The organism is Aeribacillus composti, from assembly GCF_031760945.1.
GTDB classification, from domain to species: Bacteria; Bacillota; Bacilli; order Bacillales; family Aeribacillaceae; genus Aeribacillus; species Aeribacillus composti.
The window spans coordinates 1998961-2056631 of sequence record NZ_CP134501.1 but is presented as its reverse complement, the minus strand read 5'-3'; the positions used below and the strand labels follow the sequence as shown (position 1 = coordinate 2056631).

58 protein-coding genes, 1 pseudogene and 1 CRISPR repeat array (2 of these 60 only partly in view) are annotated in these 57671 nt (G+C 38.6%); of the genes and pseudogenes, 52 read left to right on the top strand and 7 right to left on the bottom strand.

Annotation, left to right across the window (positions count from 1 at the left end):
- From RI196_RS09980 to RI196_RS09875, 22 genes and pseudogenes are all read left to right on the top strand, one after another.
- A protein-coding gene (locus tag RI196_RS09980) for an HK97-gp10 family putative phage morphogenesis protein (protein ID WP_311066170.1) crosses the window boundary here: on the top strand, positions 1-5 show its final stretch. It extends 445 nt beyond the left edge of the window; 5 of the gene's 450 nt are visible here — the last part of the coding sequence; its start codon lies beyond the left edge, outside the window; it ends in the stop codon at positions 3-5.
- Between the two features lie 6 nt (positions 6-11).
- Positions 12-395 carry a hypothetical protein gene (locus RI196_RS09975; RefSeq protein WP_311066169.1) on the top strand — a complete coding sequence of 128 codons (384 nt, stop codon included), beginning with the start codon at positions 12-14 and terminating at the stop codon, positions 393-395.
- Between the two features lie 2 nt (positions 396-397).
- Positions 398-805, top strand: coding sequence for a phage tail tube protein (locus tag RI196_RS09970; protein ID WP_311066168.1), 408 nt, complete (start codon positions 398-400; stop codon positions 803-805).
- A gap of 116 nt (positions 806-921) precedes the next feature.
- The gene (locus tag RI196_RS09965) at positions 922-1176 is read left to right on the top strand and encodes a hypothetical protein (protein ID WP_311066167.1); all 255 of its coding nucleotides are present in this window, start codon (positions 922-924) and stop codon (positions 1174-1176) included.
- 200 nt (positions 1177-1376) lie between these two features.
- Positions 1377-1541: a hypothetical protein gene (locus tag RI196_RS09960; protein WP_311066166.1), complete on the top strand. Its 165-nt coding sequence runs from the start codon at positions 1377-1379 to the stop codon at positions 1539-1541.
- Positions 1542-4781: a phage tail protein gene (locus RI196_RS09955; protein WP_311066165.1), complete on the top strand. Its 3240-nt coding sequence runs from the start codon at positions 1542-1544 to the stop codon at positions 4779-4781.
- An 11-nt stretch (positions 4782-4792) separates the two neighbouring features.
- The gene (locus tag RI196_RS09950; protein WP_311066164.1) at positions 4793-5140 is read left to right on the top strand and encodes a DUF6711 family protein; all 348 of its coding nucleotides are present in this window, start codon (positions 4793-4795) and stop codon (positions 5138-5140) included.
- A gap of 13 nt (positions 5141-5153) precedes the next feature.
- A complete protein-coding gene (locus RI196_RS09945; RefSeq protein WP_311066163.1) occupies positions 5154-9221 on the top strand; it encodes a hypothetical protein in 4068 nt (1355 codons plus the stop codon).
- Complete coding sequence (locus RI196_RS09940; protein WP_311066162.1) at positions 9218-9625, top strand: DUF1617 family protein; 408 nt, start codon at positions 9218-9220, stop codon at positions 9623-9625. The genes RI196_RS09945 and RI196_RS09940 overlap by 4 nt, the downstream gene beginning before the upstream one ends.
- A gap of 83 nt (positions 9626-9708) precedes the next feature.
- The gene (locus tag RI196_RS09935; RefSeq protein WP_311066161.1) at positions 9709-9996 is read left to right on the top strand and encodes a hypothetical protein; all 288 of its coding nucleotides are present in this window, start codon (positions 9709-9711) and stop codon (positions 9994-9996) included.
- 6 nt (positions 9997-10002) lie between these two features.
- Positions 10003-10257: a phage holin family protein gene (locus RI196_RS09930; RefSeq protein WP_311066160.1), complete on the top strand. Its 255-nt coding sequence runs from the start codon at positions 10003-10005 to the stop codon at positions 10255-10257.
- Positions 10254-10769 (top strand): annotated as a pseudogene (locus tag RI196_RS09925) (peptidoglycan recognition protein family protein); the annotation flags it as partial. The gene RI196_RS09930 and the pseudogene RI196_RS09925, both read left to right, overlap by 4 nt.
- Before the next feature lie 126 nt (positions 10770-10895).
- Complete coding sequence (locus tag RI196_RS09920; protein ID WP_311067344.1) at positions 10896-11036, top strand: peptidoglycan-binding domain-containing protein; 141 nt, start codon at positions 10896-10898, stop codon at positions 11034-11036.
- A 200-nt stretch (positions 11037-11236) separates the two neighbouring features.
- Positions 11237-11581, top strand: coding sequence for a helix-turn-helix domain-containing protein (locus tag RI196_RS09915; RefSeq protein WP_311066159.1), 345 nt, complete (start codon positions 11237-11239; stop codon positions 11579-11581).
- Positions 11581-12354 (top strand): ImmA/IrrE family metallo-endopeptidase, encoded by a 774-nt coding sequence (locus tag RI196_RS09910; protein ID WP_311066158.1) that lies wholly within the window; start codon positions 11581-11583, stop codon positions 12352-12354. Before RI196_RS09915 ends, RI196_RS09910 begins: the two co-directional genes overlap by 1 nt.
- Positions 12347-12892, top strand: coding sequence for a PIN domain-containing protein (locus RI196_RS09905; RefSeq protein ID WP_311066157.1), 546 nt, complete (start codon positions 12347-12349; stop codon positions 12890-12892). The genes RI196_RS09910 and RI196_RS09905 overlap by 8 nt, the downstream gene beginning before the upstream one ends.
- Positions 12893-13120: 228 nt before the next feature.
- Positions 13121-13441 carry an IS66 family insertion sequence element accessory protein TnpA gene (gene tnpA / locus RI196_RS09900; RefSeq protein ID WP_311066156.1) on the top strand — a complete coding sequence of 107 codons (321 nt, stop codon included), beginning with the start codon at positions 13121-13123 and terminating at the stop codon, positions 13439-13441.
- Positions 13435-13791, top strand: coding sequence for an IS66 family insertion sequence element accessory protein TnpB (gene tnpB / locus RI196_RS09895; RefSeq protein WP_003352857.1), 357 nt, complete (start codon positions 13435-13437; stop codon positions 13789-13791). Before tnpA ends, tnpB begins: the two co-directional genes overlap by 7 nt.
- Positions 13792-13852: 61 nt before the next feature.
- A complete protein-coding gene (tnpC, locus tag RI196_RS09890) occupies positions 13853-15430 on the top strand; it encodes an IS66 family transposase (protein WP_094245431.1) in 1578 nt (525 codons plus the stop codon).
- Positions 15431-15673: 243 nt separating this feature from the next.
- Positions 15674-16021, top strand: coding sequence for a hypothetical protein (locus tag RI196_RS09885; protein WP_311066155.1), 348 nt, complete (start codon positions 15674-15676; stop codon positions 16019-16021).
- A gap of 287 nt (positions 16022-16308) precedes the next feature.
- Positions 16309-16802: a CRISPR direct-repeat array (repeat unit 30 nt; unit sequence GTTTTTATCTTAACTATAAGGAATTGAAAC).
- Positions 16803-17112: 310 nt separating this feature from the next.
- The gene (locus RI196_RS09880; protein ID WP_158640193.1) at positions 17113-17274 is read left to right on the top strand and encodes a hypothetical protein; all 162 of its coding nucleotides are present in this window, start codon (positions 17113-17115) and stop codon (positions 17272-17274) included.
- 370 nt (positions 17275-17644) lie between these two features.
- Positions 17645-17920: a 2TM domain-containing protein gene (locus RI196_RS09875; protein ID WP_094245893.1), complete on the top strand. Its 276-nt coding sequence runs from the start codon at positions 17645-17647 to the stop codon at positions 17918-17920.
- Positions 17921-18843: 923 nt separating this feature from the next.
- On the opposite strand, the gene RI196_RS09870 is transcribed toward RI196_RS09875, so the two are convergent.
- Complete coding sequence (locus RI196_RS09870) at positions 18844-19041, bottom strand: hypothetical protein (RefSeq protein WP_082829623.1); 198 nt, start codon at positions 19039-19041, stop codon at positions 18844-18846.
- 1144 nt (positions 19042-20185) lie between these two features.
- On the opposite strand from RI196_RS09870, the gene RI196_RS09865 reads away from it, so the two are divergent.
- Complete coding sequence (locus RI196_RS09865; protein ID WP_063387775.1) at positions 20186-20389, top strand: Fur-regulated basic protein FbpA; 204 nt, start codon at positions 20186-20188, stop codon at positions 20387-20389.
- Positions 20390-21502: 1113 nt separating this feature from the next.
- Here RI196_RS09865 and RI196_RS09860 read toward each other — a convergent pair.
- Positions 21503-22480: an ABC transporter substrate-binding protein gene (locus tag RI196_RS09860; RefSeq protein ID WP_311066154.1), complete on the bottom strand. Its 978-nt coding sequence runs from the start codon at positions 22478-22480 to the stop codon at positions 21503-21505.
- A gap of 127 nt (positions 22481-22607) precedes the next feature.
- Here RI196_RS09860 and RI196_RS09855 point away from each other — a divergent pair, with 127 nt between their 5' ends.
- A complete protein-coding gene (locus RI196_RS09855; protein ID WP_311066153.1) occupies positions 22608-23651 on the top strand; it encodes a FecCD family ABC transporter permease in 1044 nt (347 codons plus the stop codon).
- Position 23652: 1 nt separating this feature from the next.
- On the top strand, positions 23653-24666 hold the full coding sequence (locus RI196_RS09850) for a FecCD family ABC transporter permease (RefSeq protein ID WP_063387779.1): 1014 nt from the start codon (positions 23653-23655) through the stop codon (positions 24664-24666).
- Between the two features lie 259 nt (positions 24667-24925).
- On the opposite strand, the gene RI196_RS09845 is transcribed toward RI196_RS09850, so the two are convergent.
- Complete coding sequence (locus tag RI196_RS09845; protein ID WP_311066152.1) at positions 24926-26209, bottom strand: SLC13 family permease; 1284 nt, start codon at positions 26207-26209, stop codon at positions 24926-24928.
- 748 nt (positions 26210-26957) lie between these two features.
- On the opposite strand from RI196_RS09845, the gene RI196_RS09840 reads away from it, so the two are divergent.
- The 4 genes from RI196_RS09840 to RI196_RS09825 all read left to right on the top strand — a co-directional run bounded on the left by RI196_RS09840 (position 26958) and on the right by RI196_RS09825 (position 31125).
- Positions 26958-27623 carry a GntR family transcriptional regulator gene (locus tag RI196_RS09840; RefSeq protein WP_063387781.1) on the top strand — a complete coding sequence of 222 codons (666 nt, stop codon included), beginning with the start codon at positions 26958-26960 and terminating at the stop codon, positions 27621-27623.
- A gap of 349 nt (positions 27624-27972) precedes the next feature.
- The gene (locus RI196_RS09835) at positions 27973-28770 is read left to right on the top strand and encodes an enoyl-CoA hydratase/isomerase family protein (RefSeq protein ID WP_130158631.1); all 798 of its coding nucleotides are present in this window, start codon (positions 27973-27975) and stop codon (positions 28768-28770) included.
- A gap of 1 nt (position 28771) precedes the next feature.
- Positions 28772-29971 carry a CaiB/BaiF CoA transferase family protein gene (locus RI196_RS09830; RefSeq protein ID WP_311066150.1) on the top strand — a complete coding sequence of 400 codons (1200 nt, stop codon included), beginning with the start codon at positions 28772-28774 and terminating at the stop codon, positions 29969-29971.
- A gap of 308 nt (positions 29972-30279) precedes the next feature.
- A complete protein-coding gene (locus RI196_RS09825; protein ID WP_311066149.1) occupies positions 30280-31125 on the top strand; it encodes a P-loop NTPase family protein in 846 nt (281 codons plus the stop codon).
- A gap of 591 nt (positions 31126-31716) precedes the next feature.
- Here RI196_RS09825 and RI196_RS09820 read toward each other — a convergent pair.
- Positions 31717-32157: a helix-turn-helix domain-containing protein gene (locus tag RI196_RS09820; protein WP_130158637.1), complete on the bottom strand. Its 441-nt coding sequence runs from the start codon at positions 32155-32157 to the stop codon at positions 31717-31719.
- 148 nt (positions 32158-32305) lie between these two features.
- Between RI196_RS09820 and RI196_RS09815 the strand changes: the two genes are divergently transcribed.
- The 10 genes from RI196_RS09815 (at position 32306) to RI196_RS09770 (ending at position 39498) form a co-directional block, all read left to right on the top strand.
- Positions 32306-32500: a helix-turn-helix domain-containing protein gene (locus tag RI196_RS09815; RefSeq protein WP_311066148.1), complete on the top strand. Its 195-nt coding sequence runs from the start codon at positions 32306-32308 to the stop codon at positions 32498-32500.
- 670 nt (positions 32501-33170) lie between these two features.
- A complete protein-coding gene (locus RI196_RS09810; RefSeq protein ID WP_130158557.1) occupies positions 33171-34217 on the top strand; it encodes an aliphatic amidase in 1047 nt (348 codons plus the stop codon).
- Between the two features lie 127 nt (positions 34218-34344).
- Complete coding sequence (gene nthB, locus RI196_RS09805; RefSeq protein ID WP_311066147.1) at positions 34345-35034, top strand: nitrile hydratase subunit beta; 690 nt, start codon at positions 34345-34347, stop codon at positions 35032-35034.
- Between the two features lie 25 nt (positions 35035-35059).
- On the top strand, positions 35060-35710 hold the full coding sequence (gene nthA, locus RI196_RS09800; protein ID WP_311066146.1) for a nitrile hydratase subunit alpha: 651 nt from the start codon (positions 35060-35062) through the stop codon (positions 35708-35710).
- 10 nt (positions 35711-35720) lie between these two features.
- Positions 35721-36089, top strand: a complete 369-nt coding sequence (locus RI196_RS09795; RefSeq protein ID WP_130158548.1) for a nitrile hydratase accessory protein — start codon at positions 35721-35723, stop codon at positions 36087-36089.
- A 270-nt stretch (positions 36090-36359) separates the two neighbouring features.
- Positions 36360-36719 (top strand): (2Fe-2S) ferredoxin domain-containing protein, encoded by a 360-nt coding sequence (locus RI196_RS09790; protein WP_311066145.1) that lies wholly within the window; start codon positions 36360-36362, stop codon positions 36717-36719.
- Positions 36720-36787: 68 nt separating this feature from the next.
- Positions 36788-37528, top strand: coding sequence for an energy-coupling factor ABC transporter permease (locus tag RI196_RS09785; protein WP_375338812.1), 741 nt, complete (start codon positions 36788-36790; stop codon positions 37526-37528).
- A 2-nt stretch (positions 37529-37530) separates the two neighbouring features.
- Positions 37531-37839, top strand: coding sequence for an energy-coupling factor ABC transporter substrate-binding protein (locus RI196_RS09780; protein ID WP_311066143.1), 309 nt, complete (start codon positions 37531-37533; stop codon positions 37837-37839).
- Entirely contained in the window at positions 37823-38611 is a 789-nt protein-coding gene (gene cbiQ / locus RI196_RS09775) for a cobalt ECF transporter T component CbiQ (protein ID WP_311066142.1), read from the top strand. Before RI196_RS09780 ends, cbiQ begins: the two co-directional genes overlap by 17 nt.
- Positions 38608-39498 (top strand): energy-coupling factor ABC transporter ATP-binding protein, encoded by an 891-nt coding sequence (locus RI196_RS09770; protein ID WP_375338747.1) that lies wholly within the window; start codon positions 38608-38610, stop codon positions 39496-39498. The genes cbiQ and RI196_RS09770 overlap by 4 nt, the downstream gene beginning before the upstream one ends.
- A 607-nt stretch (positions 39499-40105) precedes the next feature.
- On the opposite strand, the gene RI196_RS09765 is transcribed toward RI196_RS09770, so the two are convergent.
- Positions 40106-41413 carry a cell wall-binding repeat-containing protein gene (locus RI196_RS09765; protein WP_311066141.1) on the bottom strand — a complete coding sequence of 436 codons (1308 nt, stop codon included), beginning with the start codon at positions 41411-41413 and terminating at the stop codon, positions 40106-40108.
- A 300-nt stretch (positions 41414-41713) separates the two neighbouring features.
- Here RI196_RS09765 and RI196_RS09760 point away from each other — a divergent pair, with 300 nt between their 5' ends.
- The 5 genes from RI196_RS09760 to RI196_RS09740 all read left to right on the top strand — a co-directional run bounded on the left by RI196_RS09760 (position 41714) and on the right by RI196_RS09740 (position 47003).
- On the top strand, positions 41714-43084 hold the full coding sequence (locus tag RI196_RS09760; RefSeq protein ID WP_063387788.1) for a sensor histidine kinase: 1371 nt from the start codon (positions 41714-41716) through the stop codon (positions 43082-43084).
- A gap of 2 nt (positions 43085-43086) precedes the next feature.
- Positions 43087-43758 carry a response regulator transcription factor gene (locus tag RI196_RS09755; protein WP_063387789.1) on the top strand — a complete coding sequence of 224 codons (672 nt, stop codon included), beginning with the start codon at positions 43087-43089 and terminating at the stop codon, positions 43756-43758.
- A gap of 223 nt (positions 43759-43981) precedes the next feature.
- Positions 43982-45442 carry an aldehyde dehydrogenase family protein gene (locus RI196_RS09750; protein WP_094245888.1) on the top strand — a complete coding sequence of 487 codons (1461 nt, stop codon included), beginning with the start codon at positions 43982-43984 and terminating at the stop codon, positions 45440-45442.
- A 525-nt stretch (positions 45443-45967) separates the two neighbouring features.
- Entirely contained in the window at positions 45968-46210 is a 243-nt protein-coding gene (locus tag RI196_RS09745) for a hypothetical protein (RefSeq protein WP_311066140.1), read from the top strand.
- A 265-nt stretch (positions 46211-46475) separates the two neighbouring features.
- On the top strand, positions 46476-47003 hold the full coding sequence (locus RI196_RS09740; protein WP_066251605.1) for a nitroreductase family protein: 528 nt from the start codon (positions 46476-46478) through the stop codon (positions 47001-47003).
- Positions 47004-47082: 79 nt separating this feature from the next.
- On the opposite strand, the gene RI196_RS09735 is transcribed toward RI196_RS09740, so the two are convergent.
- Positions 47083-47955: a LysR family transcriptional regulator gene (locus tag RI196_RS09735; RefSeq protein ID WP_063387795.1), complete on the bottom strand. Its 873-nt coding sequence runs from the start codon at positions 47953-47955 to the stop codon at positions 47083-47085.
- Between the two features lie 144 nt (positions 47956-48099).
- On the opposite strand from RI196_RS09735, the gene RI196_RS09730 reads away from it, so the two are divergent.
- From RI196_RS09730 to RI196_RS09710, 5 genes are all read left to right on the top strand, one after another.
- Positions 48100-49245: an AbrB family protein gene (locus RI196_RS09730; protein ID WP_311066139.1), complete on the top strand. Its 1146-nt coding sequence runs from the start codon at positions 48100-48102 to the stop codon at positions 49243-49245.
- A gap of 92 nt (positions 49246-49337) precedes the next feature.
- Positions 49338-49616 carry a YciI family protein gene (locus RI196_RS09725; protein WP_063387797.1) on the top strand — a complete coding sequence of 93 codons (279 nt, stop codon included), beginning with the start codon at positions 49338-49340 and terminating at the stop codon, positions 49614-49616.
- A 295-nt stretch (positions 49617-49911) separates the two neighbouring features.
- Positions 49912-50868 (top strand): alpha/beta hydrolase, encoded by a 957-nt coding sequence (locus tag RI196_RS09720; RefSeq protein ID WP_311066138.1) that lies wholly within the window; start codon positions 49912-49914, stop codon positions 50866-50868.
- Positions 50865-51407, top strand: coding sequence for a helix-turn-helix domain-containing protein (locus RI196_RS09715; protein WP_311066137.1), 543 nt, complete (start codon positions 50865-50867; stop codon positions 51405-51407). Before RI196_RS09720 ends, RI196_RS09715 begins: the two co-directional genes overlap by 4 nt.
- 301 nt (positions 51408-51708) lie before the next feature.
- Positions 51709-52956: a restriction endonuclease subunit S gene (locus tag RI196_RS09710; protein WP_066251614.1), complete on the top strand. Its 1248-nt coding sequence runs from the start codon at positions 51709-51711 to the stop codon at positions 52954-52956.
- Between the two features lie 53 nt (positions 52957-53009).
- Here the strand turns inward: RI196_RS09710 and RI196_RS09705 are convergent, their stop codons facing one another.
- Positions 53010-53348 (bottom strand): helix-turn-helix domain-containing protein, encoded by a 339-nt coding sequence (locus tag RI196_RS09705; RefSeq protein ID WP_063387802.1) that lies wholly within the window; start codon positions 53346-53348, stop codon positions 53010-53012.
- A 174-nt stretch (positions 53349-53522) separates the two neighbouring features.
- On the opposite strand from RI196_RS09705, the gene RI196_RS09700 reads away from it, so the two are divergent.
- From RI196_RS09700 to RI196_RS09690, 3 genes are all read left to right on the top strand, one after another.
- Positions 53523-54245, top strand: coding sequence for an EAL domain-containing protein (locus RI196_RS09700; protein ID WP_082829624.1), 723 nt, complete (start codon positions 53523-53525; stop codon positions 54243-54245).
- Between the two features lie 388 nt (positions 54246-54633).
- Positions 54634-56382, top strand: a complete 1749-nt coding sequence (locus tag RI196_RS09695) for a methyl-accepting chemotaxis protein (protein WP_311066136.1) — start codon at positions 54634-54636, stop codon at positions 56380-56382.
- 690 nt (positions 56383-57072) lie between these two features.
- On the top strand, positions 57073-57671 hold the beginning of the coding sequence (locus RI196_RS09690; RefSeq protein WP_144598028.1) for an HAD-IIA family hydrolase. It continues 646 nt past the right edge of the window; the window shows 599 of its 1245 coding nt (coding positions 1-599); it begins with the start codon at positions 57073-57075; the stop codon falls past the right edge of the window.

The following is a 57671-nucleotide window of genomic DNA, read 5'->3' as shown; positions in this document are numbered from 1 at the left end:
GGTGATGTTGGGTGGAAAAAGCGTTGCGCTACGAGTTGAATCAAATACCAGAAATCACAAATAAAATTTATCCAACGAATGCCCCAGAAGGTAAGGAATCACCTTATCTTGTCTATATCCTATCTAGGTATGAACAAACAAAAACGCTAACTGAAATCAAAAACAACATAGAATCTAGCTATCTATTAAATGTGCTCGCTTCATCGTATGCACAAATGAAAGAACTAACAAAAAAAGTAAAAGAGAAAGTACTTACCTTCTACCAACGAAACATTGGTACGGAAGGTATTTTTATTGCTGATTTAACAGTAAATAACATTTCGGAAACTTACGAATCCGAGCTCGGTATGTACCGAGGAATCGTTGACATCACATTTTGGTATAAGGAGGAGTAAACATGGCTGAAAGAGCGATTGGAACGAAATTGAAAAAAGGCACGACTGTAATTGGGGAACTGACGTCTATCGGCGGTTTGGAGCTTTCTGCTGATACGCTGGATACTACGACTTTGGATAGCGATGGCGGATACCGCACATTCGTTACAGGCTTTAAGGATGCGGGCGAGGTTTCAATCAGCGGCTATTTCAATCCGCAGCATCACAAAGGCCTTTACGACGATTTCGAAGCAGGAACAGAACAACAATATACAATTGAATTCCCACCTAAAATAGGCGCGAAATGGGAATTCAAAGCGGTTGTGACAGGATATAGCACAGGCGCAGAACTTGAAGATCTGATCAGTTTTGAGGCGACGCTAAAAGTGAGTGGAAAACCAACATTAACTGTAAGTGGATCAGGATCATAAAGCTAGGCTTTTGGCCTGGCTTTTTTATTAAATTAAAAAGGAGAGTGAATAATATGTATGCGCCTATCCAACTTGATAAAGTTCGCAATTTCCGATATGGCATGAAGGCATTATGTTTGATTGAAAAGAAATTAAAAAAGCCTATTAGCAAAATCGATTTCGAAAATATGAAAATGGAAGACTTGGCAGTCATGTTATGGGCAGGTCTTGTTCATGAGGATGAAAGCCTAACTCCCGAAAAAGTGATGGATTTGGTTGATGAATATTCAAATCTACAAAAAGTCACAGAAGCTATGTCGCAAGCTTTCCAAGCTTCGATGGGAAATGATAGTGAAGCAAACGATGGAGAAAATGAAGAAACAAAAAACTAAAAACAGGTAGTGGTGACGAGTTCTCTATAAATAAATTACTCGAAACTGCTACCTTTATTGGTATTTCTCCACTTGAATTTTGGGAGCTAACACCATACGAACTTCAAATATATGTCAAAAACTACACTCGAAGAAAAGAAGAAGAAACAAAAGAAAAAATTACACAAGCATATATAACAGCTCAATGGACGGCACTGTTTATGTTTGGAAAACAGAAGCCTCCAAGCCTAGAAAAAATTCTGGGTCAATTAGATAAAAGAAACAAGCAAATGGACGCTAAAGACATGTTAGCAGAGGTAAAACGTCTTAATACTTTATTTGGCGGATCAATTATGAATCCCCTGGGTAAGAAAGGAGGGGAATAGGTGTCACAAAACCTCATTATACGTGGTGGAGCAGACTTTTCCGGTATCAAAAAAGAAATGGTCAAAACCCAGGAACAACTCAAAAATTTCCAAACTAGTGTTAGTAATACAGTACAAAAAGTTGGAGCTGTTCTTGGAGCTATTTCTTTTGGTGTGCTTGCTAGGGATAGTATAAACATGGCCAAAGACGTTGAGGCGAGTCTTGGCCAAATTCAAAGGCTAATGGGAAGTAGCGCCGATGAATTCCTGAATTGGGCTAATACCCAAGCGAAGGCCTTCAACATGTCGAAGGCCGAGGCATATAAATACGGTTCAATTTTCAGTAACTTGATCAGTACATTTGCACAGGATACAGCGCAAACTGCACAATATACGCAAAAACTATTGGAAGCTGCGGCGGTTGTGGCAAGTGGAACCGGTCGGACTATGGAAGACACACTTGACAGAATTAGGTCAGGGCTCCTAGGCAACACAGAAGCCATCGAAGACCTTGGAATCAACGTGAATATTGCCATGATCGAAAGCACTAGAGCATTTCAGCAATTTGCAAACGGGCGTTCCTGGGACCAACTCGATTTTCAAACGCAGCAGCTGATCCGGTATTTTGCAATTCTAGAGCAAGCAAGCACGAAATTCGGCGATACGGTGGCGAATAATACGGCCACCAGGCTTGCACAATTCAACGCGACACTTTCCAACATCAAGCTGAATATTGGAAACGCCCTCTTGCCGGTATTGAACGCAGTGTTGCCGGCTCTTTCAGCTTTTGCAGCAAAAGTCGAAGCGATTACAGCGAAGATTGCACTATTTTTTCAGGCCCTATTTGGTAAAGGTGCTGTCAAGCAAGCCAAAGTCCAGTCACAAGCTGTGAAACAACAATCATCTACAGTATCAAGCCTGGGCGGTGCTTTTGGCGGTGCTTCAAAAGCTGCAGAAAAAGTTGCCAAGGCTACTGGTAAAGCAGCAAAAGCAACAGAAAAATTAGCCAAAGCCCGGAAGAAAGCCTATACGCAGCTTGCCGGCTTTGATGAAATCAACAACATCAAAACATCGACGGCAGCCGATTCTGGTGGTTCCGGATCCGGTGGTTCAGGTAGTGCTGGCGGCGGTGGCGGCGGTGGCGGCGCAACGACAGTCAGCGCTCCGGTATTGGACACAAGCGGATTCGACAATTCGGTCGGTAAAATTCCAAAACGGATCCAAGAGATGGCCAACAAAGTGCGGGCCATCTTTTCTAATTTGAAGAACTTCATCAAAAAGAATAAGGACGAAATCGTTGCGACGCTTGCCGGTTTGGCTGCTGCATTTCTGACGTACAAGCTCATCACGAACTGGACCAAAATGACGATGGGTTTGAAAAAAGCGTTCGGTGCTTTGAAACTGGCGTTCCTAGGGATATCCCTTCCTGCCTTGGCCGTTGCTGCGGTGGTCGGGCTTCTTGTTGGTGCGCTTGTCTATCTGTGGCGGACCAATGAAAATTTCCGGAACAAAGTGATCAAAATATGGGAAGCAATCAAGTCCGCGGTCGGGAAAGCGATTGCTGCTGTCGTTGATTTTGTCAGAGAGATGATCTCGAAAATCCACAATTTCTGGAAAGAAAATGGCGCGATGATTCTACAGGCAGCACAAAATATTTTCGATGGCATCGTGGCGGTTATCAAGTTTATCATGCCTGTAATATTGGCAATTGTGAAATCTATCTGGGAGAACGTCAAAGGCCTTATCAGCGGTGCTTTGGACGTCATCCTTGGCCTTATTGAATTTTTCGCCGCGCTCTTTACTGGAAACTTCTCTGAAATGTGGGAAGGCGCAAAGCGTGTATTCAAGGGTGCAGTAAAAGCGATCTGGAACCTTATGAATTTGATGCTCTTTGGGAAGATTTTTGGCGGCATCAAAATTTTGGTTACAAAGGGTATTGGACGATTTAAAACCTTTGCTAATGGCGGGAAAAAGGTTTTTGAAACTTTTTCAAATGCAATCGGGAAAATTGTCAATGGTGCATACAACATTTTGAAATCAATAGCAACCGGCATTTATAACACATTCATCAAACCAATCGGGAACTGGCTTAATAACAATTTAAAACCGGTTTTTAACTCTGTTTTTAATAGCGTGAAAAACATTGTTAACAACGCTTGGAACACACTTAAAACAGTAGCGTCAAATATAAATAATAATTTCGTAAAGCCCATCGTCGATTGGTTGAAGAACAATCTTAAATCTGCGTTTGACACAGTTTTCAATGCGGTTAAATCGATCGTAAATAGTGCCTGGAACACAATGAAAACTATAGCTTCGTACATTTTTAACAATTTCGTAAAACCCATCGGTGAATGGTTGAAGAACAATCTCAAGCCAGCGTTTGAGACAGTTTTCAATGGTGTGAAAACAGTCGTCAACAGCGCATGGAATACAATGAAGACTGTGGCTTCATACATTTTCAATAATTTTGTGAAACCGGTTGGTAATTGGCTTAATAACAATTTGAAACCAGCTTTTAGCACGGTTTTCAGTGGTGTGAAGACGGTAGTTAGCAGTGCCTGGAACACGATAAAATCAGTCGGCTCAAATATATACAACGGGTTCATTAAACCCGTTGCAAATTGGCTAAATAAAAATTTGAAACCGGCGTTTTCAACTGTTTTTAATGGGGTTAAATCGGTTGTCAGTAGTGCTTGGAACACGATAAGAAATATAGCGGGATGGATCAGAGAAAGACTAGGCGGTGTAGTGTCGTATGTGTCCGGATCATTCAAATCTGGATGGAACAAAGCCTGGAATAGTGTGAAATCGATTTTTTCAAAAGTTTTCAACAGTCTGTGGGGCATAGCTAAAAAACCGATCAACTTGATCATAGATGGGATAAACATCCTAATCCGTGGACTAAATAAATTCAAAATTGATATACCGGATTGGTTGGCCAAGCTGACTGGGGTAAAAGGCGGAAAATTTGGCTTTAATATTCCTACTATTCCAAGACTTGCCCAAGGTGGATATGTGAGGGCGAATAACCCGATGCTTGCTATCATCGGTGACAACCGAACAGAAGGTGAGATTGTTGCCCCAGAATCAAAAATCTATGAACAAACATTCCGTGCGGTTACAGATGCCTTGCGGCAAAATGGCGGCGGTAATTTAGAACTGACCATCAACCTCGGATCCACACGCATTTTCCATGAAATTATTCGTGGAATCAATACCGCACAAAGACAAGCAGGAAAAACGCTTCTAAACGTATAGAGGTGGTATATATGCTCAAAATTAATGGGGTTAGCATTGCTACCCCAAAATCTTTCAAAGTGGATATCATGGATCTGGACGGTGAGTCCAACCGGAACGCAAGAGGTGAGCTAATTCGTGACCGAATCGCCGTAAAGCGAAAAATCGAGTGCGAATGGCCGCCTCTTTCTATGTCTCAAATATCATCGATTTTAAAAGCCGTGCAAAATGTATTTTTTCAAGTTGAGTATCCAGATCCTATGGAAGGCAAAACGATCACAAAAACGTTCTATGTTGGGGACCGTTCCGCACCGATGTATCGAAACAAAAACGGAAATATTTTATGGGAAGGTCTATCAATGAATTTTATAGAGAAGTAAGGGAGGGTTACGAATGTATAACGTATCAGAAAACTTTAAAAACGCAATCAAAAGCTCGTCAAGACTTCTAAAAACAAAAGTATTGATCAACAACAATGAATACGACGAAACGTATATTTCTGATATGTCATTTGAGGATACATCTAACCCTTCTGGACAGTTTGAGATCGGTGCGGTTGCGTCTGCAGTTTTGAATATTTCGCTTATTGGTGTTAATGAAGTATTTGAAACCGCAACAATTAAACCTTTTATTGGACTAGATCTAAATGGATCTGTTGAATATGTTCCTCTAGGTGTTTTCTATGTAGATGATGTTAATAGAAAGAAAGATGTCATCCAACTTACTTGCTATGACGGTATGATCAAGCTGGAAAAGGCGTATTTCTCCGATTTGACATATCCGGCCACTATTTCAGCAGTTATGAACGAAATCTGCAACAAAACAGGTATTCAATTCGTTGGAACACTACCAAACTATCAAATACAAACCAAACCAGAAGGCTACACTTATCGCGAGGTTGTAGCTTTTATTGCTCAAATGTGCGCTGGTTTTGCAAAGTTTGATCGGGATGGAAAGTTGCGGATCAAGTCATATGCGACCACGTCAGAAACCATTACGGCGGACCATTACATCGATTTTTCCAAGAAAAAGGACGACGTTTTCCGGATCGACAAAATCACTTGTCAAGTTGGGGAAAATACGATCTCGAAAGGCGCACTTTCGGCTGGTGGGAGCGAAGTCCAATTCGAGAATCCGTTCATGACGGATGCAATTTTAACAGACATATATAACAAACTTAAAGACTTCCAATACATGCCAATGTATCTAAAGTTTAACGGTAATCCTGCATTAGAATGCGGGGATATTGTTACATTAGTCACGATTGATAACGAAACTTATAAAATACCTATCATGGTAAACAAACTAAATTTCGCCGGTGGTTTGACTGGTGAAATAGAATCCGTTGGCGAAACGGAAAATAGCAATCAGTTCAGTTCTAGCGGTTCACTAACTAATAAGGTTGAAAGAGTGGTTTACGAGCAAGCGCTGATTAACGAGGCGCTGATTGACAAAGCAACGATTGAGGATTTGGAAGCGACAAATGCGCGCATTGATGATCTCATCACGAACGATCTTGCTGCGATCAATGCTGCAATTCAAAATTTGACCGCAAGTAAAGCAGATATCGAAGATCTCAATGCCATTAATGCCCAAATAGAAAATTTGCGGGCTGAAAAGGCCAATATAACCGATCTTGAAGTTATTAACGCCCGAATTGATGATCTTGTGGTAAATGATCTTGCCGCAATCAATGCCGCCATTCAAAATCTGCAAGCAGACAAGGCGAATATTACCGATCTGGAAGCAGTCAACGCGCGCATTGATAATCTAAAAGTTACCAGCGCAATGATTGAAAATGCGGCGATCACGACCGCAAAGATCGCCTTTGGTGCGATTACGTCTGCCTTAATTGCCGATGCAGCTATCACGTCGGCAAAAATTGAAGACGCTTCGATTACGAGCGCGAAGATTGCTCAGCTCAGTGTTGGCACGGCCCACATTATCGATGCGGCGATTACCACGGCCAAGATTGCAAATGCTGCGGTGGATACCGCCAAGATTAAGGACGCTTCGATCACCAACGCAAAAATCGCAAACCTTGCTGTGGGGACTGCTCAAATTCAGGACGCGGCCATTACTACCGCGAAGATTGCAAACGCCGCCATTACTTCGGCCAAAATTGGAAATGCCCAAATCCAAAATGCACATATAGCGACGGCTGCTATAGATTCGTCCAAAATTCAAACTGCTTCGATTACGACCGGTCTAATCGCAGACGGCGCCATCACCAGCGCAAAAATTCAACAAGCGGCCATCGGAACGGCACAGATTGCCGATGCTTCAATCACCGATGCGAAGATCGCCAATATTTCGGCAAACAAAATCAATGCGGGCACGATCAACACCGGCCTAGTCACGTTGTCGGGGCCGAACAGCAAATTGCGAATCACCGGGAACCGGCTGCAAGTCTTCGACAATCAAGCCACGCCGGTTGAGCGTGTGAGCTTGGGCGATGTCAACGGAGATGGCTCGGTGTTTGGCTTCCGTGTTCGTGGTGCTGACGGGCAAACCATTTTGCTTGATGAGAATGGGGTACGATCGGAAGGTATCACAGACGGGGCCATCACAAATCCGAAAATTGCAGACGGTGCTGTTGGAACAGGTGAATTGCAAGACGGATCCGTAACCAATGCGAAAGTAGCGAACGCTTCTATCGACACGGCAAAAATCAAAACCGCATCTATTACGACAGCTTTGATTCAGGACGGAGCGATCACATCGGCAAAAATTCAAGATGCTGCGATCAGTACGGCCAAAATCGCGGATGCTGCTATCACGTCTACAAAAATCGGAAATGCGCAAATCGGATCTGCGCATATAATTGACGGTTCAATTGGAACAGCTGAGATTGCGAATGCTGCAATCACTCAAGCTAAAATCGCGAATCTTGCTGTAGGTACTGCTCAGATTCAAGATGCAGCTATTACCACAGCAAAGATCGCGAACCTTGCAGTGGATACAGCTAAAATAAAAGACGGTGCAATTACGAATGCAAAAATATCCGACGCAACCATAACGGGAGCAAAAATCGCAAATGCCTCTATTACAAACGCACATATAGCAGATGCAACGATAACGAGTGCAAAAATTGCTAATTTAGATGCCAGCAAGATTACAAGTGGTACCATAAATTCTGATCGTATCGGTGCTGCATCTATTACGGTTGATAAATTAAGCGTATCGACACTATCAGCTATTTCTGCCAATCTGGGAAATGTAACTGCTGGAATTATTGACGGGGTAACTATCTATTCTAGGCGTACCGAAGTACTTCATGGATCAGACATTAGGAAATATAAAATTACCATAGATAGTGGCTCGATTCTCACAGAATTAGAAATTCCGCCTACAGGTGCTAATAGAGCATACACATCTTCTGCGGAATTGGTTGGTAACGAACTTAAATTTATTGCTCATCAACAGACCTTTACTGGAACTACATTATTAAATGTAAATACATCTATACATCAATCTGGGGCATTATTTTGGAAAAGTGTTTATGATTCTAGCCTTTCACAACTTGTAGATACTCATTTGAGACTAGAATCAGATTTTGGTACTTCACATGATGGTTATGTTGGACATTTATATGGTGGATTAAAGTTTTTGCGTGATTTAGCAGAAGTGCATGTTATCAACTATGCTGATAATGCTTTAGGATCTATGAAAGCTGACGCATTTTATTTCAGGTATATAAGAGGTAATTACAATCATGGTAATGTATTAGTTGATCATAATAATGGTAATGTTACATTGAGCGCTTTGGGTGGTGTATTATACGTAGGCTATTACGCCACAAACGAAGTGCGAATGCGTGCGGGGGGCTCAGATACGCATATTTTCCAATCAGACGGTGGTATTATATTTGGGGGAAATGGACGTGTTGTGAGTCAAGGTACTACAACATATATACAAGGTGATGAAATAAGAGCAACGAAATTTAAATCATCAGCAGATTACGTAAATTTCAGAGCAAACTGGGTATACGCAGATTCTTTGGATATAAATAATGGGGTAAATGTATATATCAGACCTAAAAGTGGCGGCGAAGTGAGAGCAACGGTAACAGGGACAACTGGTACTTACGTACCTGTGCGTGCTTCTTCTTTTCCAACAGGATCTCTCGCAGAGTATAAACAAGATATACACGTATGGGACGAGTCAGCCCTTGAAAAAATTAGACAGTCAACCATTTATGAATACAGATTAAAAGGAGAAGTAGAACAAGGAAAATATCGTTGGAGACAAGGATTAGTTATTGGTGAAGGATACAACACACCGTCCGGCGTTATCGATGGAGATGGTGTAGAGCAATACCTCATGAACGCCTGGTCCTGGAGAGCTATTCAAGAGCTTGATAAAAATCAACAGAATATGCAATCTGAAATCGAGTGGCTTAAACTCGAAAATCAATATCTCAAGCAAAAAGTAAAACAATTGGAGGAGATGATAGCATGATTCTAAAAATCGAAAAAGCAAAACTTGCACCAATCATAAATCTTTTCTATGATCTTTCGCTCCGGGGGAAACAGTCTCGACACCGGAGCAAATTTATTAAACTTTTAAGCGAACGTTTGGAAGAATATCAGGAAGATCTCAAAGAACTGCTCAAAGAACATTGCAACCTAGACGAAAAAGGGGAACCTATTGTAAAAGAAGACAACACGTTTGACGTGAAGGATATTGACGCATTTATTAAAGACAGGAAAGAATTGGATGAAGAAGAAATCGTCATTGAGGGCGGAGATTATCAAGACATGCTTAAGACGGTAAAAGAGATTTTGATGAACTGTGACCGGGAATTTAGTGGGCAAGAAGCGATGATCTACGACTACATTTGCGAACGGTTCGAAGCCGTTTAGGTAGTTTTTTAATTTTGCTTTTAACCGTAAACGCCAAACAAGGCGTATTTTTTATGTCTTTTTTTAGATGGGAGGTTGCGAAATTGGAGCAAAAAGACTACGAACGAATTGCCACACTCGAGACCCAACTGGCAGCATTGTCAAAAGGGCTTGAACGAATTGAATCGAAGTTAGATGCGTATAGCGCAAACTTTTTGACACGAAATGAAGCTGAATTGCGTTTCGGTCAAATAGAAACGCAACTTGAGCAAATTGAAAATCGCTTAGATAAGCAGGAAAAAAACAAGAAAGATAATATTTCGCTGTTTTTGAGTTTCTGCGCATTAGCAGTAACCTTTATTTTTTCACTATTAAATTACCTGAAAGGATGATTTCACATGGAAGCTATTCTATCAATTGAGTTCACTGCATATGTGGCATTAGCCGTTTTGCTGTATGCAATCCGTCAAGCAACAAACCTTTCGAATCGCTACATTCCGATTGTCGCGGTTGTACTAGGCGTTGCTTTCTCCATCCTGGAAAACAGCGCCTTTACTTTTGATGTCTTTATCGAAGGCATCAAATATGCTCTTTACGGTATCGGTTCGGTTGCTGGTGTGAAATATGCACTTGAAAAAGGAGGAGATCAATAATGGCTTACCAAATTACAAGAGATTACATTAAGTTTGGTAAGGCTCGCAGTGGCAAGCAAATTGATAAAGTTAAGTTCATTGTGGCTCATGATACTGGAAATCCTGGCTCAACTGCTTACGCAAACCGCAAATACTTCAACGATCATCAGCCGGCAGCAAGCGCTCATACTTTCATCGATGATAAATACATCCTGGAAATCATTCCTCTTTACGAAAAAGCTTGGCATGTACAATACCAAAAACCGTATGACAACCGACTTTTCGGAGATGATGCCAACGATGCAGCCATCGGCGTTGAACTTTGCTTCGGGGGAAATATCAACTTCTCCGAAGCGTATAAGCGTTATGTTTGGTATCATGCATATTTATGTGATGCGTTCAATCTCGATCCAAAAAAACATATTGTTGGCCACTATACATTAGACCCCGAACGGAAAACAGACCCTATCAATGCATTCAAGAGGTACGGAATCACATGGACAACGTTCATAAACGATGTTGTAAAAGTATTTGAAAATGAATTCAAGAAAAAAACCAAAACAATAGATAGAGAAGAACAAGTAAAATCCGAAGTTATCAAGAAAATTCCTTATCCGGGAAATCTAATCAAGCATGGATCAAAAGGTAACTATGTGAAAATGATTCAAAAAGCGCTTGGTATTAAAGACGATGGGATATTCGGCCCGAAAACAGAAGCAGCTGTGAAAGCATTCCAGAAAAAACACGGATTGAAACAAGATGGGATCGTCGGTCCGAAGACATGGGCAAAAATGTTCTAGCCATTCCACCCTGCCAAACGGCAGGGATCTTTTTATTTTATACAATATATATATCGGAATTTTAGTAAATCAAAAGGTTGTTTATACAGAGAGCGAAGTGAAATTGTAAAAAATTATTTACATTTTATTGTTAATAGTGTATATTTTGTACTGTTTTGTGTACAATGATAAGTAATAAAAGTTGAGAGGGGGATTGCTTAATGTTAACTCATGCTGATGTTGGTTTAAGATTGAAAGAAGCTAGAAATATGAGTAATTTAACCCAAACAGAAGCAGCGGAAAAATTAGGAATAAGCAGACAAAAATTGGTTAATATTGAAAAAGGAATAGGGCCAATCGATACAATCTTGCTTAAAAAAATGTCTGATCTTTACGGATATTCAATGGAATATTTCCTTTCTTCTGAAATAGATGATGCTATTGAGATAAAGTTAGCTTTTAGGACAGATGAGTTAGATGAAAATGATCAACAAATTATAAATTGGGCAAGAAAAATTTTATTCAATATAAGGAATCTCGATGAGATTATCGAGGAGGTGAATTAATGAAATCATTAATAGCAAAGGCCAAGAACCGGGCGAATGAGGTGCGAAATAGACTAGGGTTAGGAGATGAACCTGTTCCAAATATATTCCGTTTACTTGAAAATCAAGGTATTTATCTTTTTAGAAAACCCTTACGTAGTAATGCTTCTGCTATGTTTATGAAATCACCAAATGCCCATTTAGTGATAATAAATTCAAAAAAGACATTAGGTCATCAAATTTTTTCTGCAGCACATGAATTATCACACTTTCTTTATGATACTCATATTATGGGTGGCGTATGTACAGTCGACAAATACAATCAAGATATTGAAATTGAAAAATTAGCGGATTTGTTTGCCTCTCATTTCCTAATGCCAGAAAATGGTCTCTTGAATCATATTTTGAGAAGGACAAATAATGGTAAAGAAAATTTAGATGTTTCTGACATAATTTTTTTACAACAGCATTTTAACGTTAGTTGGTCAGCTATGTTATACCGACTTTATACTTTAGGATACATCAATCAGACAGAATATGAATATTACAAGGAAACTGTAAGAGTTAAAAAAGAAGCAATAAAATACGGTTATTCAACTGAGCTTTACGAAAAAGATGGACAAGAGACTTACTCTCAACATTATATAGAAAAAGTAATAAAAGCTTATCAGAATGATGAAATCAGTCGTCAAAAATTAGAAGAATACTTAAATGATGTTGGTATTTCTTTATCAAAACTTGAAATAGATGAAGAAAATTCTTTATATGAGGATGAGGGGGATGATTATGCTTAAAAAACCTCCTCTTGTTTCTGATACAGGGATCATATCGAGATATGGTCTTATCAATAGATTTGACATATTACAACAATTGTACTCAGGGAACATTATTTTACCAACTGAGGTTATTGCAGAATGCATTCGAATACCTATGCTAGAATCATGTATTCAAGATGCATTAACATACAAGTGGATAGAAGAATTTAAAATTAACTATGTAGATCATCCAAATATAATGCTGGACTATGCCATTTTATCCAAAAGATTTGGACCAGGTGAGTCCGCAGTAATGGCAATTGCAAAAAATAAGGGATGGACTGTAGGTAGTGACGATATGCGAGCTACGGTAAAATATTGTTCAAACAACTCTATACCTTTGTTAGGTAGTTTAGGAGTTTTATATGATGCATATGATAAGGGATTAGTAAATGACATTGAAGGACAAGCTATACTAACGGATATGATAAATTTAACAAACTATAAATCTCCTGTTTCTGATTTTCAGAAAGTAATAGATTGGTTTAAGGAAGGCAAAGGTAGAATATTATATTAGTGTGGGTATTATTATAAATACATATTAGTTTTCTAAAACCCTTCTCATCAGGAGAGGGTATTTTTTTGTTTTTGAAAGGATTTTGAAATTGAATAGTGTATAACAATATCGAGGAGGTGAGATCATGTTTAAAGTTGTCGGTAAGTAAGCGTCAAATCTTGCACACCTTCTTGGTGTGCTAATTTCATGAGATAATCTCCTCAAGATGAAATTGAAGGAGGTTTTTTTATGCCTAAGAATCCTGAATTACGAAAGGTTTGGGAACAACGAATCGCTGACTATCGTAAAAGCGGTCAAACTCAAGTAAACTGGTGCAAGGAAAATCAATGGAATATTCACCAGTTTAAATACTGGTTAAGAAAAATTGAAAATCCAATAAAAAATCAAGGAAAGTCTACAAAATGGGCATCCGTTACCCTAGAAGATCATTCACAAACAGTTGAAAATTCATTACGGATTGAAATTAGTGGGATTTCAATTGAAGTAAAACCTGGTTTCGATCCGGCCTTTCTTTCAGAAGTGGTTAGGACGTTGAAATCAACATGTTAGTTGGTACAAGAGCTGAACGAGTTTACTTGGCAAAAGGAAGTACTGATTTGAGAAAATCCATTGATGGATTAGCTGCTTTGGTGAAAGAGGGATTTGATTTAGATCCCTTTTCATCAAGCTATTTTGTGTTCTGTAATCGAAAGCGAGATAAATTAAAAATTCTTCACTGGGACTATAATGGTTTTTGGCTTTATTATCGTCGATTGGAAAAAGGAAAATTTCAATGGCCAAATGAAAATGACACTGGAACGATACAAATTAGTTATCGGCAATTACGCTGGTTATTGGATGGTCTTGCAATGGAGCAAAAGAAAGCACACCCAGAAGTAAAGGCTAGAACAGTTATATGAATTTTTTACTTTTAACAAAAACCTTGGAGGAAAATAGCTAAAACCGTCGAATTATTACTACATGATGAAAAATTTAAAGAATCCTAACCAAAACCCATTTGAATTAATTGAAAAACTTCAACAGCAAATCGTTGAATTGACGGCGAAATTACAATGGTATGAAGAACAGTATCGTCTTAGTCAAAAACGAAAATTTGGCTCTTCAAGCGAAAAAACAAATCCTAATCAATTAGAACTACCTTTATTCAATGAAGCAGAGGTAGAGTCTAATGTAAAAGCCGAAGAGCCAACTGTTGAAACAATTACATATCGTCGTAAAAAGAAACGTGGTCAACGTCAAGCTACGTTTGAAAACCTGCCTATGGAAACGATTGAATATCGTTTACCCGAAGAAGAGCAGGTCTGTTCGTGTTGCGGTGAAAAAACACACGAAATGAGCACAGAAGTACGACAAGAATTAGTGATTATTCCGGCTCAAGTCAAAGTTTTAAAACACGTTCGATATGTCTATGGATGCCGTCATTGTGAGCGTAATGAAATAGAGACACCAATCGTTACAGCACCTGCCCCAAAATCTGTGTATCCAAAAAGTTTAGCTTCACCGTCAAGCATGGCATATATTATGAATCAAAAATATGTAGAGGGGCTACCTCTATATCGCCAAGAACAACAGTTCAAACGATTAGGTGTGATCTTATCCAGGCAAACCATGGCCAATTGGATGCTTTATGGTGCCGAAAAATGGCTTGCGCCAATTTATCAACGAATGAAAGAGCATCTCCTCTCTAAAGACATTCTACATGCGGATGAAACAACTGTTCAGGTTTTACATGAACCTGGAAGGTCAAGCACATCGAAATCTTACATGTGGCTTTATCGGACTGGAAGAGAGGATCCACCACTTGTCCTTTATGACTATCAGGAAACTAGAGCAGGAGAACATGCCAAAGAATTCCTAAAAGGGTTTAAAGGATACCTGCATGTCGATGGATATGCAGGATACCATAAGGTATCCGGCGTAACATTAGTTGGATGTTGGGCTCATGCCCGCAGAAAGTTCGATGAGGCTTTAAACGTACTTCCTGAATCCAAACGTCATTCAGCAGTCACAGCTCGGGAAGGACTCAATTTCTGTAATCAGCTATTTGCCATCGAGCGTGATTTGAAAGAATGTACACCAGAAGAACGATATAAAAAACGACTTAAACACAGCCAACCATTGTTGGAGGCTTTTTCAGCATGGCTAAAAACAGAGAAAAGCAATGTTTTACCAAAGAGTCTATTAGGTCAAGCCATTACATACTGCCTCAACCAATGGGAAAAACTCGTGGCATTTTTAGAGGATGGACGTTTAGAAATCGATAATAATCGAAGTGAACGATCCATTAAACCATTTGTGATCGGAAGGAAGAACTGGATTTTTAGCAATACTCCGAAAGGAGCTAAGGCCAGCTCAATCATTTACAGTATTGTGGAGACAGCAAAAGAGAATAAATTAAATCCATTTTATTATCTTCGCTACTTATTTGAAAGGCTTCCCAATATGGATATAAGCAATATGGATGAGCTTGATCAACTACTTCCTTGGTCCAAAACAATTCCTTTGAATTGTCGGGTTTTTAATAACTTATCACAATAATAGTATTTAATCCCTATCATTAAAAGGTGGGGATTATTTTACGCTTACGTCGGTAAACTACGTTGTCCCGTTTGTTCCTCGACACCATCAACACCACCCAAAATGCTCCTGAAATATCCGTTTTTCCACATTTTTCGATTATTTTATGTAGTTTTAGACAAAATTTCAAAGCTTTTTTTAAAGGAAAATGATACAGATTGTAGAATTTTTGAGTTGTATATTGGCAAATGGAGGGATTTGTTCATGGGAGCAAAAAATAAAGTAATCGCTGGGGATTACGAAGGAAAAGAAGTATTTCAGTCTTTCGGTTCGGTATTTATTATAATAGGTTTTACTAAAACCATAGAATTAACAAAAGACATTGTTGAAGAATATGAAGTACTGGACGAAACCAAGAGAAAGAGCGTGGTAAGCGCAGTTGGAAGAGGATTAGTTGGATCTTTCTTATTAGGACCAGCAGGCTTACTTGCAGGATTATCTGCAAAATCTAAAGGTGTTCATGTTGTGGCCATTAAATTTAAAGATGGCAAGAAAAGTTTGTTGGAAATCAATGATAAGATTTACTCAGCTTTAATGAAAAAATTGTTTTAATTAAAAAAGTAAATCTACTTGTATTTTCATAGAAGGGACTGTAAAACCAAATGATGGTTTATAAAAAAGAAGGCGGAGAAAAGTCCGCCTTAAATTATTGTGGGGACAAATTGGGGGCAAAAGCTATTTGGAGGGCATAAAATTCACTCGGATTTACGCTGAGATGAAAAAGAAAAACCCTTGATTTTCAAGGGTTTTAAAAATTAGCAACAATTCACAAGATAAATGTTATAATTTATAAGGAATTGAAACTTTGAAATTGCGTGAATGAGTTCGTCTTTAGAAAGGTTTTTATCTTAACTATAAGGAATTGAAACAACGATTTTTGCAGTGGCTGTCCAATAGCCACCTAAGTTTTTATCTTAACTATAAGGAATTGAAACTCCAAAAGCTTGAAGGGATAAACAGCGTTTGCTTTGTTTTTATCTTAACTATAAGGAATTGAAACTTTTTATCAATAAGCGCAAATCCCCAAATACTTTTTAGTCGTTTTTATCTTAACTATAAGGAATTGAAACTTGTATGCTTCTTCTATTCTTTCAATCTTTAATTCGTTTTTATCTTAACTATAAGGAATTGAAACTTCGAATGCAGCGCGAATTTCGTCTTCTTCGGCTGGCGTTTTTATCTTAACTATGAGGAATTGAAACCTTACCGTCTTGGTCTTTCTTTAGCAAGGTTCGAAGGGTTTTTATCTTAACTATAAGGAATTGAAACATTGCTGGCCGGTTCATGTCTTTCGCGGAATACCGTTTTTATCTTACCTACAAGGAATTGCAACACCAAACTAAAGGCCTTTACGTTTGATGCCTACCAATTGCTCCCTTTATAGACCCTGCTGTTAAAAAATAAGGAATAAAAAACTTTGCGGCGGTCATATGATACATTTGAGATATAAAAATATTGTGCCGATATGATGTTCAAAACAGTAAAATTGATGCAGGTATTTGCTTATGAAATATGATCAAGGTGTTTCCTTGTCTTCTAGATACAGGCATGGCATCAAGACCCCCATAAATGTAGATGTAAATCCTGCTGGGAAGTTTGAAAATTGGTCATTTCCTTCATGATGACGGATGACCCCCATTTCAATGATGAAAGAGCTGTTTAAGGCGCCACACCCTGTTCCAGTGAAAGAGGATGACGGTACGGTTGCCGCTTTGACAGAAAAAGATTGTTCAAAAGAATGCTACTGGATGTACTTGTTAGCCAATGGCGATTCAGCTCCAACCTTCTTGTTCTGGCCTCTCTAGATGAAAAAGCTCGCATCCATCCTGCTGAGAGCTTTGTGGTGTGCATTTCATTTGTGAAACGATTTCATTGAATGGTGACCCATATTTTTTGAAGCTTTTATTCGCCTTTTTCCTGCAAAAAATTTGTTAATCCTTATTGTTTAAAGAAGGAAAAATTACCCCTTTGTCGAATGGAGTAAAAGAAGAGAGGTAAATGCCGAAACTTAAGCAAATTTGTTGCGTTTACGGTTCAAGACTTATGAAAAACCGAATCAACAGCAGGTTAGAAATTGTTGTGCCTCATTCCCAAATGTAAACGGTGAAGGAAAATATTTTCAGCATTATGAGTGGCAACAAGGCTGTTCAAAAACTAAGCTATATAGGGGGGGTGTTGAAAGTCGAAAAAGATGAAAAATATTTAAGGGCGAAAAAAAGAGTGGAAAATTTGAAAGCCTTTTATTTGCATTTCATTTCTTATGTTTTAGTGAATTCTATGCTTTTTGTTTTTAATTTAATTTCGGATCCCGGTAATTGGTGGTTTCAATATCCGCTTTTTGGCTGGGGGATTGGGCTTTTAGTACACGGCGCCTCAACGTTTGCATTTGGCATATTCGGGGAAGAGTGGGAAGAAAAAAAGATAAAAAAATATATGGAAAAAGACAGGTAGAACATTTTAAAAGCGTTCGGAATCGAACGTTTTTTTGTGGAGAGTATTAAAATGGAACATCTAAAAGATGCACCCTGTGAGGTGCATTTCAAACATTACCGTATGGAGAGTTGAATTATGTTTCGTCTATTTCATAAGCGGTGCTTTTTGTGTAAGCGAAAAACAAAAACTTACTATCATTATGTAGACCATAACGGAAATAGTATGAAAGTTTGTCCGGAATGTGCAGTATATGCGGAAAGAAGGGCATTTAGAAAAAAAGTGTAGGCACCTTTTGAAAGGTGCTTTTTCTTTTCCTTCAAAACTCAACTTCAAAGGAGGGAGCTTTTTGTTAAATACTGAACAAGCAACGGGTAAGAGCAAGAGCCAAAAGCGCTGCTAAAATCGATTGGAAACCGCTGCAGAATCAATTTTGAAGCGAACAGCAGCTGATAAATTAGCAAAAATTAATTTTAGTAACCCATAAAATAATTATGTAAACTAATATAAAAAAGTGTCGACTCATTCATCATATGGATATAAATGGATGTATTGCAACTGATGGGGATTAACTCAAAGTATGGATATTGTTGAGGAAACAGGTTGGAATGGGTTGATAAAAAGAAAGCTGTCTGATCTTGGAGGAAGGCCGCAGACAACATCCCAGAGGATGGCGAATCAGAAGACGAAAAATTCCTTTTGTATACATTGAAACATCCAGAGGGCACAAAAATCCTTTGTTCACAATAAACGCATCGGCATTTTGCAAAGGAATAGTTGCTTGGTCTGTATCGGCTTAATTTATGGTGTCTCCAATGAAAATCTGAACATTAGTGTACTTTTGAAATGCGAAATAATGATGGAACCTCTTGAGGTTATGGCGTTAAGGGAATTTAAACAAAACAACGCCCCCCTTAATAAAAGAGGGCGCATTGTAATGGCATTTAGCAGCACTTAGAAGGGTATCCTGGATCAACAATTACGTTTCTTGTAATTGGTCTATAAATATGTCTAGGAACATTGACAATATTGAAACGATTAATCCTTACAATTGGATGAATATAAGGAACTACACGTGGAATGAAACGGTCGCGAACCACATGTTTAGGCGGACAGATAATGGGTCTAGTATGACCAAACATTGGAACTCACCTCCTAGAATATCTATATACATTAAATGTATTAGCAGGGCTTTTTGAAACGGACAAATATCACAAGTTATATAAAAAATTCATCTAATTGTAAAATATTGTAATATTTGGTATCGGAAGAGCATTCATAGTACGCATTTTGAAGAGAAATTTTTGTTCGATGTGTTGACGTTAAAAGACGTCCAGATATCCCGCTTTATGTAGAAAGCTAAATTTGGAATGATCGGGATCAAATCCATTTGCCAGCTGCTGGAACAAAAAAGAGTTCAGCAACAGAAGAGAAAATGAACTGTTATTATGTTTACTAAGGACAGGAGAAACTCATTAAGTGAGGGGCTATAAGTTTTCGTGTAACCGATTTATCAGCTCCATCAGAGCGGGGTATTATGATTTAAACGGCAAATTGCTAAATGTGAACGGCTCATTTCTTTGTTCTACAAAAGCACAGATCCAACGCTTTTATGCCATATTATGCAAAAAATTGCTATGGAGACTTCCCAACTTTTTAACAGCAGCATTGGAATTCCACCTCTTTCAAATAATTGCTTAGAGAAAAAAGCTATCGTCTAAAAAACGACAATTCCTCTGTTAAGAAAAACGGTAAGCTGCTTTATTTTTGAGCTGCCGAAACAACCTATACAAGTTGTGAAATAGGGTTTTAACATGTTACCGTACATTCGTCAGGATGGCAACCCTGAACCCTTCACATTTTAACATGTTACTGCACATTCAAAAGGGACTGTTTCCCGGGGTGGATCGAGACTGTATAATTGAAATCAATATGTACTTTGGAATTAACAAATCAACGACCGATGAGGAAGAATTTTTTTGCCTAAATTTATAAAAACATAAATTTCTACTTGACAGGTAGGATTAATATGTTTTAATATAATGTTAAATTTACTGGAAAATAAAAAACGCCGACTGGTTCACTAGAGGCTCCATTCAAGATGGATTTTCTTGATTTGGGAGCCTCTTAGTTTTTAAATTCGCAGCAGGAATATAAATGATCCGTGTAAGGCACAGAGGATGAAATAGTCTTAACAAGATCAGACTTGCACTAAGAAAGCTGGTGCAGCGAAATCGGATAACCATTAAAAAAAACGTAAAAATTTTATGATAAGGAGAGGATCACATGAGTAACCTTCTTCGTCAGGCTGTAGAAATCAGAAGAAAAAAATTGATCAACAAACTGATTGTCTTAAATGCATTTAAGAATGAGGAGCAGCTTTGCAAATTAACGTTATCAGAATTAGAATATGAATATAAAAAAACCCAAAGGGATTCCCATCCGCATAGTGAAACAGGGTTGATTCGTTGGACGAGCAAAAAATTATAATTTTCATCAAAAAATACGCATGATTCTTTTAAACCCGTACATTGGAAAGGGAAGGACATTGAATTCTCCTCAAAGCATGGGTAAGTGAACTGAATTTTCCAAAAGGCCTTCAACCCTTCTCAATTATTCTGCTAGTGATTTGCAAATCAAAACGCTATGGAAAATTCCAAAAATTTTGAATGAGGATTTATCGAAAACGAAATTTTACGCAATGGCTTTTAGTAAAAATTTCTATCTGCTTTTGCACCTTTAAATGCTACTATATAGATAGTATTAGTATGATTTAATAAACTACCAGCTGAATTATTTGAGGCTCTTGATTCGAGATAGGAGGAAATCTTGATTTAAGAGCCTCTTAGCTTTTCATTTTAGTGTAAGGATTATAGATGCCGATTGAAACAGCGTTCTTCATTTTCGCTAAATCCGCCTTTAAATTTTTAACATATATAGATGCCGATTGTGCCATAGGAACAATAGAAAAAATGTACATATGGAGCTCGGTTATGCAGAAGGGGGGAATAAGGCTTCAAAGGCTATTGCAATGCACAAAATGGCGTCCTCAAACGGTTTAAAGATTTTGTACAACTGAGAGGGGAAGCTGTTTTCATCATCGGCAGCCTGAAACAAATGTAGATCAGCTTGAGTTTGAAAATGAACAATAAAAAATCGCAAACGCGCGTTATTACATAGAAAATAACAAACAAGAACTTTCAACGACTAATGTAATGAAGTGTCAACCATTACATGAAAAATAGGGGAATTTTCCGGCAAAAAACCATGAATTTCAACCTTACAGTTTTGGCTTCATTGGTCAGACATTGAGAAAAGGATAAACTTGTGATCAATCAAGTTCGGTTTTTGCTCCGTTTTCAGATCAGCACATTGAGATGTGATCTATCTACTCCGGTTTTGACCGAAAATAGCAAAACAAAAAACAAAGTTCATTTGATCTTCTAGCAGCTGTATGGCCTGCTGTTTATATGAATTAGACGTTTAAATTCTTACAACATTGAAGTTTGTGACCGCTCGCCATTACGGAAAGGCGTAACGGGAAAAACCGCTCAGTTGAAATTTCCAACAAAAAAGGGCATCCGTGATGGATACCCTTTTTCATTATTTTTGTACTAAGGTATCTAGAATATCATCGATGATTTGTGAATTGGCAATAGAGCCTGTGTACAACCAGCTTTTTTCAGGTGAAAATTCAAAAACGTTGCCTGCTTTTACAGCCGGAATGCTTTTCCATAGAGCATCACTTAAAGGTGCTGCATTGGAACCGTCACTATTAATTAAGAACAAATAGTCAGCATCCAATTCTACTAATTTCTCTAAAGAGATAGAGCTCCAGTTATCTGCTGAGTTTGCTGAAATTTCTTTTACAACTTTTGGCACTTTTAATCCTAAGTCTCCGTACATGACGGCACCGCTTGAAAGTTTTTCATTTACGATAAAGAATTGTCCGCCTACTAACCAGACTGCTGCGACAGAAGGATTTCCTACTTTTTCTTTAATTGTCTCTTTCGCTTCGGCTACTTTGGCGTCATATTCTTCTAGAGCTTTTTCCGCTTCTTTTTCCTTTCCTAATACTTCGCCAATAAGCTTCAATTCTTTGCGCCAATCGCTGTTATCTTCTTCACCAATAACAAAAGTAGGGGCGATTTGATTATATTGTTCATATTTTCCGCCTTCTACCATGCTAGCGGAGTCCATTATAATTAAGTCCGGATTCATTTTTTGAACTGCTTCAAACGGAAGATCATGAGGAATGGTTGGAATTCCTTTCAGCTCATCTTGCAGATAATCTTGTACGGTTTTCCCGTCGTTTACACTCCATTGTGCGACAGGTTTTACGCCAAGGGCAACAAGATGATCTTCAAGATAGCTGGCAATAATTCTTTTTGGATTAGCAGGAACTTCCACTTTATTTCCCATTCCATCTGTTAATGTTCTTGTTTCTGCTGACTTTTCATTCTCATTTGAAGCTTGATCCGATCCGGAAGAGGAGTCGGTTCCTTGTCCGCCGCAAGCGGTTAGTGATAGAGCTAATAGCGCAGCTCCTATTAGAGAAAATAACTTTTTCTGAAATACCATTTCTAAACCTCCAACTCATATGATAAAATAAATTTTTGAGAAGCAATAATGATAACCATTTTCAATTAAAATATATCTCTGCCACTTTGTCAATCTTAATTTTTATCATTTGGAGGAAAAATGGTTTATGGATTCAACGATACATACGAAAACCACTTCAGAATCTTTACATAAAAGCAAAAATAGATGGATTGCTCTTATCGTTCTTTTCATAGGCATCATTGGCCTATTTCTGTCAGTTGTCATATCGATTCGTTTTGGTGCTGCGGATTTGAGTTATCGGGATGTTCTTGGTGCGTTTTTTGCCTTTGAAGAGGACAATCAAGCTCATGTCATTGTCAGGGAATTGCGTTTGCCCCGTGCAGTCGCAGCCATTCTCGTCGGTTCTGCCTTGGCTGTTTCCGGTGCTATTATGCAAGGAATGACTAGGAATCCATTAGCCTCTCCTTCTATTATGGGTGTAACGGCAGGATCGTCCTTTCTCATTGCCATTGCGCTGGCATTTTTACCGGGAATCTCTTATTTCGGTCTATCAATCTTTTCTTTTATAGGTTCAGGTCTTGGCGCTTGTCTTGTGTTCGGCATTAGCTCCCTTTCCCGCGGAGGGATGACGCCTGTGAAGCTGGCTTTGGCCGGGTCAGCGATTACATCACTCCTAACCTCCTTATCGACTGCGATCGGAATTAAATTTAATATTGCAAAGGATATCAGCTATTTTTTTGCGGGAGGAGTTTCAGCTGTCCAACCAACCCAAGTCCATTTTCTTTTGCCGTTCGTCATTTCCGGTCTTTTGCTGGCCATCTTACTGTCGCGCTCTATTACCGTCCTTAACTTGGGCGAAGAAGCTGCCAAAAGTCTCGGGCAAAATACAAATGTGGTAAAATTTTTAGGAGCGGTCACGGTGCTGCTTTTAACAGGGGCAGCTGTTTCAATTGCTGGAGTGATTGGCTTTGTCGGACTCATCGTTCCTCATATTACACGGTTTTTAGTCGGAACGGATTACCGTTGGATTATTCCTTGTTCTGCCGTTTTAGGCGGGATTTTATTAATTGCGGCTGATATTGTCGGACGCATGGTGAATGCTCCGTTTGAAACTCCTGTTGGAGCGATAACTGCCGTTGTAGGGGTTCCCTTCTTCCTCTATTTAGCCCGTAAAGAGGGGAGGGTGTAACATGTCAAAAAGATTAATAAACTTCAAAACATTGTTTTTTTCAACTATTTTTTTCATCATTATAACCGCAATCATAAGCATTAATGCCGGCTATATACAAATACCTCTTCATGAGGTCATTGCCGCCTTATTAGGAAATGGAACAGATCAAAATGAATTGACCATATTCCAATTCCGTTTGCCTAGAATATTCATGGCATTGCTCGTAGGGATGGGAATCTCCCTTTCAGGGGCTATCCTCCAAGGGGTTACGCAAAATCCGTTAGCGGATCCGGGAATATTGGGGATTAATTCAGGAGCAGGGTTTGCCGTTGTATTATATATGTTCTTTTTCCAAGGAGCTTCCTTTTTGAACGGCTGGGCTTCCGTGTATGTTTTGCCCATAACGGCTTTAGCAGGCGCTTTTCTTACCGCCGTCTTAATCTATTTTTTATCTCGAAAAAATGGACATATTACACCGATAAGACTTTTATTAATGGGAATAGGGATGAATGGGGCATTCAATGCCGGCATCCTCATCTTCCAAATGAAAATGGAACCGAATGATTTTACAAGAGCACTTACTTGGCTGTCGGGAGCCATCTGGGGTGCGAACTGGAACTATGTGTGGGCGCTGTTACCATGGTTATTGATCCTTATTCCGATCGCGATTTATAAATCAAAGGTTCTCGATATATTGCTTTTAGGTGATTCAACAGCAACAGGGGTAGGAATAAACGTTGCAAGAGAACGCAAGATTTTATTAATCATTGCCGTTACACTGGCAGGAGTTTGTGTAGCGGTTGGCGGAGGGATTACGTTCCTTGGCTTGCTTGCCCCTCATATTACAAGGCAACTAGTCGGGCCAAAGCATTCGAAATGCTTGCCCCTTACTGCTGCTTTAGGAAGCTTCATTCTTTTGGCTGCAGATACATTAGGACGGGTTGTCATGGCTCCTTCAGAGCTGCCTGTCGGGATCGTTGTTTCCATTTTGGGGGCGCCTTATTTTATATATTTGCTAATAAAATCAATTTGACGCTATATACAGCAAGATTTCATTGCACCGCTTCGTCTCAAAAAAAACTATACGAATTTGTCTAAAAGCGGCCCGGTTAAATGAGGGAAGGGACAAACACCTCCAGTGTCGAATGCATCAAATAAATTCGATGAATGGAGGTGTTTATTTTATCCAAAAGATCAAGCGGTCAACGTTTTTTCATTATTGCAGCTTGAAGCTGCGCTTGTTCGTTATAAAAAACTGTTTTCTGCCGGTGAAAGGATGATCGTTTGCCATGCTATCCCGCAATTAATACAAAAGCAAGCCAGGCGAGCCCAGGTCCAAGCGCTACGACTACAACAGCAGAAAGTAAAAGCTGTTTAAAAAATACATTCTCTTTTACCCCTTGTACGTTTGCGAGCAGCAATGCACCGTTAGTGGAGAAGGGGCTTATATCGACGATGCTTGAAGAAATGGCAATGGCTGAAACGACACCGATGGAAGAAATGGTCGGGTCCTGTAAAATGGGTGCTGCCAGCGGGATGATAGCTGCCAGAAACCCTGTTGTCGAGGCAAAAGCTGAAACGATGCCTCCTACGTATGACGATGCAAGGGCTGCGATTACCGGATTTCCTACTTTTGCGATTAAGTCAGTCATGTAATCAATCGTTCCAATTGTTTCTAAAACGCCTACGTATGTGACAATACCAGTTATTAAGAGAATCACAGACCAAGGCATCCGTGATAGAACGCCCTTTTGCTGCTTTGGAGCAATTAATGCTAGCACTAATCCTACTCCAAGCGCTGCAAAGCCGATATCGATATCGAACATAAGAGCGAGGACGACGAGTGTGATGATCCCTAAAAGTGTGATGCCTTTGTAAAAAGTTAATCCATTTTCTTGTGATTTATTGTTCTCATTTGCGGAGGACCCTTCAGCTCTAGACACTGCATCTTCTTCGGCAGCAGTTCGCTTTTTTAGCAGCCGAAGTCCTCCCAAAACGATGAACACAATCACAGAAGCAAATACACTGAAGATAAAAGCGTTTATGAAAAGCAACCCCGGCGAATGAGGAAGATCTCTTGCCTGCATAACGCCGTTAACAATCACTCCATAAGGATTAAGCAGTGAGAAGGATCCCGCTGTGGAACCAATCACTAACAATAACCCCATCAAGAGAGGATTAATGTTGTATCGTGCGGCAAAACGCAGCGCAATCGGCGCTAGGATCGCAATAGCAGCAGGTCCCAAAGTGCCGACGCTAGTTAAAATAGCGCAAAGCAAAAACATTATCCAAGGCACGAGACCTAGATTACCTCTGACTAGGCGAAGACCCCATCCGGTAATCAAATCAACTGTCCCGTTTTTCTCAACAATTGAAAACAGATAAGTCACTCCAGCAAGAGTGACGAACAATTCAGCCGGAAAACCGCTGTAAATGTCGTCAATATTTAATCCGCTGAATACAACTCCGACGATAAAAGCAGCTACGAACCCTAAAACACCGAGGTTAATTGGCAAAACTGAACCTACAATAAACATCAACAGAAGCACAATAATTCCAATGAGCTCAATACTCATATTGATTTTTCCTCCTAAGCTTTGGAATGAAAATAGAAAATCCCAAAAATTTGAAACCGCTTTCTAAAAACCCCAGCTTACAAAATCGACGATCGACAATGCATTATAAGAATATGAATGACTAGAAAAAAGGTGACTTTTTATTTGAATATTCTGAAAAATATAATTTCAAATCATAAATCGTCACCTCTCGAAAAAATAATTGAAATGTATGCTTTTATTTTGAATGACATACCTGAACATTTCGGCGACTTCACAAGGAAATCGGCTGCTTATCCTATTTGTTAGAAGGCGGTCCAAGGGCAAAATAAAGAGAGAAACAGCATTTATAAGATTAAGATAAAGTGTTTTTCGCACATTCCCTCCTTTTCTCCGTTTTTCATTCATCACAGATTGTTTACAGCTATTTATTCATTTACAAAAATGTTTACGAAAGCAAAATGAAAAATATGCATCTTTGTCAATTGTCGACAGGATGTACGAAGCGATGAAATATTCGTAATAAAAATTTGAATATTCTTATTTATGAAGTCATTTATAATGGGGGATCACATTAATTTTTATATATGGAGGAAGGAGAACTTCTATAAATTTCGAATAAATTAGAACAGTGCAGCAAACGAAAGATTTGCGGAAAATCTTCCAATACAATGCCGACTTTACAGAATTTTTCGATTTGTATTTATAAACAAGTTATAATAGGATTAAAAAAAATAGACAGTCGACATTATAGAGAGGAAGAGCGGGAATGAAAAATAATCAATTATTTTACAATCATTCGTTGTCCCACAAAATAGCGGAAAAAATAACAAACCAAATTATGGCGGGGGAGCTGAAGCCCGGAGAAAAAATTATTGAGTCCACTTACGCAGAAGAGTTTGGAACGAGCCGGGCGCCTATTCGAGAGTCGCTCTATTTGCTGGAAAATGAAGGGCTAATAGAGCGAATTCCTAGAAAAGGCGCTGTTGTGAAAGGCTATACGGAAGATGAAGTTTATGATCTTCTTGAAATGAGAATCGTATTGGAAAGCCTTGCGATGAAAAGAATTAAAGTCCGCGGGATAAATGAAGAAATTCTTAAGAAAATGGAGCAATTGGTACAAAAGATGTCAGAGGTTGATGACGAAAAACAGTATGCCAATCTGAACCAAGAGTTTCATATGCTCATCATTGAAATGAGCAAAAGCGAAATTATTAAAGAAATGTATTGGAGATTAGGACGTCCTTTGCTTGTACTTCAAAGAATATCGTTTCTTGAAGAGGAGCATATAAAAAAGTCTTTGAAGGAACACCGCATTATTTTAGATTTGTTAAAGGAAAACCTGATCGATGAAGCGCTTGTTTTGCTTGAAAATCATAATCATAGCGTAATTAAAAGGGTCGAAAACAAAACGAAAAATAAACAATCGTACTAGCAGCAAAAAAGGGAAAACAACGAGCGCTGTAAATGTCTTGAAACGAACAACATATACATGATTTTAGGGAGTTCATATGAAGGAGTGAAGCCCTTTTCATATAAGCTCCTTTTTTATTTTTCAGCTTATTGACTGGGCCATAATCAAAACATGACATAAGTAGGTTTTCTCAGCAAATACAAAATGAAAATTTAAAATTTTTAGAATTTTCATTGACTTTTATAACATGAGGGGATATCATGGTTGTAATAAGATGATTGTCGACAGTCGTCCATCTTCTAGGAAGAGCATTTTTTGAATCCTGATGGTTTTGTTAAAAAATATAAAGACAAGAGATAGGTGATTTTTAATGAGGGTAACGATTAGTCAGGTCGAGGCGGATGGGAAAATTATACTTCAGGAAAGTGCCGGGCTTGCCATTGTAACGATCCAACGTCCACGCCTAAAAAATGCTATAACATCGGGGATGTGGAGGGAGCTGGCGGAAATCGGAAGGCTGATTCCTGAAAACCCGAAAACACGAGTGGTGATCCTGCGCGGAAGCAAGGATCAATTTTGTTCAGGTTCTGATTTGAAAGAATTTAACCAAATGTCGATTAACGAAGCGCACGAAGCTTTCCGCTTAATGGAACAAGCCATTTCGACGTTTGAAAAACTTCCGTTGCCAACCATTGCCGCTATAAATGGTCCGGCATTAGGTGCAGGATTTGTTCTATCTTTAGCATGTGATCTTCGGGTTGGGACCTCTAAAGCTAAAATGGGAATCCCAGTCGGACGGCTGGGAATTACGTTAAACCAAATGTTTGTAAAACGGATTGCTGATCTGATCGGAGGGAGCCGGACGATGGATTTAGTTTATACAGGTCGACTGCTAGACGCTTCAGAATGCTGTCAATTGGGATTAGTTAATTACATGGTTCCGGATGATGAGGATGTGGATCATTTTACATTACGTTTGGCAAAAAAAGTTATGGAGCAGTCACCGGCGTCTCTTCTTGCTGTTAAAAGATCTGTCGCCTACAATAAGCCGGCACTTTCATTTCCGTGGGATACAGGTACGGCGTCCAGTATTGACGCAAATGATTTTCCTGAAGGTGTTCGTTCCTTTGTAGAAAAAAGAAAACCAAATTTTAAAGGGAGAGGTTGACATGCTGCCACTTGCAGGAATTAAAATTATTGACTTAACGAGAATATTGAGCGGCCCTTTTTGCACAATGACATTAGCTGATTTAGGCGCCGAGGTGATAAAAATTGAAAGTCCGCAAGGGGATGATACAAGGCAATGGGGTCCTCCGTTCATTAAAAATGAAAGCGCGTACTTTCTAAGTGTCAACCGCAATAAGAAAAGTGTTGTTTTAAATTTAAAAGATCCAAAAGGAAAAGAAATTTTACTGAAAATGGTAGAAGAAGCGGATGTTGTTGTTGAAAACTTTCGACCCGGCACATTAAAAAAGCTCGGAATTGATTATGACATCTTAAAGCAGCATAACCGCGGAGTCATTCTTGCTTCGATTTCCGGCTTCGGTCAAACAGGACCGTATTCAAAAAAGCCTGGCTATGATGTCCTGGCTCAAGGAATGGGCGGGTTAATGTCCGTTACAGGCGAACCAGACGGTACACCAGTTAAAGCTGGATATTCTTTGGCAGACATCGGAGCAGGAATGTGGGCAACAATCGGCATTCTGTCAGCACTTTGGGAAAGAGAGCGTTCAGGTCAAGGACAATGGATCGATGTCTCCTTGCTCGACACGATGGTTTCTTGGCAAACGTACCTTGCCGGCAACTATTTTGCGACAAACAATGATCCAAAGCCGCTGGGAGGAGCCCATCCGAATATTGTGCCTTACCAGGTTTTTGAAGCTTCGGACGGCCACTTTATTCTTGCAGTAGGAAATGACAGCCTTTGGAATTCGCTGGTTGACGTATTGGATGTGGAAGCTCTTAGAGACCGGAAATTTAAAACGAATCCGGACCGGGTTCAAAATAGAGATGAACTGATTTCCATACTTGAAGAAATATTTAAAAGAAAAGCGAGAGATGAATGGGTTGACATGTTGGAATCTGCGAAAATTCCATGCGGACCGGTTAATAAGCTTTCGGACATTTTAAATGATGCCCATATCAAGGAAAGGGAAATGGTCGTTGAAATGGAGCATCCTTCCCTCGGAATCTTAAAAATGCTTGGTGTTCCTGTAAAATTATCGCGCACACCGGGCAGGATCAAAACGGTCCCTCCAGCTCAGGGGGAGCATAGTGAAACCGTTCTAAAGCAAATGGGCTACAGTAAAGAAGAGATAGAAACATTTATAAAAGAGGGGATTATTATTCCTCAACAAAAATGTGTATAATTCGATAAAATTCAGTCGACAATCGACTAAAAATATTTTAATAATTTGCTAGTTTTTTCAAGTAAAAAAACTTCCTCTGTTTTATTGTGTATGATGCTCGATCCAAAGCCTATTTTTTTGAAATTCATGAATATTAATATCCCACATAACAATCGGAGTCCCGAAACAAACATTTGCTGTCATACGAACTGAATTTTCCTGTAAATAGACAGAATAGAGTTTCCGGTTTGCCGGATCCGGTCCGCCTTTAAGTTTTACGGGCATTTTCCTTCAGGTTGAAAGATTTTTAAGAAAGGGGTATTCACCCAATGCGCGTATTCGCTCTTGTTGGCCGCAGCGGCACGGGAAAAAGCACCAGCGCACTTTCTTTTGCACATAGTAAAAACATACCGGCTATGATTGATGATGGATTGTTAATTTATAAAGGGCGAAAAGCTGCAGGGAGTTCAGCGAAATATGAAAAGAACTATATAACCGCTATTAAACGGGCTGTCTTTTTTTATGAGGATCACCGAAAAGAAGTCCAAAATGCTATTAAAGCACTTGATATTCATTCGCTTCTTATTATTGGTACGTCTACAAAAATGGTTGATCAAATTGCGGAAACATTGCAATTAGGAAAAATCACCAAATATTACAAAATTGAAGAAATTAGATCGTCAAAGGAAATCAACATGGCATTATATGTGAGAAAAACAGAGGGGAAACATATTATTCCGATTCCATATGTACAAGTCGAACAAAATATTTTAAAGAAGATCATTATGAAGGGAAAGAAAATTTTTTCTACCCAAAAAGAAGAGATTGGTGAAACAACGATTATCAGACCACGGTTTCATCAAGGAACCATCCACATTTCTGAACACGTTTTAAAACAAATCATTTCCCATGCCTGCACTTCGGTAGAAGCAGTAAAAAAATGCCATCGGATAGATATTGCATTAAACGAGCTGCCGAATATAAAAATCACCCTCACCATGTTTTATCCATTGGATGAAGCATTACCCGTCATCGCAGAAAAGATTCAACAAAAAGTTGCTGAAGATTTTTTAAAGTTTTTAAATATAGAGTTAAATAGCATTACTATTCATATCAGTAAATTGTCGATGGAACACTCTTATCCTGCATCAATGATCCGGACTGCGCGCATATGATTTGGGCTGATAAGTTATGCAAAATTAGGTAATCGTATATAGAGAAGCTAAGAGCTGTTTTAGCAGCTCTTTTTTCATGTCACACATTCTCTAGGTTTCAAATCCAGAATCATAAAGAAAGCAGCAGCGGGTATTATAAGACAAAGTCGTCTATGGTGTGGCGTGAAAACTGAAGGAGACAAAGACAAATCTCAGCCTTGAGGGACACATATTTTTAAACGATCTAAATAGTTATAATGTAATAACAAAAAACTTGGTGTCACACATCGAATTGCCGTTTTCTTTAAGTACTCATATTGTCGCAAGTTTTGGCTGGGGAAGAGGTAACGATATACATAGTTGATTAAATAGAAAATCTATTTGCGAAAATGGTGCTTGGACCGTGAAAAAAAGTGTGCCCCTAATTCGTGGGCACACGCATTACGTTGCAGTTCATCATTTATTGTGTTTTAATTAATAAATTTGGATGTAAGGTCATAACCAAGGATGTTTCCAAGCCTCTCGAACAGAAAGACGATCCTTTTTGATTGCGATTTTAAATGATCAAAGGTTTGATATTTTGCTTATATAATCCATTCGGAGACACCTTTGCTATTTCCAATGTTTTTTTAACTTTTGTTTGGTCAATCGTTTTCCTAAACGAAGAGAATTTTCTAAAAAAGCGATTAAAATCTTCCGGTCTTCTGCGTCTAAATCCTTAATCGATTGTCCGTCAAAATGGGAATACCCATCTCCATTTTCTAAACTATTGATGATCTTTTCCAAATCCTTTGCAATGTCTTTTTCATCTTCTTTGATTAGTGTGGGATAATCAGAATATTTGTTAGAAGGATCATCCGTTCTTCCCAAAAGGTAATCTATGGATACTTCAAAAAAGTCGGCTAATTTTTCGAGGGTTTCAAAATCAGGTTGAGTTTGCCCCAATTCATATCGAGCGTAGGTGGATCGATTAATATTAAGTTTGTCAGCAAGTTGTTGTTGTGATAATCTTTTACTTTCCCTAAGTTTCTTTAATCTATCTCCATAATTCATAGCAAAATCCCCTAATATAATTTACCTTTATTATAGGTGAAGAAAATGCACAATAAAATAATTGTGTAAAAAACGAACAAAAAATATTGACAGTGCAAAAAGTGATCTATATAATTAGTGTAAAAATTACACAAGAGAGGTGGAAAAATTGAAATTAAATATATTAATTCAGCATAGGAAACTACTAGGATATTCTCAACAAGATGTCGCTAATAAAGTTGGTATTGACCGATCCTACTATACTAAAATTGAGAATGGTCTAAAACCAAGTGTGAAAGTAGCGAAAGCAATTGGTCATTTCTTAGGGCTAGACTGGACAATTTTTTTGATGATGATTGTGTGAAAAATACACAAAATAAATCATCAGCCTAACAGTCTAATTTAATACGACAAAAACAAGTAGTTTTGCCTGTCCGATGGAGAGAAGATAATCGGTACAAATAACATTTGTCATCTTAAATACAAAAATAATGTAATAAAACATGACGTATATTAGGACAAGAGAAAAATTGATAAATAAAATATGAACTATAAAATATAGTATTTCGAAAAATAGAAAAATTTATAAATATGTAAATTTATTTAACTAGGTGTCTAGGGAGAATAAATTATATAGATTTACAAAAAAAGGCATTCCTATTTATCTTTTTCTAAATCAATTTGAAAGGGATTATTGCGCTTTAAATCGTGCGAATTTTCTTGAAATATTTTTTCGTTCTCACTTTCTATATTTTTTACCTTTTAAAAAATCATTAATAAATGCAATCATCCTATCTTTACTTCTTAGTCTTCAAACAGCGTGAACCACTAATAGAACTTCTTTTAACTTTTCATATGATGATGTGATGCCGCCAGACATACTTAAAAACTATGCATTGATTCATTTAGAAATTCTTTAAAAGGAAATAGTTAGATTTAAAGGAGGTGATGCCTGGGGAAGTCGAACAGCAGGTCTATATATTTATTATATTTAATTCACTTCCAACATTTTATAACAAAAGGAGGAAAAAGGCATGAGACACGGGGATATTTCAAGCAGCCACGACACAGTAGGAATAGCGGTGGTCAATTACAAAATGCCGCGTTTGCACACGAAAGCAGAAGTTATTGAAAATGCAAAAAAAATCGCTGACATGGTCGTAGGGATGAAGCAAGGTCTTCCAGGTATGGATCTCGTCGTTTTCCCGGAGTACAGCACAATGGGAATTATGTACGATCAGGATGAAATGTTTGCCACTGCAGCTTCCATACCAGGAGAGGAAACAGCTATCTTTGCTGAAGCGTGCAAAAAGGCTGATACATGGGGGGTATTCTCACTAACCGGGGAAAAACATGAAGATCATCCGAATAAGGCACCTTACAACACACTAGTTCTCATTAATAACAAAGGAGAGATTGTGCAAAAGTACCGCAAGATTATTCCTTGGTGCCCGATCGAAGGATGGTATCCGGGAGATACCACTTATGTCACGGAAGGACCGAAGGGGTTGAAAATCAGTCTCATCGTTTGTGATGACGGAAATTATCCTGAAATCTGGCGCGATTGTGCGATGAAAGGCGCAGAATTGATCGTCCGCTGCCAAGGCTACATGTATCCGGCAAAAGAGCAGCAAATCATGATGGCGAAAGCTATGGCTTGGGCGAACAATACCTATGTAGCCGTTGCCAACGCAACAGGGTTTGACGGAGTTTATTCATATTTTGGCCACTCTGCCATCATCGGTTTTGACGGACGCACACTAGGTGAGTGCGGAACGGAGGAGAATGGTATACAGTACGCAGAAGTGTCCATCTCTCAGATTCGTGATTTTAGAAAGAACGCCCAGTCCCAAAATCATTTGTTCAAGCTGCTTCACCGAGGCTATACTGGCTTGATCAACTCCGGAGAAGGCGACCGAGGCGTAGCGGAATGCCCATTTGATTTTTATCGCACTTGGGTACTCGATGCAGAAAAGGCAAGAGAAAATGTAGAGAAGATCACTAGAAGTACGGTTGGGACAGCAGAATGTCCGATTCAAGGAATCCCAAATGAAGGAAAAACAAAAGAAATTGGTGTGTAATTCTGGAATACCAATTGTTCAATGCACAATAACTGCATTTTCGTCATTTTCCTTAAGTGTTAAATGAGATGACTAACATATGTCATCGGTAAAAATAAATTCTTAATCAAAGATGGGAGGTAAACAAATGAACGGTATTCATGATGTTGGAGGTATGGATGGATTTGGAAAAGTTATGTATGTAAAAGAAGAAGAGGACATTTATTTTACACATGATTGGGAAAGACTTGCGTTCGGACTTGTAGCTGGTTGTATGGCACAAGGATTGGGGATGAAGGCTTTTGATGAATTCAGGATCGGCATTGAGCTTATGCGTCCAGTGGATTATTTGACGTCGTCGTATTATGGCCATTGGATTGCAACCGTTGCATACAACTTAGTAGATACGGGAGTATTAGACGAAAAAGAACTAGATGAACGAACGGAGGTTTTCTTGAAGAAACCTGATACCAAAATACCACGAAGAGAGGATCCGGCATTAGTGAAGCTTGTAGAAAAGGCACTGTATGATGGCTTATCTCCGCTCCGTGAAATTTCAGCTTCTCCTCGGTTTAAGGTAGGAGAGAGAATCAAGACGAAAAACATTCATCCAACTGGTCATACGAGATTCCCTCGATATGCCCGTGACAAATATGGTGTCATTGATGAGGTATATGGAGCTCATGTTTTCCCTGATGATGCTGCTCATAGAAAAGGAGAAAACCCGCAATATCTTTACCGGGTACGTTTTGAGGCTGAAGAATTATGGGGATATAAACAGAAAGATTCCGTTTATATAGATCTATGGGAAAGTTATATGGAGCCTGTTTCACATTAATCATTTTTTGAAGGAGGAATACAATATGACGATTGATCAAAAAAATACTAATATAGATCCAAGATTTCCACATCATCATCCGCGTCCACAATCATTTTGGGAGGCACGTGCAAAAGCTCTTGAATCCTTGTTGATTGAGAAAGGGCTTCTTTCCTCAGATGCTATTGAAAGGGTAATAAAACATTATGAGCATGAGCTGGGACCAATGAACGGAGCAAAGGTCGTAGCGAAGGCTTGGACTGATCCTGCTTTTAAACAAAGATTGCTAGAAGATCCAGAGACTGTATTAAGGGAGCTAGGATACTATGGTTTACAGGGTGAGCATATCAGGGTAGTAGAAAATACGGATACGGTACACAATGTTGTAGTCTGCACCTTATGTTCATGTTACCCTTGGCCATTGCTTGGTTTACCGCCTTCATGGTACAAAGAACCTGCTTATAGAGCTCGTGTCGTAAAAGAGCCGAGACAAGTGTTGAAAGAATTCGGATTAGATCTTCCAGATTCAGTAGAAATCCGGGTATGGGACAGCAGTTCAGAAATTCGCTTTATGGTATTGCCGCAAAGACCTGAAGGTACGGAAGGAATGACGGAGGAGGAGCTTGCAAAACTTGTTACTCGAGACTCCATGATTGGTGTCGCTAAAATAGAGCCGCCTAAAGTTACGGTAGGATAGGAGGAAAACAATGAAAAGTTGTGAGAATCAACCTAATGAATCATTGCTTGCGAATATGTCCGAAGAAGTCGCACCTCCTAGAAAAAACGGAGAATTAGAATTCCAAGAGCCTTGGGAAAGACGCTCTTTTGGCATGACTCTTGCTTTGTACGAAGAAAAGCTGTATAGCTCTTGGGAGGATTTTCGATCCCGCTTGATTGAGGAGATCAAGGGGTGGGAGACCGCGAAACAGAAGGATAATTCTGACTGGAACTACTATGAGCATTGGCTGGCCGCCTTGGAACGACTAGTAGTGGAAACAGGAATGTTAAATAAGCGTGATGTCGACACACGTACAAACGAATTTCTTACTGGAAAACGAGATGAGGTTTTTTATTAATCAAAAGGGTCTTTAATAAATGGGGCAGCGTTTGCTTGCCCCATTTATTAAAAAACATACTTTTCCTTATGAAAATACAGTAGAAAAGTTTGGTTGCCGCTGTCAGTAAAGTAATTTGTATTTGTTTCTAAATCATATAAACAGAAAAAATGACATGTTCAACCATTTTACTCAATTGTTTCAAATATAGGTTTTAAGTAAGTCATTCGATTGAATTTGGCTTGATGCGTTCAGCTGTTTGTGCACGCATCAAAAGGGGAGATTTTATTAATGGCAACTTGGAATTTTGATTTTTTAAAACATCATATCCTTATTTGTAACGGTTCCACTTGTATGAGAAATGAAGCGGAGCAAGTAACAGAAAGTATACGCCAGGTAATAAGTCAAAAAGGACTGGAAAATTATATTCATACAACAAGAACTAGATGTAACGGGAGATGTAAAGATAAATGTGTTGTCGTGTTGTATCCAGAAGGAATATGGTATAAACAATTTCGACCTAGTGATGCCCCGTCATTTGTTGAAGCGCTGAGCAAAGGGGTGCCATATGATCAAAAAGTCAGTCATTATTATAAAAATGGCAAATTTAAAAGAACGGATTATACAGTAAAAGGTATATTGAAAAAATAAATTCATATAGAGCAAGTATTATATTTTTATCATGGAAAGGAGGAGCAAGGATGAAAGCTGTAAAAACGATGAAGAACATATTCATCATCATGTATTTCGCATTTCTATTCGTTTTTATCCCGGAACAGGCCTTCGCCATGCATATTATGGAAGGTTTTCTGCCGATTGAATGGGCTTTATTTTGGTGGGGGGTTACTTTACCTTTTTTAGTTATAGGCTTACTTTCTATTAAAAAGAAGCTTCAGGAGCATCCTGAATTCAAGATGATGCTAGGTTTATCTGGAGCATTTGCATTTGTGCTGTCAGCATTAAAAATCCCTTCCGTTACAGGAAGCTGTTCACACCCAACTGGGGTAGGATTGGGTGCTGTCCTTTTCGGCCCGACAGCGATGAGTGTTGTTGGATTTATTGTTCTCTTTTTCCAATCATTATTGCTTGCTCATGGGGGGATCACAACTTTAGGAGCTAATGCCTTTTCGATGGCTGTTGTTGGACCCATCATTTCTTATCTAGTTTATAAAGGAGCTTCCAAAGCAGGTTTTTCATTTTCTATTGCCGTCTTCTTAGCTGCTACTTTAGGTGATTTGGGCACATATGTGATGACATCCTTTCAATTAGCTATAGCTTTTCCTTCCGAGGTTGGCGGTATGATGGCTTCTTTTGCTAAATTCTCTAGTATTTTTGCTTTTACGCAAATTCCTTTGGCAATCAGTGAAGGACTGTTAACAGTCATTATTATGAATGTGTTAACAAAATATAATCTACAAGCACTGAAGCTGTTGCATGTTTTACCTAAGGAGGGCCGTTAAAAATGAAGAATTTCATACTGCTTTTAATTGTGGTGATGCTCAGTGTGTTCCCGCTTTTGATCCATCAAAATGCAGAGTTCGGCGGGGCAGATGGACAAGCGGAAGAAGAAATCAGTAAAATTGCGCCTGAATATAAACCATGGTTTCAAGCTCTTTGGGAGCCTCCAAGCGGAGAAATTGAAAGCTTGTTATTCGCTTTGCAAGCGGCAATCGGGGCTGGGTTTATCGGATATTTTATTGGCCTGATGAGAGGAAAAAATAAACAGGCTGGTGAAAAAGACAAGAAGGTGCCGTATGCTGCTGATCGATAAATATGCGTATTTCAACGGGCTGCGTAATGTTCATCCAGTGGAAAAAATCACGCTTTCTCTTTGCTTGCTTTTGTTTATTTTAATCGCCAAAGCCCCTTTGGTGTCTCTCTTCGCTTTTATAGTATTGAGTACTTTTATTGTTGTTGTCGCAAGGATTCCTCTGTCATATTATATGAAACTGCTTGCAATACCAATGTTTTTTCTATTTTCAGGAATCGTCACGATCCTCATCTCTTTCACCGATGGCCAAACTTTCAACTCGGATGTTATTTGGTCCACGCATATAGGTGACTGGCAAATTTTCATAAGCAAAGAAAGTCTCAATCGATCGGTAAATCTTGTTTTTATGGTACTGAGCAGTGTGAGCTGTTTATACTTTTTGATTTTAACGACACCATTGACAGCCATTCTCCAAGTATTGCGGAAGCTAAAGTTACCTCCATTATTTATTGAGTTGATTACGTTAACGTATCGATTCATTTTTGTATTCTTGGAAGAATCAGTAACAATATATCAATCGCAGTCTTCCCGGCTTGGGTATATAACCATTAGACAAGGCATGAAGTCGCTTGGACTATTGATTTCTGTCCTGTTTTTAAAAGTATTTGAACGGACGAAACAATTAACAATTGCTATGAACTCCAGAGGATATGAAGAGGAGATTTTGTTCTTTGATCAATCGTATCGCTACTCCTCTGTCAATTGGTTCACCATCGCAATCATTTTTGCAGGAATGATGATCATTTATGTACAGTTTGGAGGAATCTTATGATGCAGCCAATTCTTTTTAATATCGATCAATTATCTCATTGTTATGCTGATGGTACCATTGCTTTGAGAAACGTCACTCTTACAATTAAGCAAGGAAAGAAAATAGCCTTATTAGGAAATAACGGTGCTGGGAAATCTACACTGCTGTTACATTTAAACGGAATTCTGCGGCCAACAAATGGAGCGATTCGTTTTAAAGGAAAAGAAGTGGCGTATGATCGAAAATCGCTGCTTTCGCTGCGCAAGCAGGTGGGAATCGTTTTTCAAGACCCGGATTCTCAATTGTTTTCTGCCAGTGTCATCCAAGATATTTCTTTTGGTCCGCAAAACTTGGGTTTATCAAAGGAAGAAGTCTTACGTAAAGTAGAGTGGGCCATGGAACAGACAGAGACGACAAGATTTAAAGATAAACCTACCCATTTTTTAAGTCTAGGGCAAAAAAAGCGTGTCGCTATAGCAGGGGTCCTTGCGATGGATCCTGACATCATGATTCTTGATGAGCCGACAGCCGGTCTCGATTCTTATTACTCGAAACAAATCATGAAAGTATTAGATCACATACAAAAACAGGGAAAAACTATTATTTTATCCACCCATGATGTGAATCTTGCTTTCGAGTGGGCTGATGAGCTTATCGTCATGAATGACGGGGAAATCCTTTGTTATGGAGATCCGGCCACAGTATTCGAACAGGATAAATTAATAAGAAAAGCCCATTTAGAGAAACCGTGGGTTATGGAAACCTTCCAAACTCTTGTACAAGCTAAAATTTTTCCTTCAAATGAATCGATGCCGAAAAGCAAAGAAGAATTGTTTGAAAAGATTAAAGATGCAAGCAGCAATTTCAAAATCTCTCCTTCTTATATGCAAATTCCTATTTTGAATTAGGTAACAGACAGGATCACTCCTGTATTTTCTTTGTAAAATATTCGGTCTTCAGGTTTAATGTAACAGAACGGGAAGGAAATCAGTTTAAAAAAATTTAAAGTGTAATTTACTTATCGGTAGAAGCCTGAAGCTTTCTTGCTAAATTGATTAGAAATAATAAGGCGAGCACAAATACATCAGTTAAAGGTTTATAGAAATTCCGTATACATTTGAACTGGCAATCAACCCTTTGCTGTCCTCGCAGCATAAAAAGGAAAGAAACCGATACACAAATTTATCTCTTGTTAATCCGCCATTTTCAAACATTTTTAGTTAATTGAAAACGCCAGTTTATTCATCATGAAGAATACTCAATGTTTTCAATAAATAGGGAAATATACAATTAACAACAGATGATGTGTCTTGTACGATTCTTAGTTTTGCACTTTTTGTTATTTTGGGAAATGGAAAAAATTTACTTGGTCCTCGGGGGGCAGAAAGAATATAAAATTCCTCAAACAGCAGGAAGCTAAATGGAAGCGACCTTTCACACTTACCATATGAAGCTGTTTATTTACTTTAAAAAGTTAAGGAAAACCGGGCGTTCAATTTTCACGCCCGGTTTTCCTTAATGCCCTCCATGCCCGTGTCCGTCTTCCTGAGCAATTTCAAGCTTGTCATCTAGAATTCCTTGTGTTTGAAAGGAAATTTGTTTTTGATCTCCGATGATAAAACCATGATTGTAAGGACCTGTTGTCGGGTCATCTTGAAAGGTTGGCTTGATGCTTGCCAAGAAATCATATGTTTCTTGTTGAAGCTGTCCTTTGTTTAACCAAATCATCGGTGCATGTTTGCCGAGATGTGAAAACGGAGCGGCAGCTAAAGCAAGCTCTGGTGAATCTGTTGAAATAAAAGAAACACCATGGCCCGGTTCCGTTATACCCCATCCGAATTGAGTGTCTTTATCTTTAAATTTGGCAAATTCAATCGAAGTGGTTACAGGGTCATTTCCAGCTATTCGATGAACAGTCCCGTATTCTTTCAATTGATTTTCTACATCTTTAGAAATAACCTTCTCTGGTCCTAAAATATAAATGTTTGCTTTCTTGTTCCGTTTCTTAAGCGCATCTTTCGTTTCTTTAGGAAGCTCGTGTTCAGCAGCAAACAGTATAGGCTCAGGCATATGGGAAATCCAATTAACGGCTGGTATGGAATATAGTTTATGTTGATCCTCTGAAGAAACGATGATCACGCTTTCTGGATAGCCTTCGGATACTTCTGCATAAGCTTGATCGACATTTCTTGCGAATTCTGCGGGATTTTTTCCTTTGATCTGTTCTATTTTATAACCTGACAACTGGTTGATGACATTGTTTGAAACATCTCCTAACACAACAATTTGAGTGCCGTTCCGGTTCCCAGTCGGATTTAACCGTTTGATTTCACTCAACACTTTATCGGGAATGTGATCTTGATGAATCAGTAAGATCGGGCCGTTATTTGGATGATGGATTAAGTCAGCTCCGGCTAATGTTGTTTGCCATTGACCAACAGGCGACAGAATAACGGCTCCGGGTTGATTTTCTTTATGTGTGGCAGGCCAAATGGTTTGGGATACGTAAATGGATGCACGAATTGGATCGGCAACAGGAATTCTCGTTATATTTTTCGTGTTTTGAACAATTAAGCTTTCTTCAGCATTAGGATTAAATTGTGCGGGCGCTTTGGAAAAGGCTTGATTTTTTGTGCTCTGAGTGTCTTTTCCGTTATGATTGGCATGATCATTCATATTTTCGTGGTCCATTTTTTCATGATTCATGTCTTCCGTATGTTCTCCTGTATGGCCGTTGCTGCTTCCGTTGGAACATGATGCAGAAAAGAGCATGAAAGCTGTTAAAACGGTAAGAAAAATCAGCAGCTTACTATTTTTTTTCATTCTAATTCCTCCTCCTAACATTTTCTTTGCATCTGTTTTAACAAAAAAATGTGCAAAAATGATGGAGACGGTCCCTTTTTGATCCTGTAAATTTTTTTATGCGAAAATTATTTACTCGCCAAAAGGTGTGCCCGCATTTGGCATCCGCTCACTGTTTTAAAGTTCGGACGGGGGAGGACAGATAAGCGTTGGATGAAAATGATATAATGAAAAAATGAGAACAGAACGTTCGGTTAAAGGCGGCGAAGAGCTTTCCTTTTTGAAGAGAAAGCTAGTTGGCTGATAAGGAAGGGACAAAAAGTGAAAAAAATTTCGTTTAAATTAGGGCTGCTATTTTTCGTATTTGTTTTGGGAGTCGAAATCATTTTATTTGTCTCATTGTACATAACTTTGGTCAATTCAAGAATTGAGGAGGAGTTTGAGCATCTATTGGCGAGAGGGAATAACCATCGCGATGTGCTGGAAAAAAACTTTGACCATTCCACGCTGGAGCATGTGACGATGATGGAATCGGAAGCGGTGACGGATGTAGTGATTACAAATGAGAAAGGCAATATATTGTATTATTCCGATGACATATTGCCTTTTGCCAAAAAAATTGTAAATACAATGGACAGAACGATTCCGCATGACGGAATAATCGTGCAAAGAAATTGGCAAAAAGAGTCGCATATAGCGACAGTAAGCCCGATACGTATTGACGGCAAGATCAAAGGGTATGTCTATATGTTTCAAAATACCGATGCTATTCAAAAAATGATCTATAAGTTAAAGCATCATTTCGTTTTGGTTGGATTTCTTTCGGTATTTTTAACCATTTTGACGATCGCTTTTTTATCAAAAGTGATAACAAATCCCCTTATTCGTATGAAACAGGCAACCGAAAAATTGAGCAAAGGCGATTTTTCTGTTCGCTTGCAAGTGAAAGGGGAGGACGAATTGGCGGAGCTGGGGGAAGCGATTCAAACATTGGCGAGAGATTTGGAATATTTAAAAAAAGAAAGAAAAGAATTTCTTGCCAGCATTTCTCATGAGCTCCGAACCCCTCTTACATATGTAAAAGGGTATGCAGATATCGCAAGAAGGCCGAATCTAAAAGAAGAGGAGAGGAACCGCTATTTGTCCATTATTTATGAAGAAGCGGAGAATATGCAAAAGCTTGTAAAGGAACTGTTTGAATTAGCAAAGATGGATCAACATTCATTTCAAATCCATAAGGAACCGGCCAACTTGTGTGATTTCTTAAAGAAATTACATGACAAAATGCTACCTGCGTTTCATGAGAAAAACATGTCACTTATCTATAAATGTGAAAAAAACATTACCGTCCAAATTGACCAAAAGCGATTTGAGCAGGTGATGATCAATTTGTTGGACAATGCTTTAAAATATTCCGATGAAGGCTCAGTTGTATCGATTGAAGCAAGAGCGGAGAAAAACAGCATAGTGATCATTGTTTCAGACAATGGAATCGGAATTCCAGAGGAAGATTTGCATCATATTTTTGAACGATTTTACCGAGTGGATAAATCAAGATCAAGAACAAGCGGCGGTACTGGTCTCGGATTGGCCATTGTTAAGGAGATCGTCGAAGCGCACGGAGGAACGGTTTACGCCGCCAGTGAATACGGAAAAGGAACAAACGTTGTTATCACGCTGCCGGAGGTATAAGGATGTACACGATTTTGCTCGTTGATGATGAAAGAAAAATGTTGGACTTGCTGGATCTTTATCTTTCCCCTCAAGGATATCATTGCGTCAAGTGCGAATCAGGATTATCAGCCATCCGATATTTAGAAAACAACAAAGCTGAACTTGTCCTGCTCGATATTATGATGGCGGAAATGGATGGCTGGGAAACCTGCCGGAAAATAAGAGAATTTTCAAACGTTCCTATTATAATGGTAACAGCAAGAGACCAAACATTCGACATTGTTAAAGGCCTCAAACTCGGTGCGGACGACTATATAACAAAACCGTTTGACGAAGCTGAACTGCTTGCTCGCATCGAAGCGGTGCTGCGTCGTTCCGCAGGAAAGCGTTCAATTATTGATGTTCAAGGATTGGTGTGGGATCAAGAAGAACATAAAGTCCATTTTCAAAACGAAGACATATTATTAACGCCGAAAGAATTCGATATTTTAGGGCTGCTTTTAAAGCACCCGAACAGAGCGTTCAGCAGGGAAGAAATCATTGTGTCCTTATGGGGATACGATGCCGAGACCGAAGAGCGAACCATCGACTCTCATATAAAAAATATTCGCGAAAAACTGAGACAAGCCGGTTTTCCAATCGATCAATTTCTTCACACTGTTTGGGGAGTAGGGTATAAATGGGGGAAATAGCTATATTAGCAGATTAGGTTTCAATGTCTGCTGAGCGGGATTGTATGCATCTTTTATATTGTTGAAAGGAAGATGAGAGCCAGCTTATGTCCGGCTCTTTTTTTGTTTTTGGAACCAATTTACAGTTCATCTGTCATTTGCTTTCCGGCCTTTAGCAAGAATAATTTTGTGCGAACTATAAAAAACTACACTAAAATAAATAAATTGTAAAAGGGGGAACGATATGGAGCGCTTTGAGGAATTGAACAAAAGTTATATTAATGGTGAATGGGTCGAGGGATTAAGTAAGAGAACATATGAAAATTTGAATCCTTATGATGGAACTGTCATTCAAACGATTCGGCTAGCGACCTCACAGCAACTTGAACAAGCTTTTTTAAACGCAAAAGAAGCTCAAAAAGAATGGGGAAAAACGTCTTCTTGTGAGCGAGAAGAAGTGCTACGGAAAGCAGCGGAATTTTTCAAAAAAAATCGCGACGAAATCATAAAAGTGATCTCTCGTGAAACAGGCGGAAGCTTCATAAAGGCTAACGTTGAACTTGACTTGACGGTAGGGCTTGTGGAAGAAGCTGTGAAAATGGCCAAGAAATTAGATGAAGTGAGGGAAATTGAAGCCGATATAAAGGGGAAAGTGAATCGTGTTTATCGTCTTCCTTTAGGAGTTATAACATCCATCTCGCCTTTTAATTTTCCGATGAATTTATCCATTCGGACAATTGCTCCTGCTATTGCACTTGGAAACAGTGTCGTTCATAAACCTGATATTCAAACAGCCTTGACAGGAGGATCAATCATTGCAAGGGCATTTGAATATGCAGGACTGCCAAAAGGTGTTTTTCAATGTATTTTAACGGATATTGATGAAATTGGCGATGACATGCTCACTTCTCCGCATTCACAGCTTATTAGCTTTACTGGTTCAACGCCAGTTGGCAAGCATATCGGAAAAATTGCCGGCAGCATGCTGAAAAGGGTTGCCCTTGAACTAGGCGGAAATAACCCGTTCATTGTTCTGGCAGATGCAAATGTAGACCGTGCTGTTGATGCAGCTATTTTTGGAAAGTTTATACATCAAGGTCAAATTTGTATGATTGTAAACAGAATTATTGTCCATAAAAATAAATATGATGAATTTGTACAAAAATTTGTGGAAAAAGCCAAATCGTTGCCTTACGGAGACCCGTCTGACCCGAAAACAATTATTGGACCGCTTATAAACGAAACACAAATTGAAAAAGCTTTAAATATTATAAATGAAGCAAAAAAAGAAGGAGCAAAAATTGCGTTGGAAGGGAAGCGTATCGGAAATATTTTAACTCCGACTGTATTTGTGGATGTTGATAACAACAGCAAGCTTGCTCAAACTGAGTTATTTTCACCAATTGCTACGATCATGAAAGCGGAATCAGACGATCATGCCATTGAAATGGCGAATAATACAGAATATGGTTTAAGCTCTGCGATTTTTACAGAGGATTTAAGTGAAGGTGAACAACTAGGACTTCAAATTGAAAGCGGAATGACTCATATCAATGATCAAACAGTCAACGACAGCCCGACAATTCCGTTTGGCGGAACAAAGTCGAGCGGAATGGGTAGATTTGGAAATCCTTGGGTGGTAGAAGAATTTACGATGACAAAATGGATTTCGATTCAAAAAGAATATCGAAAATATCCTTTTTAACAACATCCCGACCTGCCAAACAATAAGGGATTTTTGAACGAACAGTTAATGGATAACTGAAAATGAATTTGTGTATCATTTTTGCTTGGCAAATAATCATGACGTTTCCAAACTCTTTCCCGCGATTTTTGGGAAAGTTTTTTTATGTTGTGCACTTTTAATAATCTAGAAATGAGCAGGATGATCTTTTCTAATCTCGTGATATGAGCATAGATAGTTTTACTGTCACTATTTCTGCATCTTTTTAATATTCAATCCGGCTTCAAAAAACGATGAAGCGTGTGTCTCGTTATCTTAGGCAGCGATGGATTACGACTCAAGAAGCTTTCCAGCTTGTCGTTAAATATTTTCATTTATACTCTATTGGATAATAACGGGTGAATACTGGCTGCTTATTATCCGATTTCACTTTCAATCCGGCTTTAGCGTATTGTTCCAATTATTTTAATTATCATTGTTTAGAAATCTCTAATGTTCCAGTACCAACAAAAAAATGTTATTATTGGATAAAAAGGAGAAACATGTATGTCAAAAGAATCTGTTTCAGCTTTAGGGTATATACTTATTTCTATTGTTTTGATAATTTCAATTTATTTGTTAATTGAACCCAATTCACTAGTGCCTGAAGCATATAAGCTGGCTGTTGATGGTTATGTAATTGCTAGAACTTTAGTAATTCTTTTTATCTTGTATTTAGTGTCAAAACTAGGATTTTTATTTATAAATAAAAAAAAATTAACTTCAAACTGTGAAATAATTAAAAAGTAAAGTGAATGGCTCTGTCGGTATCATAAAGCTGCCATTATAGACAGCAGCATCTAAATAATAACGCTGTTCGTCCATTCCTATATTTTAATTTTTCGGAATGAAACTTGCTAAGTTTTGGCTAAAATGATTCTTTTGTGGATCCATATGAATCGATATAATGATTCCATATCATGTATTGAACAGGAGAGGGAAAAAATCGTTTATGAAAAGGTACATTCATACGAAAGCAAAATAGGCGAAAAAATAGAAAGAAGGATGAAGGTGCATGAACGTTTTTGAAGCTATACAGAAAAGACGTGAAATGACAAAGTTTCTAGATCAGCCTATACCAAATGAACGGTTGGAGCAAATTTTAGAAGCAGCTTATTTAGCCCCTTCTGGGAACAATCTTCCTTCCAGGGAGTTTATACTTATAACAAATCGTGAAAAGCTTGATGAATTGGCAAACGCCACGCCTTTTGTTTCTTGGTTGAAAGAGGCGAAAGCGGCCATAGCCGTTACAGGCTGCCCGGAAGTGAGCAAATATTGGCTGCAGGACGCCTCGATCGCATGCGGTTTTATATGGCTGACTGCAACTGAATTAGGTTTAGGGGCTGCTTTTGGTGCGATATATCACTCACAGGATCAAGCAGAATCAAAAAAACGGGAAGACTTTGTCCGGACAGCCTTAAACATTCCATCAGACCGCCGCGTAGTTGCAATATTAGGTTTAGGTTATCCTGAAAAGGAACCGCCCGCAAAAGAAATGGTTCGGAAGGAATCTATTATTCATTATGAACGGTTTCAAACGTAATTACGTTTGCGGAAATTTTGAAAAACCTTTTTCCAAGCAACATATGTAAGGAAAAAGGTTATACGAGTGTCATAGCATTTTATGGAATTTTTTGAAAATCGAGCTTTTCCATAAACTCGACAAACGCTTTCACAAATTTCAGTTGGATCGATTCCTTGTGATAAAACATCCAAGTTTTTCTTAAAATGGGCTTCCCATTTTTCGATTTCAGATCGATTTTATAAATATCGTCGGCATCATCTAAAATCAAGCTTGGCAAAATTGCGTAACCTAATCCGTTCAACACCATTTTTTTGCACGTATCTGCTTTATCGACTTCGATGCTGATCAATGGTGGTTGGGAGTAATTCTCAAACCACCAATTGTCCACTGCCGTTTTTAGCAAGGGATCCGTCCGGTAATCAATTCTCGGCAAATTTGGAAGCTCCCGGAGATCTATTTTGTCTTTAGAAGCAATACAAATGGATTCCTCAAATAGTAATCGTTTTTGATCGTTCCAGCTGTAAGCTCCTTTTACGAAAGCGACATGGACTTCGTGGCTGTGGATCAAATGGGCTATCTCGCTGCTCGAGCCTGTCAGGACCTTAAATTCAATGTCGGGATACTCGTTTTTAAAAAGCTTTAAAAGACCGGGGAGTTTATAATCTGTAAAGTAATTTGAAACCCCTAATCTTAATGTGCCGGTTACTCGGTTCTCCATGTTCACAACATTTTCTTTTATTTTTTGTATTTTCAGCAGCATTTGATTCGCACATTTCGCTAAATATTCTCCCTGCGGGGTAAATTCAACTCCCCGCCTTCCTCGATGAACAATCTGTACACCGAATTCCTTTTCAATTTGCTGAAGCCGGTTTGTTAAAGCTGGTTGAGAAATATATAAATTTTTTGCAGCTTTTGTAATGTTTTTTTCGTTGTAGAGAACTTTCAAAATAAGCCAGTCTCGATCATCCATCGTCATCACCTCTCTTTTTCCATCAATAATTTTTATAATCATGCATAGATTATTGATATTTTATTTATATCTAAAAAAAGTATACAATATGTTTGTAGCAAGTTCGAATGCCGCAAGATATTTTGTTTAGAAAGAAGGATTGAAATGATACGAACGAAAGGTTTCTTGCGCAATGTTTCGTTTATTTTATTCAGCAGTATTGGAGGATTGCTTTTATCTCTAACAGGCCTTTCCATCGGCTGGATGCTCGGAACATTGGTGATGGCAGGGGCTTTTTCATTTTGGAGCCATACCAATTCAACATCGTCCGATGACAAGTATGTTTTGCCCCGATTTTGGATGAATGCTGGGCAATTTATTTTGGCGATTGAATTAGGGCAAAAAATCAATTTGACAGTTATAGATATTTTTAGAGATCATTGGATGTCCATCATGACAATGCTTCTCTTGTCCATTGTTTTCTCGCTGCTGTCTGGACTCGTTTTGTGGAAGTTCAGTCATACAGATTTATTGACTAGTTTGTTCGGAACGGTGCCCGGGGGCTTGTCTGTTATACCAGGCATAGCAGAAGAAGTCGGGGGCAACATTGGTGTCGTCAGCATTATACAAACGATGCGGGTATTTTTAGTAGTGCTTGTGATCCCGTTTCTTGTTTCTTCATTTGCGGTCCATTCTGAGAAGCTTGAAGTTTCGAACAACCAATCAGCGTTCATTTTTCCTAGCTTGGAAATGGACGAAATGATTTGGACGGCAGTATTGGCACTAGGGGCATTGGCAGGGTATTACATTGGAAAGCGGCTGAAGTTCCCTGCACCTTGGCTCGTTGGCGGAATGCTTGGTGCTGCTAGTATTCAAGCAGCCGGCTCATCATTTGCAGGCCACAACTTGACTCCATGGTGGCCGAACATTTTGATCATAGCGGCGCAAGTTTTCATCGCTGCAAGCATCGGCTCGAAATTTCATAAAAAGATGTTTACAGGGCTAGGGAAAACAATGGCGGTTGCTTTATTCAGCACGATTGGTTTAATTCCTTCCTTGTTTATTTGCGCTTTTATTGTTTCAAAGCTGACTGGAATAACCTTTGTCACAGCAGTTCTTGCATTTGCGCCGGGCGGTATTACGGAGATGGCTACAACAGCCGCTGTACTTCATGAAGATTCAACATTTGTTGTGGTCGTTCAAGTACTGCGCATTGTGTTAGTATGCATCGCAGTACCTCCATTGATCAAACTGCTCCATCAAAGAAGATTGCGCAATAGAGCACATTCGCATGCAGCAAGAAATATTTGATTGACATTAGGAACTTAAGACATGAAGCTTTTCAAGACTGACAGCTTCAAGTAAAATGGTAAGCGATGAATCTAATAGAAAGAGTGGTTGAGATGAAATATTTTGTCGTATTATTGCCGATGAAAGATGAAGAAAAAAGCAAAGCGTTTCGGAATGATCACTTGAATTATTTAGAGCAGAAAGGAAAAGAAGGAAAAATATTTGCAAAAGGCAGATTTACCGACGGCACAGGCGGTATGGTGATTTATCGCGCCAGCTCTTTTGAAGAGGCCGAAAAGCTTGCGAAAGAAGATCCATATGTTGTGACTGGCGCTAGAGGGTATGAGATTCACGAATGGGAAATGGTCAGCGACGCAGTGCTCCCAAATTAAGATTTTGATAGGAAAGCCGTTGTAGAATGATAGAACATTTGAATCGGTGCTGTCCGTTAGTCTCTAAAATAAAGCCCTTAGAGAAAAAGAGCTGTTTTTCTCTAAGGGCTTTTGTATGTTTACGATTTTTCTCAAAAAAACAGTTCGCAGATGCCGGCTGCTTTCAATATGCTGTGGGCTGAAGGCACAATTCTGATAACATTTATATGCAAAAAACAATCATCAGAATTTTCTTGACTTATTTGTTATTATTATCGATAATGATAATAATAACATAAATAAAGGAGAAATTAACATGATTGAACAATTTATCAGCTTTCAAAGCTGCGGATATGAGTTAAAAGGAACGTTATCCGTGTTACAGAACAGCCAAAAAAAGCCGGCTATTCTCATTCTTTCCGGTTCTGGTCCGTTGAATCGCGACGGCAATGATGCAAAAGGAAAATTCCAGTTGAATATATATAAGCAATTGGCATCATTTCTTACTTCTTTAGGATTTATCGTGTTGCGATATGATAAAAGGGGAGTTGGTGAAAGCGGCGGCGATTATTTATCTGCAGGAATGTGGGATTTCGTCCGGGATGCAGCTAGCGCTGTACAATTTTTAAAACAACATCCGCTTGTTGATGAAAATCGGATCATTGCCTTGGGGCACAGTGAAGGAACAATATTGGCAGTTGCTTTAAACACCTTGGAGAAAATGGATGGGCTCATTCTTCTCTCAGGGGCAGGGGAGCGGCTGGAAGAAGCTTTAACGAGACAGAGAAAGCTTGTGTATGAAGCTTTAAACAATGTAACAGGTTTAAAAGGAAAAATGATCCGCATGTTTAACATCGAGCAAAAAAACGAAAAAAAGGCGAATGCCCTTTTTGAAAAAATCATGCAATCTGATCAAGATGTGATCAAAGTTGGTTTTCAAAAAATAAATGCTAAATGGTTTCGCGAGCATTTGCAATACGATGTGCTCGAAGATTTAAAAAAAATAGAATGCCCTGTTTTGGCCATTACCGGTGACAAGGACGTTCAAGCTGATCCGGAAAAGCTCAACCGCCTCCCCGCTATAGTGAAAGGGGAGTTGGAATATTATATGATTCAAAATATGGATCATTTATTGAAAAAACAAGAAGATGAGGTTAATATGTTGAAAATGAAAAAAAATTATATCAAAAATGCGGATCAACCGCTTCACGAAGAGCTTTGCGACCATTTGAAAAATTGGTTGAACAAACGGTACAATGAGGTGTTTTCATGATTGAATCAAAAGCTGCTTTAATCTTGCATCCGGTACGGATTCGGATCATTCAAACATTGATCGGAAAACGCTTGACTGTGCAGGAAATAATGGAGTTTCTGCCGGAAGTTCCGCAAGCATCCTTGTACAGACATTTAAAAAAACTTGAAGAAGCAAAGCTGATTGAAATCGTTGAGAAAAGAAAGATAAGGGGAACAATAGAAAAAGTTTATGCCTTGCCGGATGAAACGATTGGGCTCGAAGACAGCGATTTGCAGCATATAAGCAGAGATGAACATTTGAACATATTTATGAGATTTATCGCCAATATTTTAGCGGATTATGAGAGATATTTACGACAAGAACAAATCGATCTCCTAAAAGATGGGGTGGGATTTCGGCAGGTTCGCTTTTATGCAAGCGACGAAGAGTTTTTTCAATTTGCTCAAACTGTCAACCGGGCGATGAAAAAGCTAATGGGAAACCAGCCTGCTCCTAACCGAAAAAAAAGAATTTTTACATCTATCATCATGCCGGAAGCAGAAGAAAAATTAAAATAGTGCAGTCTTTTTTATCCGCTTTGATTGAAAATGAAAAGCTAATCAATATGGATCAAAACAGGAGGATTATGTTCTGAACGAGCTATAACTAGAAAAATTGGGGAAGCGATCTGATTGTTGCTTCGGAATTGTCATGGGGCTGTCCAGAAAGTCAAAATCCACTGAAAACGAAACATCATAAGCATTGATATATCAACATATCAACGTTTCTAAAACATTAAAGGGGCGTCTATAAGCCGGAAAATCGACTTATTAGACTGCCCCATAAAGTTTCAAAATTAATGCATGTGGAGGAATTTATGTGGCGAGCTGGAAGAAAGTTCGGCTTGGTGAGATTGTTCAAATAAATCCTGAATCATTAACGAAACAATTTCCCTTTCAAATGATCGATTACATCGATATTTCGTCTGTTGGAACAGGCGAACTGAGGGAGACATCGCAATATTTGATTCATGAAGCGCCCAGCAGAGCAAAAAGGCTGGTTCGAGCAGGCGATACAATTCTTTCGACCGTCCGTCCGAATCGAAGATCCTTTTTGTTTTTAAAAAATCCGAAAGAAAATCAAGTTGTATCGACCGGTTTTGCGGTTCTTCGGCCTACGGAGCATATTCATCCGAGGTATGTGTATTACCTTATTTCCAATCAATCTTTTACAGATTATTTAGTTTCTCAGGAACAGGGAGCTGCGTATCCGGCTGTCAGCATGGATTCTATTAAAAATGCGCTCGTATTGCTGCCGGACATGCGGACGCAAGAGAAGATTGCGGACATATTAGGAACAATTGATGATAAAATTGAACTGAATATCAAGATAAATAAAACGATCGATGAAACGATCATGACACTTTACAAATACTGGTTCATAGAGTTTGGGCCTTTTAAAGATAGAGGGTTCGAAATTTCTGAATTGGGAATGATTCCGAAAGGATGGAAGGCAGGAACATTAGGTGAAGTTATAGAATTACAAAATGGATATGCTTTTAAAAGCAAGGAATGGAAATGTGAAGGCATACCTGTAATAAAAATAAAAAATATTGTCCCGCCTTTCATCAACAAAGAAGATGCAGCATATGTAGATCCATCTTTATTCCATCGATTAGATCGTTTCAAAATTACACAAGGAGATCTGCTCATTGGGCTAACAGGCGCTGAAATCGGGAAATGCGGCATTTACTATTTTGAAGAACCCGCATTATTAAATCAACGTGTCGGCAAATTTTATTCTAGCGTGCACGAAATGAATACATTGCCATTTGTCTATGCCATAACTAAATTGCCGGATTTCCGCCAAAAAATTTTAGATCGGTCTACTGGATCTGCACAGCCGAATGTCAGCGCGGATGAGATAAAAAAAATGAAAATTGTGCTTCCGCCGGATGATATTTTAAAAAAATTTATACGTTTCACCAGCAATTATTATGCGATGATGATACAAAATGCCAATGAAAATGACCGGCTCAAAAAATTGCAAAACGCTTTGCTGCCCCGGCTTTTATCAGGGGAGATGGATGTATTAGATGCTGAAAAGCATGTTGCTAACATGCTGTAAAATGATAAATAAGTTCCAAAAGAGGGGGATTGTTCCCCCTTTTTGGAATACTGCTACTTATCTTTCCAGTTCAATAGGAGATCCAGCATGTTTAGTATGAATTTTTGATCTTCAACCGGCCTTGCCTGAAGTTTTGTAATAATTTGCGACAAAGTATAATCTGGTTTTTTTGAATTTGGTTGAATAGATTTAAATAATTCCTCTAAAGAAACCTCAAGCGCCGTTGCGATTTTGTTAATACTTTCCAATGTTGCGTTTTTTTCACCTCTTTCTAATTGTCCAATATAAGTAGCATGTAGATTTGCTATATCTGCTAATTCTTCTTGACTCCACCCTTTCTGCTTGCGAAAATTTCGGATTCTTTCTCCGATTATTTGCTGTATTTTAGTCATGAACCGTCACTCCTTGGGGATAATAGTGATTCCTTTTTACAATCTACTATGAGAGTTAAGCCCCCAAGAGACTATTGATATTAAAAGTATTAAAATATATACTAAAAATATGAAATATAACATTAGACATTATCCGAAATAGGTCTATAGATAGACGTCTAGGAGGTTCTTCCATTGGTTAAATGGGAAATTAGAAGGATAAAAGAAATTATAGATAACAAATCATTTTGTCATTTTTTTCAACCTATTTATGAATTAAAAGAATCAAAAATATATGGATACGAAGCTTTGCTTCGCTGCAAATATTTTTCCGATCCGGAAATTTTGTTTCAAATCGCCCGTGAATGCGGTTTTTTATATGAACTGGATACTTGCTCCATTCACAATGCAATAACATCGATGGGAGACCTGCAGCAAAAGCTGTTTATTAACGTATTTCCATCGACGATTGTTCATCATTCTTTTACCCAATTTATAAAAAAAATAAACCTTTTTTTTCAGTCGACCGAAAAAGTAGTTTTTGAAATAAATGAAAGTGAAAAAATCGAAAATATTGAATTGTTGAAAAAAAATATTCAATTTTTAAAAGATGAAGGGTATAAAGTTGCCGTTGATGATTTCGGAAAAGGTGAAATATCGTTAGAAACCATTGTCGATTTAAACCCGCATTATATTAAAGTCGATCGTTCTTTAGGCCAAAATTTATATAATTCGGGCAAAAATCAAGATGTTATTAAAAAGCTTTTATTTCTTTGCGAACGTACCAATATGAAACTAGTTTTAGAAGGAATTGAGAAAAAAGAAGATTTAGACATGGCTAAAGCATTGGGGGTTCATTACGCTCAAGGATATTTATTAGGCGAGCCGAAGCCGATGAGGGAAAATACAAAAAAATAATTGCTGCTTATTCATAGTAAATGAATTAGAAAAATAAATTTTATCGGATCGAACATATAGACTATTTTCAGATTATTTTTGCTTCATTGACGTAAAAGAACCGCACTAAATGAACGATAAAATTAATGAAAACGCTTAAATAAAGGATTATCGGTTCATTATATTTTTGACCATATACGTTCGATGTTAGCTAAAAAAATACATATTTGACAATAAATGATTAATTAACTAAAAAAAGTATGTTTAGAGGCCGATAATTAAAATGTCAAGCAACCAATTTCGGATTTGGGGAGTGAAAATGGATGGAAATGAGTTCGTAACGCTTTTCTAAGAGGAAAGAACTAAGTCTTTAAAAAAATTATGGCATAACAAAGGGGTAATGATTTTCATGAAAAAGAAATTTCAATTCACGATACGTATGAAGCTAATGACCATTTCATTTCTATTATTAACGATTCCGTTAGTCATTTTAGGCTTGTTAAGCTATCAGAAAACAACTTCCAGTTTAAACAAGCTGGGGGAAAAGAACTTAAAAAATAGCGTCGAAATGACCGTTGAGTTAATCGATGCGTTAAATAAAGAGGTTGAAAAGGGAACATTGTCTTTAGAAGAAGCGCAGGAACAGGTAAAAGTTGCGATATTGGGGGAAAAGAATGCTGACGGCAAACGGTCAATTAATAAAAATTTTGATTTAGGCGAAAACGGATACATGTATATTATCGATCAAAAAGGAACTCTTATTGCACATCCAGTTATAGAAGGCAGACAAGGCTGGAATGACGAAGATTCCAAAGGCGTAAAATTCAATCAAAAAATGATTAAAACCGGAAATGAAGGTGGCGGTTTAACTTATTACGAATGGGCTTTGCCTGACAACGAAAATCGAATTGAAAAAAAAGTCGCCTATTCAAAAACTGATCCTCATTGGGGATGGGTTGTATGTGCGGGCACGTATTTAATGGATTTCAATCAGCCGGCTAATGATCTTCTCGTTTTTTTAATGATTGTCATTGGCGCAACGATTGTGATTGGATTTTTCATCGTATGGCTGTTTTCAAACAGCATTTCCAAACCAATACACGCCGTATCTGAGCGCATGCATTTGCTGGCTAATGGAGATTTAACACAAGGTGAAATAAAAATCCGTTCGAAAGATGAAACACAAAATCTGGCACATGCCATAAATCAGCTGCAAAATAAACTGAAAGAAATGATTACAAACATTTCGAATGCTTCTGAAGTACTGACAAGCCACAGCGAGGAGATGACCCACTCTGCAAATGAAGTGAAGGCCGGATCAGAGCAGGTTTCAACCACCATGCAGGAATTGGCATCAGGCGCTGAAACGCAAGCAAGCAGCGCGAGCGACATGGCAGCAAAGATGGAGGTATTTGTCGAAAAAGTTCAAGATGCCAGCGAAAAAGGGGAGCATATTGAATCAGTCTCCAGAGAGGTGCTTGAAATTGCCGGCAAAGGAAATAAACTAATGATGTCTTCTACCGAACAAATGTCGAAAATTGACGAAATTTTTCAACAATCTGTTGATAAAGTGCTCGGTTTAAACGGACATTTGCAAAAAATTACAAAACTCGTATCAGTCATACAAGGAATTGCGGACCAAACGAATCTTCTAGCATTAAACGCAGCGATTGAAGCGGCAAGAGCAGGCGAAAACGGAAAAGGCTTTGCCGTAGTTGCAGATGAAGTAAGAAAGCTCGCTGAACAAGTTTCCGTCTCAATCTCAGACATAACAAGCATTGTCGACAATATCCAAAATGAATCAAAGAATGTAGTTGATGCTTTAAAGAGCGGCTATCAGGAGGTTGAACAAGGAACAGAGCAAATTAAAAATACAGGCGCAACATTTCAAACGATCAACAAAGCTGTTACGGACATGGTTCATCATATTCAAACAATTGCGAACAACTTGACGGAAATCGCTTCCAACAGCCGGGAAATGAACCGTTCCATCGAGGAAATAGCCTCGATCTCCGAGCAATCAGCAGCAGGTATTGAGCAAACCTCTGCGGCAGCCGAACAAACAAGCAGTTCTATGGAAGAAGTGGCGAACAGCTCCGAACAACTAGCGAAGCTAGCCGAAGAGCTGAATGAATTTGTACGGCAATTTAAGCTTTAGAAAATAGAAGAATGTGTTTGATTTTTTTGATATCAGAAGATGTATTTGGGTGGGGATAAATGTCCTCACCTTAAACTTTTGAGCGATACATAGACCAGCTCCCTGCAAAAAGGGGGATAAATGTTCAGTATTGCTGGCATTTAGAGGGGGAAGACAACTTGCATAAATGTCAGATCAAATACAGACCTTTCTTTATTAGAAAGGAGATCAGTCGTAAAAGCATACATTTGATTAGAGATTAGTTCTTAGTGTGCACGAATTGCACAGTCTTTTTGAAAAAACTTTTGTCTTATTGCTCAAATTCCCAATATTCCACATCACATTTTCTCCATTTAAACCGCCTTTTTGCTGCGTGAACGATAAATCTATTATAATCATATGTAGAAGTGGAAATAAAGAGAGAAGATTCTCCTCATACAAGCTCATGCAAACTTTCAAGCAAGGCAAATCGTTTTATTGAAACATCTTTTGGTTTGACAGCAAAAAAACTTCTAAAAGTTTTGCGCCAGTTTAAGAAATGGTTCATTGAGAGAACGATTGTTTTAACACGAGTTAGTTTTGAGGTACTTTAAATAAGTTCAAATCTTTTCGAGAAAACGATCACTTTAACTTAAATTAGCTTGCTGATGAGGAGTTTTTTTCAATCAGTTTGGTTCATGCGAAAATGGTTCACTAAGGAAGGATGATTTCATGATCATAGATGAATTTGACGTGTTTTTATTTGACCTAGACGGAGTGATTTACATAGGAGAAAATCCGCTTCCTGGGGCAGTTGAATCTTTGCGGCGCTTGCGTCAAGAAAAGAAAATGATTCGGTTTCTTACAAATGATCCTTGTACTACGAGAGAAAAAATTGCCGGACGGCTCAAGCGAATGGAGATTACAGCAAGTCCAGAGGAAATCATTACATCCGCTTGGTTGACAGCTCAATATTTGCGAAAACAAAATATTCGCAGTGCCTACGTGCTGGGGGACGATCATTTACAGCACGAGTGCAGTCAAGCAGGAGTAATGGTTGTAAAGGGTGAAGAGGAGGCAGAAGCCGTTGTTGTCGGCTGGAGCGGAAATGTATCTTTGTACGATATTCAGGAAGCGGTAAAACAAATACATAATGGTGCGAAGTTTATTGCAACGAATGCCGATATGAGTTTCCCTACTTCGAAAGGTCCTTTGCCTGCAACAGGAGCTGTTGCTGAAATGATACGAGCATCAACCGGGAAAAAACCGTACATTGTCGGCAAACCGAATCCATTTATGTTCCAGAAAGCGATTGAATCGATTTCGTCTAA

Bases quoted from the DNA above. Each gene is read 5' to 3' on its own strand.
- RI196_RS09970 (WP_311066168.1), top strand. From the start codon at position 398: ATGGCTGAAAGAGCGATTGGAACGAAATTGAAAAAAGGCACGACTGTA.
- RI196_RS09960 (WP_311066166.1), top strand. From the start codon at position 1,377: ATGTTTGGAAAACAGAAGCCTCCAAGCCTAGAAAAAATTCTGGGTCAA.
- RI196_RS09950 (WP_311066164.1), top strand. From the start codon at position 4,793: ATGCTCAAAATTAATGGGGTTAGCATTGCTACCCCAAAATCTTTCAAA.
- RI196_RS09945 (WP_311066163.1), top strand. From the start codon at position 5,154: ATGTATAACGTATCAGAAAACTTTAAAAACGCAATCAAAAGCTCGTCA.
- RI196_RS09940 (WP_311066162.1), top strand. From the start codon at position 9,218: ATGATTCTAAAAATCGAAAAAGCAAAACTTGCACCAATCATAAATCTT.
- RI196_RS09930 (WP_311066160.1), top strand. From the start codon at position 10,003: ATGGAAGCTATTCTATCAATTGAGTTCACTGCATATGTGGCATTAGCC.
- RI196_RS09920 (WP_311067344.1), top strand. From the start codon at position 10,896: ATGATTCAAAAAGCGCTTGGTATTAAAGACGATGGGATATTCGGCCCG.
- RI196_RS09915 (WP_311066159.1), top strand. From the start codon at position 11,237: ATGTTAACTCATGCTGATGTTGGTTTAAGATTGAAAGAAGCTAGAAAT.
- RI196_RS09910 (WP_311066158.1), top strand. From the start codon at position 11,581: ATGAAATCATTAATAGCAAAGGCCAAGAACCGGGCGAATGAGGTGCGA.
- RI196_RS09905 (WP_311066157.1), top strand. From the start codon at position 12,347: ATGCTTAAAAAACCTCCTCTTGTTTCTGATACAGGGATCATATCGAGA.
- tnpA (WP_311066156.1), top strand. From the start codon at position 13,121: ATGCCTAAGAATCCTGAATTACGAAAGGTTTGGGAACAACGAATCGCT.
- tnpB (WP_003352857.1), top strand. From the start codon at position 13,435: ATGTTAGTTGGTACAAGAGCTGAACGAGTTTACTTGGCAAAAGGAAGT.
- tnpC (WP_094245431.1), top strand. From the start codon at position 13,853: ATGATGAAAAATTTAAAGAATCCTAACCAAAACCCATTTGAATTAATT.
- RI196_RS09885 (WP_311066155.1), top strand. From the start codon at position 15,674: ATGGGAGCAAAAAATAAAGTAATCGCTGGGGATTACGAAGGAAAAGAA.
- RI196_RS09880 (WP_158640193.1), top strand. From the start codon at position 17,113: ATGATGAAAGAGCTGTTTAAGGCGCCACACCCTGTTCCAGTGAAAGAG.
- RI196_RS09870 (WP_082829623.1), bottom strand. From the start codon at position 19,041: ATGTTTGGTCATACTAGACCCATTATCTGTCCGCCTAAACATGTGGTT.
- RI196_RS09865 (WP_063387775.1), top strand. From the start codon at position 20,186: ATGAGTAACCTTCTTCGTCAGGCTGTAGAAATCAGAAGAAAAAAATTG.
- RI196_RS09860 (WP_311066154.1), bottom strand. From the start codon at position 22,480: ATGGTATTTCAGAAAAAGTTATTTTCTCTAATAGGAGCTGCGCTATTA.
- RI196_RS09855 (WP_311066153.1), top strand. From the start codon at position 22,608: ATGGATTCAACGATACATACGAAAACCACTTCAGAATCTTTACATAAA.
- RI196_RS09850 (WP_063387779.1), top strand. From the start codon at position 23,653: ATGTCAAAAAGATTAATAAACTTCAAAACATTGTTTTTTTCAACTATT.
- RI196_RS09845 (WP_311066152.1), bottom strand. From the start codon at position 26,209: ATGAGTATTGAGCTCATTGGAATTATTGTGCTTCTGTTGATGTTTATT.
- RI196_RS09840 (WP_063387781.1), top strand. From the start codon at position 26,958: ATGAAAAATAATCAATTATTTTACAATCATTCGTTGTCCCACAAAATA.
- RI196_RS09835 (WP_130158631.1), top strand. From the start codon at position 27,973: ATGAGGGTAACGATTAGTCAGGTCGAGGCGGATGGGAAAATTATACTT.
- RI196_RS09830 (WP_311066150.1), top strand. From the start codon at position 28,772: ATGCTGCCACTTGCAGGAATTAAAATTATTGACTTAACGAGAATATTG.
- RI196_RS09825 (WP_311066149.1), top strand. From the start codon at position 30,280: ATGCGCGTATTCGCTCTTGTTGGCCGCAGCGGCACGGGAAAAAGCACC.
- RI196_RS09820 (WP_130158637.1), bottom strand. From the start codon at position 32,157: ATGAATTATGGAGATAGATTAAAGAAACTTAGGGAAAGTAAAAGATTA.
- RI196_RS09810 (WP_130158557.1), top strand. From the start codon at position 33,171: ATGAGACACGGGGATATTTCAAGCAGCCACGACACAGTAGGAATAGCG.
- nthB (WP_311066147.1), top strand. From the start codon at position 34,345: ATGAACGGTATTCATGATGTTGGAGGTATGGATGGATTTGGAAAAGTT.
- nthA (WP_311066146.1), top strand. From the start codon at position 35,060: ATGACGATTGATCAAAAAAATACTAATATAGATCCAAGATTTCCACAT.
- RI196_RS09795 (WP_130158548.1), top strand. From the start codon at position 35,721: ATGAAAAGTTGTGAGAATCAACCTAATGAATCATTGCTTGCGAATATG.
- RI196_RS09790 (WP_311066145.1), top strand. From the start codon at position 36,360: ATGGCAACTTGGAATTTTGATTTTTTAAAACATCATATCCTTATTTGT.
- RI196_RS09785 (WP_375338812.1), top strand. From the start codon at position 36,788: ATGAAGAACATATTCATCATCATGTATTTCGCATTTCTATTCGTTTTT.
- RI196_RS09780 (WP_311066143.1), top strand. From the start codon at position 37,531: ATGAAGAATTTCATACTGCTTTTAATTGTGGTGATGCTCAGTGTGTTC.
- cbiQ (WP_311066142.1), top strand. From the start codon at position 37,823: ATGCTGCTGATCGATAAATATGCGTATTTCAACGGGCTGCGTAATGTT.
- RI196_RS09770 (WP_375338747.1), top strand. From the start codon at position 38,608: ATGATGCAGCCAATTCTTTTTAATATCGATCAATTATCTCATTGTTAT.
- RI196_RS09765 (WP_311066141.1), bottom strand. From the start codon at position 41,413: ATGAAAAAAAATAGTAAGCTGCTGATTTTTCTTACCGTTTTAACAGCT.
- RI196_RS09755 (WP_063387789.1), top strand. From the start codon at position 43,087: ATGTACACGATTTTGCTCGTTGATGATGAAAGAAAAATGTTGGACTTG.
- RI196_RS09750 (WP_094245888.1), top strand. From the start codon at position 43,982: ATGGAGCGCTTTGAGGAATTGAACAAAAGTTATATTAATGGTGAATGG.
- RI196_RS09745 (WP_311066140.1), top strand. From the start codon at position 45,968: ATGTCAAAAGAATCTGTTTCAGCTTTAGGGTATATACTTATTTCTATT.
- RI196_RS09740 (WP_066251605.1), top strand. From the start codon at position 46,476: ATGAACGTTTTTGAAGCTATACAGAAAAGACGTGAAATGACAAAGTTT.
- RI196_RS09735 (WP_063387795.1), bottom strand. From the start codon at position 47,955: ATGGATGATCGAGACTGGCTTATTTTGAAAGTTCTCTACAACGAAAAA.
- RI196_RS09730 (WP_311066139.1), top strand. From the start codon at position 48,100: ATGATACGAACGAAAGGTTTCTTGCGCAATGTTTCGTTTATTTTATTC.
- RI196_RS09725 (WP_063387797.1), top strand. From the start codon at position 49,338: ATGAAATATTTTGTCGTATTATTGCCGATGAAAGATGAAGAAAAAAGC.
- RI196_RS09720 (WP_311066138.1), top strand. From the start codon at position 49,912: ATGATTGAACAATTTATCAGCTTTCAAAGCTGCGGATATGAGTTAAAA.
- RI196_RS09715 (WP_311066137.1), top strand. From the start codon at position 50,865: ATGATTGAATCAAAAGCTGCTTTAATCTTGCATCCGGTACGGATTCGG.
- RI196_RS09705 (WP_063387802.1), bottom strand. From the start codon at position 53,348: ATGACTAAAATACAGCAAATAATCGGAGAAAGAATCCGAAATTTTCGC.
- RI196_RS09695 (WP_311066136.1), top strand. From the start codon at position 54,634: ATGAAAAAGAAATTTCAATTCACGATACGTATGAAGCTAATGACCATT.